55 protein-coding genes and 1 tRNA gene (1 of these 56 running past the window's edge) are annotated in these 55,529 nt (G+C 66.5%); 34 read left to right on the top strand and 22 right to left on the bottom strand.

The genetic code is table 11. The annotated features are described in order from the left end of the window. The 4 genes from EPO55_RS09770 to EPO55_RS09755 form a co-directional block, all read left to right on the top strand. Nucleotides 1–702: the 3' portion of an RraA family protein gene (locus tag EPO55_RS09770; protein WP_296336505.1), read on the top strand. It extends 33 nt beyond the left edge of the window; the window shows 702 of its 735 coding nt (coding positions 34–735); its start codon lies off the left edge, out of view; the stop codon is at nt 700–702. Between the two features lie 45 nt (nt 703–747). Next, nucleotides 748–2,844, top strand: coding sequence for an adenylate/guanylate cyclase domain-containing protein (locus EPO55_RS09765; protein ID WP_296336521.1), 2,097 nt, complete (start codon nt 748–750; stop codon nt 2,842–2,844). An 86-nt stretch (nt 2,845–2,930) separates the two neighbouring features. After that, the gene (locus EPO55_RS09760) at nt 2,931–3,110 is read left to right on the top strand and encodes a hypothetical protein (RefSeq protein WP_296336504.1); all 180 of its coding nucleotides are present in this window, start codon (nt 2,931–2,933) and stop codon (nt 3,108–3,110) included. After that, nucleotides 3,107–3,484: a hypothetical protein gene (locus tag EPO55_RS09755; protein ID WP_296336503.1), complete on the top strand. Its 378-nt coding sequence runs from the start codon at nt 3,107–3,109 to the stop codon at nt 3,482–3,484. The genes EPO55_RS09760 and EPO55_RS09755 overlap by 4 nt, the downstream gene beginning before the upstream one ends. Here the strand turns inward: EPO55_RS09755 and EPO55_RS09750 are convergent. From EPO55_RS09750 to EPO55_RS09735, 4 genes are all read right to left on the bottom strand, one after another. Beyond that, nucleotides 3,453–3,800 (bottom strand): hypothetical protein, encoded by a 348-nt coding sequence (locus EPO55_RS09750; RefSeq protein ID WP_296336502.1) that lies wholly within the window; start codon nt 3,798–3,800, stop codon nt 3,453–3,455. The two genes, EPO55_RS09755 and EPO55_RS09750, sit on opposite strands and share 32 nt — an antisense overlap. Nucleotides 3,801–3,814: 14 nt before the next feature. Beyond that, on the bottom strand, nt 3,815–4,138 hold the full coding sequence (locus EPO55_RS09745; RefSeq protein ID WP_296336501.1) for a hypothetical protein: 324 nt from the start codon (nt 4,136–4,138) through the stop codon (nt 3,815–3,817). 79 nt (nt 4,139–4,217) lie between these two features. Further along, nucleotides 4,218–4,294 (bottom strand) — tRNA-Arg (locus EPO55_RS09740). Between the two features lie 86 nt (nt 4,295–4,380). Then, on the bottom strand, nt 4,381–4,965 hold the full coding sequence (locus EPO55_RS09735) for a TIGR00645 family protein (protein ID WP_296336500.1): 585 nt from the start codon (nt 4,963–4,965) through the stop codon (nt 4,381–4,383). 162 nt (nt 4,966–5,127) lie between these two features. Between EPO55_RS09735 and EPO55_RS09730 the strand changes: the two genes are divergently transcribed. Beyond that, nucleotides 5,128–6,132 (top strand): Bug family tripartite tricarboxylate transporter substrate binding protein, encoded by a 1,005-nt coding sequence (locus tag EPO55_RS09730; RefSeq protein ID WP_296336499.1) that lies wholly within the window; start codon nt 5,128–5,130, stop codon nt 6,130–6,132. On the opposite strand, the gene EPO55_RS09725 is transcribed toward EPO55_RS09730, so the two are convergent. Beyond that, nucleotides 6,129–6,938, bottom strand: coding sequence for an SDR family oxidoreductase (locus EPO55_RS09725; protein ID WP_296336498.1), 810 nt, complete (start codon nt 6,936–6,938; stop codon nt 6,129–6,131). The genes EPO55_RS09730 and EPO55_RS09725 overlap by 4 nt on opposite strands. A gap of 72 nt (nt 6,939–7,010) precedes the next feature. Between EPO55_RS09725 and EPO55_RS09720 the strand changes: the two genes are divergently transcribed. From EPO55_RS09720 to EPO55_RS09710, 3 genes are read left to right on the top strand one after another with little or no spacing between them, the layout of a single operon-like run. Further along, nucleotides 7,011–7,391, top strand: a complete 381-nt coding sequence (locus EPO55_RS09720; protein ID WP_296336497.1) for a Rid family hydrolase — start codon at nt 7,011–7,013, stop codon at nt 7,389–7,391. Between the two features lie 13 nt (nt 7,392–7,404). After that, nucleotides 7,405–7,860 (top strand): hypothetical protein, encoded by a 456-nt coding sequence (locus EPO55_RS09715; protein WP_296336496.1) that lies wholly within the window; start codon nt 7,405–7,407, stop codon nt 7,858–7,860. Between the two features lie 8 nt (nt 7,861–7,868). Further along, nucleotides 7,869–8,399 (top strand): hypothetical protein, encoded by a 531-nt coding sequence (locus EPO55_RS09710; protein ID WP_296336494.1) that lies wholly within the window; start codon nt 7,869–7,871, stop codon nt 8,397–8,399. Nucleotides 8,400–8,402: 3 nt separating this feature from the next. On the opposite strand, the gene EPO55_RS09705 is transcribed toward EPO55_RS09710, so the two are convergent. Continuing rightward, on the bottom strand, nt 8,403–8,717 hold the full coding sequence (locus EPO55_RS09705) for a hypothetical protein (RefSeq protein WP_296336493.1): 315 nt from the start codon (nt 8,715–8,717) through the stop codon (nt 8,403–8,405). Nucleotides 8,718–8,855: 138 nt separating this feature from the next. Here EPO55_RS09705 and EPO55_RS09700 point away from each other — a divergent pair, with 138 nt between their 5' ends. From EPO55_RS09700 to EPO55_RS09680, 5 genes are all read left to right on the top strand, one after another. Continuing rightward, the gene (locus tag EPO55_RS09700; RefSeq protein ID WP_296336492.1) at nt 8,856–9,173 is read left to right on the top strand and encodes a hypothetical protein; all 318 of its coding nucleotides are present in this window, start codon (nt 8,856–8,858) and stop codon (nt 9,171–9,173) included. An 85-nt stretch (nt 9,174–9,258) separates the two neighbouring features. Then, nucleotides 9,259–9,441 (top strand): zinc-finger domain-containing protein, encoded by a 183-nt coding sequence (locus EPO55_RS09695; protein ID WP_296336491.1) that lies wholly within the window; start codon nt 9,259–9,261, stop codon nt 9,439–9,441. 9 nt (nt 9,442–9,450) lie between these two features. Further along, nucleotides 9,451–9,909 (top strand): acyl dehydratase, encoded by a 459-nt coding sequence (locus tag EPO55_RS09690; protein ID WP_296336490.1) that lies wholly within the window; start codon nt 9,451–9,453, stop codon nt 9,907–9,909. 11 nt (nt 9,910–9,920) lie between these two features. Next, the gene (locus tag EPO55_RS09685; protein WP_296336489.1) at nt 9,921–10,697 is read left to right on the top strand and encodes a crotonase/enoyl-CoA hydratase family protein; all 777 of its coding nucleotides are present in this window, start codon (nt 9,921–9,923) and stop codon (nt 10,695–10,697) included. Between the two features lie 2 nt (nt 10,698–10,699). Continuing rightward, entirely contained in the window at nt 10,700–11,512 is an 813-nt protein-coding gene (locus EPO55_RS09680) for a phytanoyl-CoA dioxygenase family protein (RefSeq protein ID WP_296336488.1), read from the top strand. Here the strand turns inward: EPO55_RS09680 and EPO55_RS09675 are convergent. The 5 genes from EPO55_RS09675 to EPO55_RS09655 are packed head-to-tail and all read right to left on the bottom strand — an operon-like array spanning nt 11,509 to nt 15,358. After that, the gene (locus tag EPO55_RS09675) at nt 11,509–12,531 is read right to left on the bottom strand and encodes an NADPH:quinone oxidoreductase family protein (protein WP_296336487.1); all 1,023 of its coding nucleotides are present in this window, start codon (nt 12,529–12,531) and stop codon (nt 11,509–11,511) included. The genes EPO55_RS09680 and EPO55_RS09675 overlap by 4 nt on opposite strands. A gap of 14 nt (nt 12,532–12,545) precedes the next feature. Further along, a complete protein-coding gene (locus EPO55_RS09670) occupies nt 12,546–13,313 on the bottom strand; it encodes a crotonase/enoyl-CoA hydratase family protein (RefSeq protein WP_296336486.1) in 768 nt (255 codons plus the stop codon). Continuing rightward, nucleotides 13,310–13,690 carry a hypothetical protein gene (locus tag EPO55_RS09665; protein ID WP_296336485.1) on the bottom strand — a complete coding sequence of 127 codons (381 nt, stop codon included), beginning with the start codon at nt 13,688–13,690 and terminating at the stop codon, nt 13,310–13,312. Before EPO55_RS09665 ends, EPO55_RS09670 begins: the two co-directional genes overlap by 4 nt. Then, entirely contained in the window at nt 13,687–14,166 is a 480-nt protein-coding gene (locus tag EPO55_RS09660) for a hypothetical protein (RefSeq protein ID WP_296336484.1), read from the bottom strand. The genes EPO55_RS09665 and EPO55_RS09660 overlap by 4 nt, the downstream gene beginning before the upstream one ends. A 4-nt stretch (nt 14,167–14,170) precedes the next feature. Next, nucleotides 14,171–15,358 carry a urate hydroxylase PuuD gene (locus EPO55_RS09655; protein WP_296336482.1) on the bottom strand — a complete coding sequence of 396 codons (1,188 nt, stop codon included), beginning with the start codon at nt 15,356–15,358 and terminating at the stop codon, nt 14,171–14,173. Between the two features lie 88 nt (nt 15,359–15,446). Between EPO55_RS09655 and aceB the strand changes: the two genes are divergently transcribed. The 4 genes from aceB to EPO55_RS09635 are packed head-to-tail and all read left to right on the top strand — an operon-like array spanning nt 15,447 to nt 20,000. Then, the gene (gene aceB, locus EPO55_RS09650) at nt 15,447–17,069 is read left to right on the top strand and encodes a malate synthase A (protein WP_296336480.1); all 1,623 of its coding nucleotides are present in this window, start codon (nt 15,447–15,449) and stop codon (nt 17,067–17,069) included. A 7-nt stretch (nt 17,070–17,076) separates the two neighbouring features. Then, nucleotides 17,077–18,606, top strand: coding sequence for an acyl--CoA ligase (locus EPO55_RS09645; RefSeq protein ID WP_296336479.1), 1,530 nt, complete (start codon nt 17,077–17,079; stop codon nt 18,604–18,606). A gap of 1 nt (nt 18,607) precedes the next feature. Continuing rightward, on the top strand, nt 18,608–19,585 hold the full coding sequence (locus tag EPO55_RS09640; RefSeq protein ID WP_296336477.1) for a 2-dehydropantoate 2-reductase: 978 nt from the start codon (nt 18,608–18,610) through the stop codon (nt 19,583–19,585). Continuing rightward, complete coding sequence (locus EPO55_RS09635) at nt 19,578–20,000, top strand: GNAT family N-acetyltransferase (protein ID WP_296336475.1); 423 nt, start codon at nt 19,578–19,580, stop codon at nt 19,998–20,000. The genes EPO55_RS09640 and EPO55_RS09635 overlap by 8 nt, the downstream gene beginning before the upstream one ends. On the opposite strand, the gene EPO55_RS09630 is transcribed toward EPO55_RS09635, so the two are convergent. After that, the gene (locus EPO55_RS09630; protein WP_296336473.1) at nt 19,984–20,838 is read right to left on the bottom strand and encodes a uracil-DNA glycosylase; all 855 of its coding nucleotides are present in this window, start codon (nt 20,836–20,838) and stop codon (nt 19,984–19,986) included. The two genes, EPO55_RS09635 and EPO55_RS09630, sit on opposite strands and share 17 nt — an antisense overlap. Further along, nucleotides 20,838–21,860, bottom strand: coding sequence for an alpha/beta fold hydrolase (locus EPO55_RS09625; RefSeq protein ID WP_296336472.1), 1,023 nt, complete (start codon nt 21,858–21,860; stop codon nt 20,838–20,840). Before EPO55_RS09625 ends, EPO55_RS09630 begins: the two co-directional genes overlap by 1 nt. Before the next feature lie 133 nt (nt 21,861–21,993). On the opposite strand from EPO55_RS09625, the gene EPO55_RS09620 reads away from it, so the two are divergent. Genes EPO55_RS09620 through EPO55_RS09610 form a run of 3 tightly spaced genes read left to right on the top strand, consistent with a single transcriptional unit; the run spans nt 21,994 to nt 26,294 of the window. Continuing rightward, nucleotides 21,994–23,634 carry an electron transfer flavoprotein-ubiquinone oxidoreductase gene (locus EPO55_RS09620; protein WP_296336520.1) on the top strand — a complete coding sequence of 547 codons (1,641 nt, stop codon included), beginning with the start codon at nt 21,994–21,996 and terminating at the stop codon, nt 23,632–23,634. Between the two features lie 5 nt (nt 23,635–23,639). Beyond that, entirely contained in the window at nt 23,640–25,421 is a 1,782-nt protein-coding gene (locus EPO55_RS09615; protein WP_296336471.1) for a tetratricopeptide repeat protein, read from the top strand. 30 nt (nt 25,422–25,451) lie between these two features. Continuing rightward, on the top strand, nt 25,452–26,294 hold the full coding sequence (locus EPO55_RS09610; protein WP_296336470.1) for a 4-(cytidine 5'-diphospho)-2-C-methyl-D-erythritol kinase: 843 nt from the start codon (nt 25,452–25,454) through the stop codon (nt 26,292–26,294). Nucleotides 26,295–26,319: 25 nt separating this feature from the next. Here the strand turns inward: EPO55_RS09610 and EPO55_RS09605 are convergent, their stop codons facing one another. Beyond that, entirely contained in the window at nt 26,320–28,425 is a 2,106-nt protein-coding gene (locus tag EPO55_RS09605) for a peptidoglycan-binding protein (protein ID WP_296336469.1), read from the bottom strand. Further along, nucleotides 28,422–29,444: a COX15/CtaA family protein gene (locus EPO55_RS09600; RefSeq protein WP_296336467.1), complete on the bottom strand. Its 1,023-nt coding sequence runs from the start codon at nt 29,442–29,444 to the stop codon at nt 28,422–28,424. The genes EPO55_RS09605 and EPO55_RS09600 overlap by 4 nt, the downstream gene beginning before the upstream one ends. 146 nt (nt 29,445–29,590) lie before the next feature. Between EPO55_RS09600 and EPO55_RS09595 the strand changes: the two genes are divergently transcribed. Further along, nucleotides 29,591–33,091, top strand: coding sequence for an FAD-dependent oxidoreductase (locus EPO55_RS09595; protein WP_296336466.1), 3,501 nt, complete (start codon nt 29,591–29,593; stop codon nt 33,089–33,091). Between the two features lie 89 nt (nt 33,092–33,180). Here EPO55_RS09595 and EPO55_RS09590 read toward each other — a convergent pair whose 3' ends face one another. Further along, the gene (locus EPO55_RS09590; RefSeq protein WP_296336465.1) at nt 33,181–33,864 is read right to left on the bottom strand and encodes a class I SAM-dependent methyltransferase; all 684 of its coding nucleotides are present in this window, start codon (nt 33,862–33,864) and stop codon (nt 33,181–33,183) included. 30 nt (nt 33,865–33,894) lie between these two features. After that, entirely contained in the window at nt 33,895–35,166 is a 1,272-nt protein-coding gene (locus tag EPO55_RS09585) for an MATE family efflux transporter (RefSeq protein WP_296336462.1), read from the bottom strand. A 198-nt stretch (nt 35,167–35,364) separates the two neighbouring features. Here EPO55_RS09585 and EPO55_RS09580 point away from each other — a divergent pair, with 198 nt between their 5' ends. The 5 genes from EPO55_RS09580 to EPO55_RS09560 all read left to right on the top strand — a co-directional run bounded on the left by EPO55_RS09580 (nt 35,365) and on the right by EPO55_RS09560 (nt 39,422). Beyond that, complete coding sequence (locus tag EPO55_RS09580; RefSeq protein ID WP_296336460.1) at nt 35,365–35,661, top strand: cupin domain-containing protein; 297 nt, start codon at nt 35,365–35,367, stop codon at nt 35,659–35,661. Nucleotides 35,662–35,812: 151 nt separating this feature from the next. Further along, a complete protein-coding gene (locus tag EPO55_RS09575) occupies nt 35,813–37,393 on the top strand; it encodes a DEAD/DEAH box helicase (RefSeq protein ID WP_296336459.1) in 1,581 nt (526 codons plus the stop codon). Between the two features lie 48 nt (nt 37,394–37,441). Continuing rightward, entirely contained in the window at nt 37,442–37,681 is a 240-nt protein-coding gene (locus EPO55_RS09570; protein WP_296336457.1) for an Lrp/AsnC ligand binding domain-containing protein, read from the top strand. Between the two features lie 110 nt (nt 37,682–37,791). Next, nucleotides 37,792–38,814 carry a serine hydrolase gene (locus tag EPO55_RS09565; protein ID WP_296336455.1) on the top strand — a complete coding sequence of 341 codons (1,023 nt, stop codon included), beginning with the start codon at nt 37,792–37,794 and terminating at the stop codon, nt 38,812–38,814. Beyond that, nucleotides 38,811–39,422 (top strand): hypothetical protein, encoded by a 612-nt coding sequence (locus EPO55_RS09560; RefSeq protein WP_296336452.1) that lies wholly within the window; start codon nt 38,811–38,813, stop codon nt 39,420–39,422. Before EPO55_RS09565 ends, EPO55_RS09560 begins: the two co-directional genes overlap by 4 nt. On the opposite strand, the gene EPO55_RS09555 is transcribed toward EPO55_RS09560, so the two are convergent. After that, nucleotides 39,423–40,565, bottom strand: coding sequence for an amidohydrolase family protein (locus tag EPO55_RS09555; RefSeq protein ID WP_296336450.1), 1,143 nt, complete (start codon nt 40,563–40,565; stop codon nt 39,423–39,425). It lies immediately after the preceding gene. Nucleotides 40,566–40,632: 67 nt separating this feature from the next. On the opposite strand from EPO55_RS09555, the gene EPO55_RS09550 reads away from it, so the two are divergent. The 5 genes from EPO55_RS09550 (at nt 40,633) to EPO55_RS09530 (ending at nt 48,463) form a co-directional block, all read left to right on the top strand. Next, entirely contained in the window at nt 40,633–42,255 is a 1,623-nt protein-coding gene (locus EPO55_RS09550; RefSeq protein WP_296336448.1) for a GMC family oxidoreductase N-terminal domain-containing protein, read from the top strand. Next, complete coding sequence (locus tag EPO55_RS09545) at nt 42,248–43,816, top strand: ABC transporter substrate-binding protein (protein WP_296336447.1); 1,569 nt, start codon at nt 42,248–42,250, stop codon at nt 43,814–43,816. Before EPO55_RS09550 ends, EPO55_RS09545 begins: the two co-directional genes overlap by 8 nt. 479 nt (nt 43,817–44,295) lie before the next feature. Further along, the gene (locus EPO55_RS09540; RefSeq protein WP_296336445.1) at nt 44,296–45,624 is read left to right on the top strand and encodes a hypothetical protein; all 1,329 of its coding nucleotides are present in this window, start codon (nt 44,296–44,298) and stop codon (nt 45,622–45,624) included. Nucleotides 45,625–45,668: 44 nt separating this feature from the next. Beyond that, on the top strand, nt 45,669–47,453 hold the full coding sequence (locus EPO55_RS09535) for a phage tail tip lysozyme (RefSeq protein WP_296336444.1): 1,785 nt from the start codon (nt 45,669–45,671) through the stop codon (nt 47,451–47,453). A gap of 5 nt (nt 47,454–47,458) precedes the next feature. Next, nucleotides 47,459–48,463, top strand: coding sequence for a hypothetical protein (locus EPO55_RS09530; RefSeq protein ID WP_296336443.1), 1,005 nt, complete (start codon nt 47,459–47,461; stop codon nt 48,461–48,463). Here EPO55_RS09530 and EPO55_RS09525 read toward each other — a convergent pair. The 4 genes from EPO55_RS09525 to EPO55_RS09510 are packed head-to-tail and all read right to left on the bottom strand — an operon-like array spanning nt 48,460 to nt 52,959. Continuing rightward, on the bottom strand, nt 48,460–49,062 hold the full coding sequence (locus EPO55_RS09525; protein WP_296336442.1) for a hypothetical protein: 603 nt from the start codon (nt 49,060–49,062) through the stop codon (nt 48,460–48,462). The genes EPO55_RS09530 and EPO55_RS09525 overlap by 4 nt on opposite strands. A gap of 50 nt (nt 49,063–49,112) precedes the next feature. Beyond that, on the bottom strand, nt 49,113–50,411 hold the full coding sequence (locus EPO55_RS09520; RefSeq protein WP_296336441.1) for an FAD-binding oxidoreductase: 1,299 nt from the start codon (nt 50,409–50,411) through the stop codon (nt 49,113–49,115). A gap of 30 nt (nt 50,412–50,441) precedes the next feature. Further along, the gene (locus EPO55_RS09515; RefSeq protein WP_296336440.1) at nt 50,442–51,938 is read right to left on the bottom strand and encodes a CoA-acylating methylmalonate-semialdehyde dehydrogenase; all 1,497 of its coding nucleotides are present in this window, start codon (nt 51,936–51,938) and stop codon (nt 50,442–50,444) included. Between the two features lie 25 nt (nt 51,939–51,963). Next, nucleotides 51,964–52,959, bottom strand: coding sequence for a helix-turn-helix domain-containing protein (locus EPO55_RS09510; protein ID WP_296336439.1), 996 nt, complete (start codon nt 52,957–52,959; stop codon nt 51,964–51,966). A 166-nt stretch (nt 52,960–53,125) separates the two neighbouring features. Here EPO55_RS09510 and EPO55_RS09505 point away from each other — a divergent pair, with 166 nt between their 5' ends. The 3 genes from EPO55_RS09505 (at nt 53,126) to EPO55_RS09495 (ending at nt 55,487) form a co-directional block, all read left to right on the top strand. Further along, entirely contained in the window at nt 53,126–53,410 is a 285-nt protein-coding gene (locus EPO55_RS09505; protein WP_296336438.1) for an acyl carrier protein, read from the top strand. Nucleotides 53,411–53,655: 245 nt separating this feature from the next. Further along, a complete protein-coding gene (queC, locus tag EPO55_RS09500; protein WP_296336437.1) occupies nt 53,656–54,285 on the top strand; it encodes a 7-cyano-7-deazaguanine synthase QueC in 630 nt (209 codons plus the stop codon). A 2-nt stretch (nt 54,286–54,287) separates the two neighbouring features. Further along, on the top strand, nt 54,288–55,487 hold the full coding sequence (locus EPO55_RS09495) for a DUF6884 domain-containing protein (RefSeq protein ID WP_296336435.1): 1,200 nt from the start codon (nt 54,288–54,290) through the stop codon (nt 55,485–55,487). Nucleotides 55,488–55,529 lie beyond the last annotated feature (42 nt).

Below are 55,529 nucleotides of genomic sequence, written 5' to 3'. Positions count from 1 at the left end.
GAACTGCGCAAGATCGACACGCCCACCATCACCAACGTGGTGGCGACCTATCCGAAGAATCCACTCTGCCTCGGCCTCTACAATCCCTGGACCGAGAACTGGTATACCGACACCTCGATCCGCTGCATCTATCCCGAGATGGGCGCGATCGTGGGTCACGCCGTGACCTGCGTTTACGGCCTGCCCGACCCGAACTATGCCGGCCGGCTCTCCTTCATGGACGTGGTCGATGCCCTCGACGCGATGAAGAAGCCGACCATCCTGGTGATCCAGCAGAAATGGCCGCCCGAACTGATGAACAAGGCCGGCCTCGCCGGCGAGATGATGATCAGCTCGATGATGGCGGTGGGCTGCGTCGGCATGCTCTCGAACGGCCCGTCGCGCGATGTCGATGCCATCCGCAAGCTGAATTTCCAGCTGCTGCTGGGCGGCGTCACCGCCGGCCATGGCGAGATGGCGGTTCAGTCGGTCAATGTGCCGGTCTCGGTGGGCGGCATGGACGTGGCGCCGGGCGATCTGATTCACATGGACGAGAATGGTGCCGTGAAGTTTCCGCCCAAGCATGCGCCGGCAGTCCTGAAGAACGCCCGCGCCATGCTCGACGACGAGGCGGCCAGGCTCGTGCTCCTGCGCAAGGCCAAGACCGCGGCCGAGGTACGGGCGGCCTCGTCGGGCGGCGCCTATACGCCGAAGAAGGGATAGTCATTGCCCGCGGACAGAAAAGCTTCGGCCGGCACCGCGCGCCCTGTGCGGTGGGGGCTCTCGCTTCGGCTGTTCGCGATCCTGACCCTGCTGGGGGCGATCGCCGTCCTCGTCACCGGCATCCTGGGCTATGTCCGCGCGCGCGATGCGCTGGAGCAGGCGATCTACAACCAGCTCACGGCCGCGCGCGAGATCAAGGCGCGTCAGGTCGAGACATACTTCCGGACGATCCATGCCGAGCTGCGCCTGCTCGCCACTTCGAAGATGGTGATCGAGGCGGCGCGCGAGTTCCGCGCCGCGTTCGGTGAACTCGACCGCGAGCCGTTGTCCGACGAGATGAGAGGGAAGGTGAGTGAGTGGTACGGCGAGCACTTCGTGCCGGAGATCAGCCGGGTGCTCGGCATGGCGCCGGTTCTCGCCGACTACTTGCCGGTCGGTTCCGGCGCCAGCTATCTCCAGTACCACTACATCGTCGCCAATCCACACACCGAGGCGCGCCGGCGCCTGGTCGACGATCCCGGCGACGGCAGCCGCTACAGCAGGCTGCACGCCATCTATCATCCCCTCATGCGTGCCGCTGCCGCGACCGTCGGCTTCGACGACTTCATGATTGCCGACCCGAAGTCCGGACGCGTGATCTATACGGTCGACAAGGAAGTGGACTTCGCCACATCGACCCACGTCGGTCCCTACCGTAAGACCAGCATGGCCGCTGCCGTTGCCCGTTGTTCCGCGATAGCCGACCGGTCCGCCGTCTGCCTGGAGGATTTCGCGCTGTATGCGCCGGCGGGCGGCGAGCCGACCGCCTTCATGGCCGCCCCCGTGGTCGATGAGGGGGTGGTGGTCGGCGTGTTGATCGCCCAGTTGTCGGACAACGAGATCGACAAGGTCGTGACCGGCGACCGACGCTGGCGCCACGAAGGGTTCGGCGCCACTGGCGAGGCCTATCTCGTCGGCCCGGATCATCTGCTGCGCTCCGGACCAAGGGCATTCTACGAGAATCGCGAAAGCTACTTTGCCGACCTGAAGGCCATCGGCGCGCCGGAAGCGGAGATAGCCGCCATCCGCCGCTTTGACACGCCGATCCTGATCCAGCACGTCGACACGAAGGCCAGCCAGTCGGCGCTGGCCGGCGCCGAGGGTACCGGCGAGATCATCGGCTATCGCGGCGTGCCGACGCTTGCCTCGTGGGGGCCGCTCTCGATCGCCGGCGTAAAGTGGGCGCTCATCGCCAAGATCGACAGCGCCGAGGCCTTTGCGCCGATCGACAGGCTGCGGCGGGATCTGGCGATCGTCGGCGGGCTCGCGCTGCTGGTCGTGGTCGTCACCGCCGGATGGCTGTCGCGCGCCCTGCTCGGACCACTGAGTGAATTGACCGCTGGCGTGAAGCGCTTTGCCTCCGGCGACTACGGCACCAAGGTGACGGTTCGCACCAGCGACGAGATCGGCCAGCTGTGCCTCGCCTTCAACGGCATGGTCGATGAGCTGCGCGAGAAGAACGTCGTGATCGAGGGCAAGAACCGCGAGAACGAGGAATTGCTCCTCAATGTCCTGCCGGCACCGATCGCCAACCGGCTGCGTGGCGGCGAGCAGCGGATCGCCGACGGCTTCGCCGAGGTCACGGTCGCCTTCGCCGACCTGGTGGGATTCACCGCGCTGTCCTCCGACATGCCGCCGCAGGAGGTCGTGGCGCTGCTCAATGGGCTGTTCACGCGCTTCGACGAGGCGGCCAACGACCTTGGCATCGAGAAAATCAAGACCGTGGGCGATGCCTATATGGCGGTCTGCGGTCTGCCGGTGCCGGTGGTCAATCACGCCGAGCGCATGGTGCGCATGGCGATCCGCATGGTCCATATCACGCGCGAGCATGCACTGGAGCACCAGGTCGACATGAAGCTGCGCGTCGGCATCAACAGCGGCCCCGTGGTGGCCGGCGTCATCGGCAAGAGCAAGTACATCTACGATCTGTGGGGCGACACGGTGAACCTTGCCAGTCGGATGGAATCGGGCGGCGTTCCCGACTCCATCCAGGTCACCCGTCCGGTCTACGAGAAGCTGCAGGGCCTGTTCGCCTTTGAATCGCGCGGTTCGATCGAGGTCAAGGGCAAGGGCAGCGTCGAGGTCTGGCTTTTGCGGCTCTAGGGGCCATCGTGACGCACCGCTCTTGTCGAGCGCCGGACGTTCGCGCACTGTTGGCGATGCGACGAGAGCAGCCGGGAGACCAATTCGTGCCAAACCAGTCCGCCAAGATGGACCTTGCCGATCTTCTGATCAGAAAGGCGGGGCTGATCCGCACCGTAAGAGACGAATTGGCCAAGCAGGGCGTGGTCTACTGGAACGGCCTGACCGAGATTCTCGACGCCATCGATCGGGCACGCCTTGAGGAGCCCGGAAAGCGGCCCGGATGACACTCGGAGACCTCACGCTCGTCTACCTGGCCTGCGGGGCGGCCACCTTGCCGCTCAGCATCATGGTTCTTCGCTTCATGGTGTCGCTGTCGGCGCCGAACGGCGAGGCGCGCGAGATCGACCGTGTGTTCGATCACGCCGTCGATGTGTCGGTCTTCGTCTGGATTGTGGGCGGCCTGGCCTTCTACTTCTGCGCGGCGCATATCGAACGCCGGAAACCCTGTGGCGAGCAGCGCACCAACCAGCTGACAAGCGAGTGCCGTCGGCAACTCGGTGCAGTCTATTCTCCGGACGGTGCAGGCAACGAAATCTCGCAGGCTGTCGCCCGCGCGATGTCGCCGCTCAGTTCGAACCCTCGCCGCGGGCCAGCCTGACGTAGCGCAGGGCCTTGGCGTCGTTGTCCGCCATGATCGCCGCCGTCACCTTGGGATCCTGGTAGGGGTTGGTCACGGCGATGAGCTGGTTGGTCTCGGGCATGCACGACAGGGAAACGGCCCTGGCAACGTTGGCAACATCCGGCTCGCCGCTTGTCGGCGCGGCATTCTTCGAGAGGCAGGCGTCTCTGGCCTCATACGCCCGCTCGACTCTCGCAGCCACCCTCGGGTTGCTGTACCCGCCGGCCTTGAACAGGGCGGGCGTATTGCAGGCACCCAGCGACAGAGCCGCGAGCACCAGGCCGGTTCGGGCCATTTGTTGCAGGAAAATCAACGCTGCGCCCTCATGACATACAGCGTGGCACGCTGGTCCGTGTCGTTGCGGATCGCCATGGCGACCTTCGGATCCCGATCGGGATTGCTGGCGATGATGAGCCGGTCGGTCTCGGGCGCGCAGGACAGGGAGACGGCCTTGGCGATGCTGGCGACGTCCGAGTTGGTGGCGTCGGCCGGGACGGCATTCTTGGCAAGACAGGCGTCCCTGGCTTCGTAAAGACGCTTGATACGGTTGACCGTCATCGGATTGCTGTACTCGTTGCCTTCAAAGATATAGTCGCGGCTGCAAGCGCTCAGGGACAATGCGAAGACGGCCATGACGACTCGCATCGACGGCTTCAGTGATTTCATTGGCGGAGTGCTCACGCTCGTTCCGAAGTCCAAGTCGCAGATAGCTTGGCGGACCCGGCGAGATTCGAACTCACGACCTCTGCCTTCGGAGGGCAGCGCTCTATCCAGCTGAGCTACGGGTCCAGCGCGGCGGACCATAGCGGAGGGGGCCGGGGGGTGCAACGCGGCGGGGTCCGCGAATCCGGTGCCTGTGCGCTCGATCCGCGGGCCTATGCGGCATGGACCGAATGGACTGGCCCGGTCAGCCGGTCGACGGCAGCGATGCCGAGGGCCGACAGGACGAACAGGGCGTGGATGATCACCTGCCACATGACGCCGGCCTCGGTGAAGGTGGCCGTGGGCGTGCCCAGCGCGCCTGCCTCGATGAAGGTCCGCAGCAGATGGATCGAGGAAATGCCGATGATCGCCATCGCCAGCTTGACCTTCAGGACGCTGGCGTTGACGTGGCTCAGCCACTCCGGCTGGTCGGGATGGTTTTCGAGCTGCATGCGCGAGACGAACGTCTCGTAGCCACCGACGATCACCATGACCAGCAGGTTGGAAATCATGACCACGTCGATCAGGCCGAGGACGATCAACATGATCTGTTGCTCGGTGGCCGCGAAGCTGTTGAGCACCAGGTGCCACAGTTCCTTGAGGAAAAGGATCACATACACGGCCTGTGCGACGATGAGGCCGAGATAGAGCGGCACCTGCAGCCAGCGCGAGGCGAAGATGAAGCGGGGCAAGGGCCGAAGGCCTCCGGGCGACCGGGGGGCTTTCGGGAGTTCGGGCGTTGTCGTGGACGACGTCATTCGGTCTCTCATCCCCTGGAAGTCTTGCGATGGCGCGGCAACCGGCCGGTCTTGTCTCCAACCCGCCGAGTGCCGTGATTTGCCGATCTTTCCATGATTCCGCAAGATGCCTTTCGCCGCCAAAATGGCTATAAAAGTGCCACAAAATGGGAGGAAACCACCATGTCGTCACCCAATCGTCGTACTTTCGTCCGCCGTTCGGCTGCTGCTGCCGCACTCGCCGCCTTCGGCGTATCGGGCCGCGCCGGTGCACAGGGCACCCAGCCGCTCGATGTCGTCAAGATCGTCACCGGCTTCCCGCCGGGCGGCACGACCGACACGCTCAGCCGTCGCGTCGCCGAGCATCTGCGCGGCGGCTATGCCAAGACCGCACTGGTCGAGAACAAGCCGGGGGCGGGCGGCCAGATCGCCGTGCAGGGCATGAAGGGCGCTGCGACCGATGGCAGCGTCCTGCTGCTGACGCCGGCCTCGATGCTGATGATCTACCCGCACATCTACAAGAAGCTCGCCTACAACGCCTTCACCGATGTCACTGCGGTGTCGCTCGGCTGCGTCTTCGATTTCGGCTTCTGCGTCGGTCCCGCGGTGCCCGACAGTGTCAAGGACATCAAGGGCTTCCTCGCCTGGTGCAAGGCCAACCCCGACAAGGCCAATTATGGCTCGCCGGCAGCCGGCTCCGTTCCGCACTTCATCGGCGTGCTGCTGGGGCAGGCCGGCGGCGTCGAACTGAAGCACGTGTCCTATCGCGGCTCGGCGCCCGCCGTGGCAGACCTGGTCGCGGGCCAGATCCAGGCGGTGTCGGCGCCGATCGGCGAGTTCACGCAGCAGGCCAACGCCGGCAAGATCCGCTTCCTCGGCGTCTCCGGCGCCACGCGCAGCCGCTTCGCGCCCAATGTCCCGACCTTCGCCGAGCAGGGCTACAAGGACCTCGTCTTCTCCGAGTGGTTCGGCTTCTTCGCCCCGGGCGGCACGCCAGCGCCGGTCGTGATGCGCGCCAACGAGGCGATACGCGCGGCGCTCGCCAAGAAGGACGTGGTCGATGGCCTCGCCGTGATGGGCCTCGAGGCCAAGTCGTCGACGCCGCAGGAACTCGCGACGCTCCTCAAGGAGAGCTACGACCGCTGGGGACCGATCGTGAAGAAGATCGGCTTCTCCGCCGACTCCTAGTCAGAGCCGGCGAGATTCTTCGGGATCATGTCCGGTTTGGTGCAGGCGGCATGTCTATCAGACCCCCCCCTGCGATGGAATTGCGAGCCGCCGTACGATTGGTCCGTCGGTACGATCTCCATGAAGCTCACGTCCATGCGTTGTGGCGAGCCCAGCACGAACATGATGGCCTCGGCGATATCCTCGGCCAGCAGGCTTTCGTAGCCTTCGTAGAAGCGTCGACGGCCTTCCTCGCGGTCGTCGAGCATGGCGAGGTGCGCACCGGTCTCGACCCGGCCCGGTGCGATTTCGCTCACGCGCACGCCCGAGCCGTGCAGGTCTAGCCGGAGCGTCTGGCTGAGGTTGTGCAGCGCCGCCTTGGTCATGGCGTAGACCGGCATGCCGGGGATCGCCCAGGTGGCTGCCATCGAGCTCAGATTGACGACATGGCCGAGCCCGCGCGCCTTCATGCCGGGGACCATGGCGGCGAGGCAGTTGAGCGTACCCCGCAGGTTGACGTCCATCAGCGCGTCGATGTCGTCGGGTGCTGCTTCCCACGAGACGGTCGACCGCGCGAAGGCCGAGGCGTTGTTGACCAGGATGTCGACGTCGAGCGAACCCAGCGCCGACAGCACGGCGTCGCGATGGGAGATGTCCAGGGCGAGCGGCCGGCAGCCGGTTTCCTGCGCCAGGCTGGTCAGATCGTCGGCAGACCGCGCGACGGCGTAGACGTCGATGCCGCTGATCCTGAGCTGCCGGACGGTCGCGGCGCCGATGCCGCGGCTCGCCCCCGTCACCACGGCGGTGCGATAGCGATCCAGGGACATGCCTTCTCCTTTGCGCGGTACCAGCTGACCGTTACATTGCCGACCATAGCGCATCGAAAGGTGGAGTGAGTCATGGCCAAGAAGCTTTTCCCCGACGGTACCGAAGTCGCGGGGTTTTACGTCCGTACCATCAGGAGCGGGCCGTTCGTGTTCGTCTCGGGAACGACTTCGCTCGACTCCAAGGGGCGGGTGCAGGGCAAGAGTGCCGCCGAACAGACGGCGATCACCATGCGCAAGATCGAAGCCGGCCTGAAGTCCGCCGGCGCCCGCCTGGCCGATCTCGCGCGCACGACGATCTATGTCACGGACATCCGCGACATGGCAGCCGTCAGCACGGCGTTGGGCAAGGCCCTCAAGGGGGCGGTCGTGACGTCGACGCTGGTCGGTGTGACGGCGCTGGCCGTGCCGGGACTTCTGGTCGAGATCGAGGCCACGGCCGTCGTCGAACGTTGATCGGGGGAATTGCATGAGCGGGATGAAAGTGCGGTTGCTGGGTCGCCGGCAGGCGCTGGTTGGAATTGCCGGAGCGGTGACTGCAGCACCGGTGGCTGCCCAGCAGCGGGTCAAGTCGGGAACGGTCTACATCGAGCAGGTCCAGGTGGCCTTCATCGGCAGCGGCAACGTCGGCAGCGGGACGCTGCACTTCCAAGGCAGGAGCTATCGCTTCTCGGTCGGCGGACTGGGCGTCGGCGGCTTCGGCATCTCCAAGATGGAGGCCTCGGGCGACGTCTACAATCTCAAGGAACTGCGCCAGTTTCCCGGCGCCTACGGTCAGGCGCGCTACGGGGCCGCGGCCGGCGACAAGGGCAGCGGCGAGATGTGGCTGGAGAACCCCAACGGGGTGATGATCGACCTGCGGACTCGCCGTCAGGGTCTGGCCGTATCGCTCGGCGCCGACGCCGTCATCATCGATTTCAAGTGAGCGGAGCCATGATCATGTTCAGTCGCGCCCTCGCGAGCGCCGTCATTGTCCTTGCCGCCGCCATCCCTGCAGTCGCTCAGGACGACGTCCAGACCTTCAATGCCTTCGCCGTGGTGACGGCGAACGGCACCATCGTGCGGTCGGCGGAGAAGCAGGTCATGGTGGTCGCCACCCTCGCCGGGCCCTACTTCGTGGAGACCGACGAGGGACCGCAGCATGGTGGCCGCGTGAGCTGCGCCAGCTCGGCGCGAATCGATCAGCGGACTCGCCAGACCAGCGCCTCGGGCGCTTGCACCTTCACGGCACATGACGGCGCCACGGCCTGGGGCGACTGGGACTGCGCCGGCTACGAACTGATCGGCTGCCGCGGCACCTTCAAGCTGACGGGTGGCACCGGCCGCTTTGCCGGCGCGAGCGGCGAAAGCGCGCTCATCTGGCGGCCGACGGCGCACGAATTCAGGAAGCAACTCGACGGTACGACCCTGGACAATGCCACGGGCATCGTTCTGTGGCGCGACTTCAAGCTGAAGGGGAAGTAATCGTCAACTCGCCGGCGGGTAGGAGATCCTGTTGCGCTGGAGAAGATCCTCCAGAGCCTTGATACCCTGCTGATAGCGGCCCTTCTGGCAATCGATGCCGGCGCCCATGCGGATCATGTCCGGCCCGCCGGAGCCCTCGCCGCGGCGTGTTCCGTACCTGTCGTAGATGGCGCCAAGCTCGTTGCAGCGGGCGGCCAACTGCTCATTCGTCTGTTGCCCGCCGGCGCTGCCCGGCGACGACAAGGCGGCGGCGATACCGAGCAGGGCGATCGTGCGAATGCGCCGCGTCTTCGGCGGGCGCGAGGAGAGCTGTGCCATGACGCAAAATTATACTCGGCGCGGGAGCCATGGGCGACAGCGCACTTGTGCCGATGGAACCTCCCTGCCTTGCACGCGTGGCTGGCAGCGATGTACTGTCGCGTACCCAGTCACAGGCTGGCAAAAACGGGGGACGGGATGACCTTGCGATCGACGGTTCGCTGGATGCTCGGCATGGGCATCGCAGGTCTTGTTGCGGCATGCGGCGTTGGCAAGGGGACGCTGGGCAACGATCCCGGAACGGAAAGCCAGGCGTCGACCGTCACATGGTCGGACGGCCAACCGGCCCTTTCCATCAGCTGCCAGACACCCGGCGGTTGCCAGTCTCGCGCGGTTGCCTTGTGCGGCAAGACCAGCGGTGACTATACCGTCCTGAAGATGGAGAACATGCCGACGCGCGGTGACATGAGCGAAGTGCGCGGTCCGGCCTCGGTCGTCATTCGCTGCAGCAAGTAGCTGACCGGCCTCCGGCCGGACGGCGCGAGAATGACCCGGGCGAAGACGGCCGCTATTGTCCGTCGGCGCAAGATGGAGCGAAATCGTGACCGAGCCTTTTGAAGTCATCACTGTCGATACCGACCACGTCGCCTGCGATGGCGGCGGCGGCGCGTTGGGACACCCCAAGGTCTACCTCAACCTGGGACCGGAAGGGCATGTCGAGTGCCCCTACTGCAGCAGGCTGTACAAGTTGCGCGAGGGCGCACACGTCGGCGCCCACCACTAGGAGTGGCCAATGAAGCAGCTGGGTGAAGGCTGGAACTGGCGCGACCTCAAGATCGGCGACCGGTTCACTACTTATGGCCGCACCCTTTTCGAGGCCGACCTCCTCAGTTTCGTAACGCTTTGCGGCTTTTCCGAAGAGCTGTTCACCAACAGGGAATACATCAAGAGCCATGCACCGATGCGCGGCGGCCATCCGGTGCCCGGTGCGCTGGTCTATTCCATGGCCGAGGGGCTCGTGATCCCGACCACCCTTCAGGGCTCGGGGCTTGCGTTCCTGTCGATGGGCTTCGACATCAAGGGCCCGACCTATGTGAACGACACGATCCACGTCGAGATCGAGGTGACCGAGATCAAGCCGACCTCGAAGGATCCGTCGCGTGCGCTCGTGCGCACCACCAACCTGGTCAAGAACCAGAAGGGCGAGACGGTGCTGATCTATACGCCGCTGCGCATGATGCAGGGCCGGTGAGGGGCGCTGAGATGGCCAAGGTCGCGATCGAGAAGGAAGGGTCGACCACGATCGTCTCGATCGACCGCTTCGCCGAGGCGCGCAACGCCGTCGATCCCGAGACGGCCATCCTGCTGCGCGAGGCGTTCCTGGCCTTCGATGCCGACGACACGCAATCGGTCGCGATCCTGACCGGCCGCGGCGGCACTTTCTGCGCCGGTTACGATCTCAAGGTGGCGGCCGGCCGCGAAGGCCCGTCGCTGCACGATCCCGCCGGTCCCGGCCCGATGGGCCCGACGCGCCATCTGCTCTCCAAGCCGGTGATTGCCGCCGTCGAAGGCTACGCCGTGGCAGGCGGCCTCGAGCTGGCCCTTTGGTGCGACATGCGCGTGGCGTCCGAGAGCGCCAGGTTCGGCGTGTTCTGCCGGCGCTGGGGCGTGCCCCTGATCGACGGTGGCACCGTGCGGCTGCCGCGTCTGATCGGTCATAGCCGCGCCCTCGACATGATCCTGACCGGGCGCGAGGTCGGCGCCCGTGAGGCCGTCGACTGGGGACTGGCCAACCGGCTGGTGCCACAAGGCCAGGCGCTCGCGGAAGCCAAGACCCTGGCCGAACAGCTCGGAAAATTTCCCCAGACCTGCCTGCGCTCCGACCGCCGCTCGTCTTACGACCAGTGGGGGCTCGACGTTCCGGCGGCGCTGGTCAACGAGGCTCGGCACGGCATGCCGGCGTTGCAGGCGGAATCGCGCAAGGGCGCCGCCCGCTTCGCCGCCGGCAAGGGCCGCGGCGGCGATTTCGGCGAAATCTGATCGTGCTGCCGACTGACGCCGAGGTCGCGAACTATCGCCAGGACGGCGCGATCTGCCTGCGTGGAGCCTTCGCGATGGACTGGATCGAGGGCCTGCGCGCGGCGATCGATGCCGACATGGCGGATCCTGGCCCGATGGTGCGGCTGAACACGCCCAAGGGCGCGCCGGGGCTGTTCTTCGTCGATTTCCAGCTCTGGCAGCGCCACACCGCGGCGCGTGCGTTCGTCTACCAATCGCCGGCGCGCGAGATCGCGGCCCGCCTCATGGGCTCCCGCGAGGTCGTCTACTATCACGACCATCTGCTGGTGAAGGAGCCGGGCACGCAGGAGCGCACGCCCTGGCATCACGACCAGCCCTACTACCCGATCGATGGCGAGCAGATCGTCTCGCTGTGGCTGCCGCTCGATCCGGTCGATCGCGCGACCTGCGTCGAATACGTCAAGGGCTCGCATCGCTGGGGCCGCTGGTTCCAGCCCAAATTCTTCAAGCAGGGCGGCGTCGATCTACAGGTCCAGGATTCGCGTTTCGAGCCGCTGCCCGATCTCGACGCCGAACGCGACCGCCACGAGTTCCTCGCCTGGGACATGGAGCCGGGCGATGTCATCGCCTTCCACGCTCTGACGCTTCACGGCGCTTCGGGGAACCGCTCGGCCTCGCGCCGACGCCGCGCCTGGGCGACGCGCTGGTGCGGCGACGATGCGCGCTACGCCGCTCGCGTCGGGCAGATCTCGCCGCCGCTCGAGGGGCACGGGTTGAAGCCGGGCGACCGCCTGGAATGCGAACTATTTCCCAAAGTGCTTGGTCAGGCGGGCTAGGGCACCAGCACGGCCTTGCCGACGACGGTGCGCTCCTCGATCAGCTTGAAGGCCTTTACCCAGTCGGCGAGGTCGAGCGTCGCGGCGACGGTGGCCTTGAGCTTGCCCTCGGTGAACCAGCGCATCAGTTCGGCCTGCGCGTCGGCCACCATGGCCTGGCGCTTGGCGAGCGCCGCTGCTTCCTTGGGCGTCGGCGTGCCCTTGCCGCCCCAGCCGTTGTAGTAGCCGTAGTAGAAGCCGATCACCGTAGCGTTCTTGACCAGCAGGATGTTGGCCGGAATCTGCGGGATGACGCCGCTGGCGAAGCCCATCGGGATCAGCCGGCCCTCCGGCGCGATGCAGCGGAGAGAGGTGTCGAAGGCAGCGCCGCCGACCGGATCGTAGATCACGTCGGCGCCGCGGCCGCCGGTCAACTCCAGCACCCGAGCGCGGAGATCCTCGGTGCGATAATCGATCAGGTGATCGGCGCCGGCCTCCCTGGCCGCCGCGAGCTTGTCGGCCCCGCCCGCCGAGGCGATCACCGTGGCCCCCATCGCCTTGCCGACCTCGATTCCGGTCAGGCCCGAGCCGCCACCCGCGCCGTGGACCAGCATCACTTCGCCCGGCTGCAGGCAGGCCTTCCATTTCAGGACGCCGTAGGCTGTTGGATAAAGCGTGGGGAAGTTGGTCGCCTCGGCATAGGGCATGATTTCCGGGATCACCACGGCGTTGGCCGCGGTCGCCACGGCGTATTCGGCGTAGGCGCCCTGGCTCACGCCGGTGGCGATGCGCTGGCCGACCCCGACGTTGGTGACGCCGGCCCCAAGTTCGACGATGTGACCCGCCATCTCGTTGCCTGGCACGTAGGGCAGCGGCGGCTTGTTCTGGTGCTTGCCCTGCACGCCCAGCATCGCGGCGAAGCTGACGCCCGCGGCGCCGACCCGGACCAGGATCTCGCCGGCCTTGGGCTTGGGCGTCGGTACGTCCTTGATCCTGAGGTTCTCGATCGCGCCGTACGTCTCGCAAACCAGTGCCCGCATCATTTCCTCTCGAACTATTTCTTGAACTGGCCGTGCCGGCCCTCGCCCTTGGCGAAGCGTGCCGCGCCATCCTGTGATTCCTGGCGTCGCGCCGCCAGCGACAGGTCCATTTCGCGCCGGATCGCCGCTGCCTGGTCGCGGTCGAAGCTCTCGTAGGCCGACTGCCGGTCCGAGGTCATGGCGATGGGCGGGAAGCCCGCGATTTGCGCTGCAAGTTTTTCCGCCTCCGTCCGGGTCGTGCCGCGCGCCACCTTGCGCGTGGCAAGCCCGATGGCGATCGCCTCGTCGGCGCCCACGGCGCGGCCGGTCAGCAGCATGTCCATCGCGCGGCCCTGGCCGATGACCCGCGGCAGGCGGACGGTGGTGCCGTCGCTCATCGGCACGCCCCAGCGGCGCGAGAAGACGCCGAAGGTCGCCGTCTCGTCGACGATGCGGATGTCGCAATAAAGCGCCACGCCGAGGCCGCCGGCGCAGGCATGGCCCTCGATCGCGGCAATCACCGGCTTGGAGAGCGGCGCGCGGAGCGGGCCTTCGTCGCTGCCCGCCCAGGGGAAATAGTCGGTGCCGCCGCCCAGCTCCTTGAGGTCGGCGCCGGCGCAGAAGGCGCCACCGGCACCGGTCAGCACCGCCACCCGGGCCTGCGCGTCGGCTTCGAAGGCTTTCAGCGCCGCCGCCAGGCCGTGTGCCGCCTCGTTGTCGAGGGCGTTCTTCGTTTCGGGGCGATTGATGGTGATGGTGGTGACTGGCCCCGCGGTCTCGACCAGGATTTTCGGCGTGCTCATCTTACCGTCGCAAGTTCATCTTCCAGCTGGGCATTGGTCCGCCGCGGCGTGCGGAAGTACCACCAGTTCTTCGGCGCCGTCCATTTTTCCTTCTTGGCCGTTCCGCTGCCCCAGACGCAGCGCTTGAAGTCGCGCGTTCCCGCCATGAACTGTTTGTCGGCCTCGTCGAGCTTCAGCGCGTGATCGCCCATCTCCTCGCGGCTGAACATCGGCAGCGCTTCAAGAATCAGCTCGCGCACGTCGACGTCGTTCAGCCAGTTGTCGAGATCGAAGCTGTAGTCCTGTCGTTCGAGATCGGCGGTGAAGGTGGCCCACTGGTCGACCAGCTCGCGCAGGTCCTTGACGTCGGGAGGGCCGGGAGGCGGGGGTGGCTTCATTCGCTGCCGCGCTCCGCCTGGCGGCGAAAGTAGCGCTCGCCATCGTTGGGTTTGAAGAAGGTCCGGATGACGCCGTTGGGATTGAAGGCGATGAAGGCCCCCGTCTGCCGGTCGAAGCGCGTCGTGACCCTGTCGCGCCGGACGGTTTCGAGGATCGGGCCGCCCACCTTGGCATCGCGCAGCAGTTGCGCCTGGCGCAGATAGTCCTGCCTGGTAATGCGACCGAACTCGCCGCCGTGCTTTTCGAAGTGTTCGTCGAGCCGGCGCGCGTCGGCGAAGCCGACGTTCGTGCCCCAGCCCCTCGCCGGCGCCGGCTCGTCGGCGCCAGAGACGCGCGCTTCGGTCGGCGCCGATTCGCGCACGGCAGTGCGGTCGCCACGCTCGGAGACCTGGGTCCAGAACAGAAAGATCGCGACTACCGCCAGCGCGGCGGTGAGCAGGCGGCGCCAGGGCAGACCGCCGGAGCGGAGGATCATCTGCCTATTGTGCGCCGCCTTTGAACCAGCGCGCAATCATGCGTCGCTCGGCGTCGGTGATGTGGGTCATGTTGCCGGGCGGCATGACCCGGGATGCGGCGGCCTGCTGGTAGATGGTTGCGGCCCGCGCGCGGATCTGCTCCGGCGTCTCCAGGATCACGCCCTTGGGCGGCGCGGCGATGCCTTCCTGCGTCGGCTTGGCGGCATGGCAGGAGACGCAGCGCGCCTGGATGATCGGCGCCACCTGGTCGAAGGCAACCGGTCCGCCGCCATCGTCGCTCGGCCGCGGCAGCGCCAGCAAGGCCGTGAGCGCCAGCACGACCAGGCCGGCAGCCAGCACCAGCGGATTGGGATCGCCCTTGTGGCGTTGCACGAACCACACCCGGATCAGCGCGCCTGCCAGCGAGATCATCAGCAGCAGCACCCAGTTCCATTCGTGGCCGTAGAGGCCGGCGTAGTGGTTGCTGATCATGGTGAACAGCACGGGCAGGGTGAAATAGGTGTTGTGAACCGAGCGCTGCCGGCCCATCAGCCCGAACTTCGGATCGGGCGTGCGGCCTTCCTCTTTCGCCTTCACCAGCTCGCGTTGGCCGGGAATGATCACGAAGTAGACGTTGAGCGCCATGATCGTGCCCAGCATGGCGCCGAAATGGATGTAGGCGCCGCGCCCCGAGAAGACATGGCAGAGCGCCCAGGCAGCGATTGCGCAGTAGAGAAACAGGAGGCCGCCCAGCACGGCATCGTCGCCGCCGAAGGCCGACCGGCAGAGCCAGTCGTAGACCAGCCAGCCGACGACGAGAGAGGCGAGGCCGAGCGCAATGGCCTCGGTCTTGTCGAGCGCCATGACCGAGGGATCGATCAGGGCGATCTCGGCGCCGTAGTAGTAGACGAGACAGAGCAGGAAGAAGCCCGTGATCAGGGTCGTGTAGGCTTCCCACTTGAACCAGTGCAGCTCGGGCGGCAGCGTCGGGGGCGCCACGGTGAACTTCTTGGCGGTGTAGAAGCCACCGCCATGGACCGCCCAGACCTCGCCGCCGATGCCCTTGGCGGCGTCGGCAGGGTCGAGCGGCTTGTGCAGGTGATTGTCCAGCCAGATGAAGTAGAACGAGGCGCCGACCCAGGCGATGCCCACGATCATGTGGGCCCAGCGCAGCACCAGATTGAGCCATTCGACGAGGTAAGCGGCGTCCATCCCTTCTCGTAGCGCCTTGCCGGGCAGGGCCTCAAGGCGGTAAATCGCCCTTTCGACTGTGATCCGAAAGAATTCGAGGGGAAACGACATGGCGGCTTTGGACCTTCCGGCGGGCGTTACAATCGACGGTGCGATCAAGCCCGGCTTCGAAAAGGTGCTGACCAAAGAGGCCGTCGCGTTCGTCGCCGACCTGCAGCGCAAGTTCAACGGCCGCCGCGAGGAGCTTCTGGCCCTCCGGGTCGAGCGCCAGAAGCGGCTCGATGCCGGCGAGAAGCCCGATTTCCTGGCTGCCACCGCCAGGATCCGCGAGAGCGACTGGACCGTGGCGCCGCTGCCCAAGGACATCCTCGACCGCCGCGTCGAGATCACCGGGCCGGTCGACCGCAAGATGATCATCAATGCGCTCAACTGCGGCGCCAACGTCTTCATGGCCGATTTCGAGGATGCATCGACGCCGACCTGGGCCAACATGATCGAGGGCCAGTTCAACCTGGCCGACGCCGTCCGCCGCCGGATCGACTACGTCGATCCGCAGAGCGGCAAGGCTTACAAGCTGAACGACAAGATCGCGACCCTGTTCGTCCGCCCGCGCGGCTGGCACCTGCTCGAGAAGCACGTGATGGTCGACGGCAAGCCGATGTCGGGCTCGTTGTTCGATTTTGGCCTCTACTTCTTCCATAACGCCAAGGAAGCGCTCAGCCGCGGCACTGGCCCGTACTTCTACCTGCCCAAGATGGAGAGCCATCTCGAGGCCCGGCTGTGGAACGACGTGTTCGTGCATGCCCAGAACGCGCTTGGCGTGCCGCAGAAATCGATCAAGGCCACGGTGCTGATCGAGACCATCCTCGCCACCTTCGAGATGGACGAGATCCTGTGGGAGCTGAAGGACCACTCGGCCGGCCTCAACTGCGGTCGCTGGGATTATATCTTCAGCTTCATCAAGAAGTTCCGCGAGCAGGAGTGGTCGGTTCTGCCGGACCGCGGCCAGGTCGGCATGACCTCGCACTTCCTGCGTTCCTACAGCCAGCTCCTGATCAAGACCTGCCACCGCCGTGAAGTGCACGCCATGGGTGGCATGGCGGCGCAGATCCCGATCAAGAACGACCCGAAGGCCAACGACGAGGCGATGGGCCGCGTGCATGCCGACAAGAAGCGCGAGGCGGGCGACGGTCATGACGGCACCTGGGTGGCGCATCCCGGTCTCGTGCCGATCGCCAAGGCCGAGTTCGACGCGGTCATGAAGGAAGCCAACCAGATCGCGCGCAAGCGCCAGGACGTGCATGTGAGCGCGGTCGATCTGATCACCATGCCGACGGGCCCCAAGACCGAAGCGGGCCTGCGCCAGAACGTGGCGGTGGGCATCGGCTACGTCGAGGCGTGGCTGCGCGGCATCGGCTGCGTGCCACTGTTCAACCTGATGGAGGATGCGGCGACCGCCGAGATCAGCCGCGCCCAGGTCTGGCAGTGGGTGCGCCACGCCCAGAAGCTCGACGACGGCCGTCTCATCACCAAGGAGCTGGTGCGCCAGATCGTGCGCGAGGAACTCGACAAGGTGAAGGCGCAGATGGGCGACGATGCCTACGCCAAGGGCCGTCACGAGGAAGCGGCCCAGCTCATGATCGACCTGGTCGAGCAGCCGCAGTTCTACGAGTTCCTCACCCTGCCGGCCTACGACCGGATCATCGCCGACGAGAAGAAGGCGGCGGCCTGAGGTAAAAATGGTTCAGACTGTTTACGACGTTGCCAAGGCGGGTGCGGCCGACGCGCCCGCCATCGGGGCGCCTGGGCGCCCTTGGCTCACCTACGCCGGTCTCAAGAAGCTGGTCGACGATACGCTGGCGACGCTGAACGGCGTCGGCATCGGCCGTGACGATCGCGTGGCCATGGTGGTGCCGAACGGGCCGGAGATGGCCTCGTCCTTCATCGCCGTCGCCGCGGGCACGAGCTCGGCGCCGCTCAACCCGGCCTATCGCGCCGACGAGTTCGAGTTCTATCTCGACGATCTCAAGCCCAAGGCGGTCATCGTCCAGCAGGGCATGGAAAGCCCGGTGCGCGCCGTGGCCCAGAAGGTGGGCGTGCCGATCATCGAGCTGGTGCCCACGGCCAATGGGCCTGCCGGTCTCTTCACGCTCGACGTCTCGACGCTGAAACCGGCCAAGGCTGCAAAGCCCGGCCCGTCGCAGGGCGCCGAGATCGCGCTGGTGCTGCACACGTCGGGTACCACGGCGCGGCCCAAGATCGTGCCGCTGGCCGCCAGCAATCTCGCGGCCTCGGCACGCCACATCGCGGCGGCACTTTCGCTTCAGCCGAATGACCGCTGCCTCAACATCATGCCGCTGTTCCATATTCACGGCCTGATTGCCGCGGTGCTGTCGTCGCTCGGCGCCGGCGCGTCGGTGAGCTGCACGCCGGGCTTCAATGCGCTGCGCTTCTTCGCCTGGCTCGAGGAGGTGAAGCCCACCTGGTACACGGCAGTGCCGACCATGCACCAGACCATCCTGGCGCGGCTCGGCCGCAACACCGAGATTGCGAAGGCGGCGAAGCTGCGTCTGATCCGTTCCTCGTCGGCATCGCTGCCGCCGCAGGTGATGACCGAGCTCGAAGCCGCCTTCGGCTGCCCGGTGATCGAATCCTACGGCATGACCGAAGCCAGCCACCAGATGGCCTCCAACGCGCTGCCGCCGGGCAAGCGCAAGCCGGGCGCGGTCGGCCTGCCGGCCGGCCCCAAGGTCGCGATCATGGACGAGGCGGGTGCTTTCCTGCCGCAGGGCGCGATCGGCGAGGTCGTGATCCAGGGACCGAACGTGACGGCGGGCTACGACAACAATCCCGACGCCAACCTCAAGGCCTTCGCCAACGGCTGGTTCCGCACCGGCGACCAGGGCCGCTTCGACGAGGACGGCTTCCTGTTCCTGACCGGGCGCCTGAAGGAGATCATCAACCGCGGCGGCGAGAAGATCAGCCCGATCGAGGTCGACACCATCCTGATGGACCATCCCGCGGTCGAGCAGGTCGTCACCTTCGCCATCCCGCATTCCAAGCTGGGCGAGGAGGTGGGCGCCGTCGTGGTGCTGCGTCCCGGCCAGGAAGCGACGGAGCGCGAGCTGCGCGATTTCGTGGCCAAGCGCGCCGCCGACTTCAAGGTGCCGCGCAAGGTGGTTTTCGTGACCGAAATCCCCAAGGGTGCGACCGGCAAGCTGCAGCGCATCGGCCTGGCACAGAAGCTCGGCCTCGGCGAGACGGCGTGACATGACATCGATCTGCGTCTTTGGCGCAGGGGCGATCGGCGGCCTGATGGCTGCCAAGCTCGAGATGGCCGGCACGCCCGTCACCGTCGTGGCGCGGGGCCCGCACTACGAGGCGATGCGTGCCAAGGGCCTGGTGCTGAAGAGCGAAGGCACGGAAACGGTCACCAGGCCCAAGGTCGCGACCGACCCGCGGGAGATCGGCCCGCAGGACTATCTCGTGCTGACCTTGAAGGCCCACTCGCTGCTGCCGGCGATGGCGCAGCTCAAGCCGCTGATCGGGCCCGACACCACCATCGTCGCTGCCATCAACGGCGTTCCGTGGTGGTACACCTACAAGCTCGGCGGCGAGTTCGAAGGCCGCAGCATCGGGTCGGTCGATCCGGGTGGCGCGCTCACCGCGGCGCTGCCGCCCTCGCAGGTGCTGGGCAGCATCGTCTATCCCGCGGCCGACGTGGTCGAACCCGGCGTCATCGAGCACACCTACGGCGACCGCTTCACGCTGGGCGAGCCCGATGGCAGCCGCAGCGAGCGCGCGGGCAGGCTCTCGGAACTCCTGATCAAGGCCGGCCTCAAGGCGCCGGTGCGGCCGCGCATCCGCGACGAGCTCTGGGTCAAGCTGTGGGGCAACATGGCGTTCAATCCGGTGAGCGCGCTCACCGGCGGCACGCTCGACAAGGTGATCGCCGATCCCGGAACGCACGCCGTCTGCCGTGCGATGATGGTCGAGGGCCAGGCCGTGGCCGAGAAACTCGGCGTCAAGTTCGCGCTCACCGTCGACAAGCGCATCGCCGGCGGCGCCGAGGTCGGCGCCCACAAGACGTCGATGCTTCAGGACCTCGAGCGTGGCCGGCCGCTCGAGATCGAGGCGCTGCTTGGAGCCGTGGTCGAGATGTCGGAGTGGGTCGGCATCGACATGCCGATCGGCCGTGCCGTTCTGGCGCTGGTCCGTCAGCGCGCGGAGACGCGGGCAAATGGCTGATCTGGAACTGGTCTTCGACCCGGCAGAAGACAGTCCGGCGGCCGAGCGGGTGAAGAACGGCGTCATCTTTCACAATTTCGCCGCCACTGGCGTCTCGGCCTACTATCCGGCCAACTTCTATCTCAAGAGCGAGCGCGGCGAGGTGATGGGCGGCTTGCTGGGCATGATCTGGGGCGGTTGCCTGCACATATCGATCCTGTGGGTCGACGAGGCGGTGCGCGGCCAGGACCACGCCACGCGCCTGATGGATGCCGCCGAGTCCTATGCACGCGAGCGCCACTGCCACATGGCCACGCTCGACACGCACTCATTCCAGGCAAGGCCGTTCTACGAGAAGCGTGGCTACGAGGTCTTCGGCACGCTCGACGACTATCCGCAGGGCCACAAGAAATTCTTCCTCAGGAAGAAGCTTTAGCGCCCAGCTCCTTCAGTCTCTTGTCGATCGCGAGCAGGTCGAGCCAGCTCTGGCGCTTGCTGGCCGGCGTGCGCAGCAGATAGGCCGGATGGAACGTCGGCATGGTCGGTACCTCGGTGCCGTCGTCGAGTTTCAGGCTTGTCCACTTGCCGCGCAGTCGCATGATGCCTTCGGTCGTCTCCAGCATCGCCTTGGCGGCCGTGCCGCCGGCCAGCACCAGCACCTTCGGTTTGGCGAGTTCGATGTGACGCCGCGTGAAGGCGACACAGACAGCCTGTTCGGCGAGCGTCGGGGTGCGGTTGCCGGGCGGCCGCCAGAACAGGATGTTGGTGATGTAGAGGTCGCGCTCGCGGCTCATGCCGATGGCATCGAACATGCGATCCATGAGCTGGCCGCTGACGCCCACGAACGGCTTGCCGAGCCGGTCCTCGTCGGCGCCGGGCGCCTCGCCCACGATCATGACCGGCGCGCCCGGCACGCCATCGGCGAACACCGTGTTCTTGGCGGTGCGCTTCAAGGCGCAGCCTTCGAAGGCGCGGACCGCCTCCTCGAGCTCGGCGATGGTGGCGCAGCGCCCAGCGAGGTCGCGCGCATCCTCGACGAGCTGTGGCGATTCGAGCGGCACTGGTGCACGCACTGCGGGCGGCGGCGCCGGGGCCCGGATCGGCGTCGGCGCTGCCGTGTTCCGGGGCGGTGCGGCCGGTGATGCGGCTGCGGCGGGCGGCGGGAGTGCGAAGCGGTCGACCGCTTCCTCGCCGATGGACTCGTCGAGCCCGTGGTCGACGTACCATTTCAGCAGGGCGGCGAGGTCCTCGCTCGGGATGGATGCCGCGTCCATCAAAGACTCTTCATGAAGGCACCGAGAATCGGCGCCCACATCGCGGCGTCGGCATGGCTCGCCAAGTGGCCCTTGTCGGACGGCAATTCAACGTAGGTGATGTCGATGCCCGCTTTGCGCATGTCCGTCACATACGCCGGGCAGAGGGCAATGTCGAAAAGCTTGTCTGTCTTCGACTGGACGTACAGGACTTTCGACTTCAGCTTTGCGTACTGGTTGGTGATGTCGAAAGAGTCGATCGCCCGGCGCAGCGTGACGAGGGAATGGGCATCGTAGATCTTGGCCCAGCTCTTGGCGGCGGCCCTGGCCACTGCTTCGGTCTGGCCATAATTGAGCAGCGTTTCGTAGCGGATCTGTTCCAACGTCGCTCCGACGCCACCATTGTCGTAGTACCAGCCGCCGTTCCAGTTGGGGTCGCCGGCCAGCCGCTTCTGCAGCTGCTCCAGTCCGCCCAGGCGAGAGGGCGCACGCGGCGCCGATACCGACGCCACGATCGCCTTCATGAAGCCGGGATAGGAGGCAGCCCACTGGAACGACTGGAAGCCACCCATCGATGGGCCGACCACCGCGACCAGGCTCGCAAGGCCGAGCGAATCGACCAGCAGTTTCTGGCTCGCCACCATGTCGCGCATGGTGATCTCGGGAAAGGTCGGGCCGTAGGGTTTGCCGGTGCGCGGGTCGACGCAGTTGGGGCCGCTGCTGCCGTGCGCCGAGCCCAGCGCGTTCACCGAGACGACGAAATGACGGTCGGTGTCGATCGCCTTGCCGGGGCCGATCAATCCGTCGAACCAGCCGGCCGCGCCTTCCGCGACGCCGCGGCCTTGCTTGCCCGGGGCGTTGAAGCCAGCGGCATGATGGCTCGACGTGTAGCCATGCACCACGAGGATGGCGTTGTCCTTCCCGGGCGAGAGCACGCCGTAGGTCTCGTAGGCCAATTCGAGGACCGGCAGGGTCTGGCCACTTTCCAGCCGGAATTCGCGGGCAGAGAAGATTTTGCTGTCGATTCCGGTCAATGCCGCCACGGGAATTCCCCTTTTCCGCGGGTGGCGATCCTGCCCCCGACAGGCTATCTACAACGGAAGGATCGCCGCCGGCCGGCGGCGCGTCCATCTGGAAAAGGCATTGCAGAGCGAGACCGGCATGACGCGCGAGGCGATGGAATACGACGTGGTGATCGTGGGTGGCGGCCCGGCCGGGCTGTCGGCGGCGATCCGACTGAAGCAGCTCGCGGCCGAGCGCAATCACGAGGTTTCGGTCTGCTTGCTCGAGAAGGGCTCGGAGATCGGCGCCCATATCCTGTCGGGTGCCGTGGTCGATCCAGTCGGCCTCAACGAACTCATTCCCGACTGGAAGGAGAAGGGAGCGCCGCTCGAGACCCAGGTCAGCGACGACCAGTTCCTGTTCCTGACCAAGGGTGGTTCCTACCGCTTCCCCAATTTTCTGATGCCGCGGCTGATGAACAACCACGGCAACTACATCGTCAGCCTGGGCGACGTCTGCCGCTGGCTCGGCCAGCAGGCCGAGGCGCTGGGCGTCGAGATCTATCCCGGCTTCGCCGCCGCCGAGGTGCTCTACAACGACGATGGCTCGGTGAAGGGCGTTGCCACCGGCGACATGGGCGTGTCGAAGACCGGCGAGCACAAGGACACCTACACGCCGGGCATGGAATTGCATGCCAAGTACACGCTGATTGCCGAAGGCGCGCGCGGCTCGCTCGCCAAGATGCTGATGTCGAAGTTCGACCTGCGCGACGGCGTCGATCCGCAGAAGTTCGGCATCGGCCTGAAGGAACTGTGGCAGGTCGATCCCGCCAACTTCAAGAAGGGCCTGGTCGTGCATTCGCAGGGCTGGCCGCTGTCGGAGACCGGCGGCGCCGGCGGCTCGTTCATGTACCATTTCGGCGACAATCTCGTGTCGATCGGCTTTGTGGTGCATCTCTCCTACGAGAACCCCTATCTTTCGCCGTTCGACGAATTTCAGCGCTTCAAGACCCATCCCGATGTCGCCAAATACCTGCAGGGCGGCAAGCGGCTGGCCTACGGTGCGCGCGCCATCAACGAAGGCGGCCTGCAGTCTGTGCCGAAGCTCACCTTTCCGGGCGGCGCGCTGGTCGGCTGCTCGGCCGGTTTCGTCAATCTGCCGCGCATCAAGGGCAGCCATAACGCGGTCAAGAGCGGCATGCTCGCGGCCGAAGCGGCGTTCGAGGCCCTGGCGGCGGGCAAGACCGGTGGCGACGAGCTGATCGCCTACCCGGTGAAGGTGAAGGCGTCGTGGATCTGGAAGGATCTCGACAAGGTGCGCAACGTGAAGCCGGCGCTGAGCTGGGGCACCGCGGTGGGCACCATCTACGGCGGCTTCGACATGTGGATGCACGATCTCGGCATCCGTCTGCCCTGGACCTTCCACCACAAGAAGGCCGATCACGAGACCCTGCGGCCGGCCAGCGAGTTCCAGCCCATCCAGTATCCCAAGCCCGATGGCGTGATCTCCTTCGACAAGCTCTCCTCGGTGTTCCTTTCGAGCACCAATCACGAGGAGGATCAGCCCGTCCATCTGAAGCTGCGTGATCCGTCGATCCCGATCGCCGTCAATCTGCCGCTCTATGCCGAACCGGCACAGCGCTACTGCCCGGCCGGCGTCTACGAAGTCGTGACCGCCGACAACGGCCAGCCGCGCTTTCAGATCAACGCGCAGAACTGCGTGCACTGCAAGACATGCGACATCAAGGATCCGGCGCAGAACATCGACTGGGCGGTGCCCGAAGGTGGCGGCGGCCCCAATTACCCCAACATGTGACAGGTATGCGACGCACACTCCTTACGCTGCTGCCGGCCGCGCTGCTGCTGGCGCTTCCCGCGACCGTCGATGCCCAACAGGGCGGGACACCCCAGACCAAGACGCCGCCGCAGACGCAACCCCAGGCCCAACGGGGTCGCCAGATCTCAGCCACGCTCGACGGCCGCTATCTCGCCGCGCGCGTGGCCGAGCAGGATCACGATTACGACGCGGCGGCCGATCAGATGGACGCCGCCCTCGCGCTGGCGCCGACCGACCCCGAGTTGATCTATTCAGCCTTCCGCATGCGCATGTACGCCGGCCGTGTCGATGCCGCCGCCCAGCTTGCGCCGCAGGTGCTGGCGACGCGGCCAGGCGACGGCTTCGCCAACCTCGTGCTGGCAATCCAGGCGATCAAGAAGGGCGAGTACAAGGCCGCCGAGCAGCAGCTCAGCCGCATCGGTGCCGAGAACCAGCTCGGCGTGTTGCGTGACTTCGTGATGGCGTGGCTCAAGGCCGGCGAAAAGGATTTCCCCGCAGCGCGTGCCCTCCTGGCCAAGTTCAAGCCGGCGGCCGGTGAACGCTCCGAGGCGCCGGCATTGGTGATCGCGGCCCAGATCGACGAGCTGGCGGGCGACCGCGCGGCGGCGGAGTCGAAATATCGCCGCGCGGCATCACTCGACCGCAATGGCCTGCGCACCACGCTGTCGGTCGCCGACGGGCTGCGCCGGCTCGGCAAGGCCGACGAGGCGCGCGAACTGCTCAAGACCTACGGGGAGAAGTACAGCGACTCCGTCCTGATGGACGGCCTGATCGCGGCCAACGCGCCGATGCCCAAGCCGCCGTCGCCGGCAGCGGGCATTGCCGAGATCCTGTTCGACATCGGCGGCATCCTGGCGGCCGACCCGCGCAACCAGCGCGCCGACCTCGCGCTGATCTTCGATCAGCTCGCCGTCAACCTGAAGCCCGACCACGACTTCTCCTGGCTGATGATCTCGAACCTCTACGAGCAGTTCCAGCAGATCCCCAAGGCGATCGCGGCGCTGGCCAAGGTCGGTCCCACCTCGCCGCTGTCATGGCAGGCGCGCCTCAGGATGGCGGCGCTCGACGCCCAGCTCGACCGCTTCGACCAGGCGGTCAGCCGCCTGAAGGCACTCATCTCGGAAAAGCCCGACCGGATCGACGCAGCGCTCACGTTGGCCGATCTGCAGCGCGGCAGGGAGCGTTACGCCGACGCCGTCGCCGCCTACGACACGGCGATCGCGCGCCTGCGCAAGGTCGACGAACGGCATTGGCAGGTATTCTTCGGCCGCGGGATCGTGCTCGAACGGACGAAGCAGTGGCCAAAGGCGGAATTGGACATGAAGAAGGCGCTCGAGCTCTCGCCCGACCAGCCGCATGTGCTCAACTATCTCGGCTACAGCTGGGTCGACCAGGGGCTGCATCTCGACGAAGGCATGAAGATGCTGATGCAGGCCACGGCGCTGCGCCCGGACGATGGGGCGATTACCGACAGCGTGGGCTGGGCATTCTACCGGACTGGCCAGTTCGACAAGGCGGTCGAATGGCTGGAGCGGGCAAGCGAGCAGAAGGGCGACGACGCCACCATCACCGAGCACCTGGGCGATGCCTACTGGCACGTCGGCCGTAAGCGCGAGGCGCGCTTCGAATGGGAGCGTTCGCTCAACCAGAAGCCGGACAAGGACCGCGTGCCGGTCATCAAGGACAAGCTCACCAACGGCCTCAACCCGTCCAACGACAAGCCGACGGTCTACGAAAAGCCGCCCGCCGCCAAGCAGGGCGGCTGACCGGGTCACGCGCTGGCCGGGGTTCGCGTCATGCGGCTCGCACGCGCCAAGGTCAATCTCTGGCTGAACGTCGTCGGACGCCGCGCCGACGGCTACCACCTGCTCGACACGTTGGTCGCCTTCACCGATCTCGCCGATCGGCTGGAGGTCACCCCATTCGACGGATTGTCGCTCGCGATCGAAGGCCCCGCGGCGGCGGGCATCGCCGGCGAGGCGGACAACCTCGTGCTGAGGGCGGCGCGCCTGCTCGCCGATCGAGCCGGCGTGGCGCCGCGCGCCGCCATTCGTCTCGCCAAGCACATTCCCGTGGCCTCGGGCCTGGGCGGCGGATCGGCCGACGCGGCGGCCGCTCTCCACGCGCTGGTCGATCTTTGGCGCGTGGCCATGCCCGTGGAGGAGCTGTTCGACATCGCCGCTACGCTGGGGGCCGACGTTCCGATGTGCCTGGCCGGCCGGGCCGCCTTGGCCTCGGGCGTGGGTGAAATCCTGCGGCCGGCGCCGGCACTGCCGCCCTGCGCCATCCTGTTGGTCAATCCGGGTGTACCGCTTGCCACGCCGGAGGTCTTTGCCGCGCGTCGCGGAGCGTTCTCGGCAGCCAGCCCCGTGCCGGCGGCGTGGCCGGATTTGGGTGAATTCGTCGATGCCCTGGCCGCACGCGGCAACGATCTCACGGCGGCCGCGATCTCGCTGCGGCCGGCGATCGCGGGCGCACTGGACGCACTGCGCCAGGGCGATGGGGTGCGTTACGCGGCGATGAGCGGCAGCGGCGCCACTTGCTTTGCATTGCACGACACCGTCGAGGCGGCCCGCCGGGCGGCGGCGCGCCTGCCGGACGCGTGGTGGCGGCACGCCGGCCTGCTGGTTCCAGGTTGAAGGTCTGACCTTGATTGGACCGAAGTCAGTTGGGCTTCGGCGCCATCAGCAGGCGCAATTCCTTCAACGACTCGAACAGCGCCTTGCTCGGTTCGCCGGTCACGGCGAGGCCGGCGGCGCGTTCGTAGTCGCGAATTGACGCGCGTGTGCCGGGACCGTTCAGGCCGTCGGGCGCATCGCGGGAAAAATTGAGGTCGCGCAGCAAGGCCTGGATTGCCTTGATCTGCTCGGCGGGAGCCGTCGGCCAGGCATCCAGGGCAGGCTTGGCAGGTTCGATTCTGGTCGTCTCCTTCGGCGTGGTGCGCGCAATCTCGGCTGATGTCGGCGGCGGCGGCGCGGGTGCCGGTTGTCCGAGATCGATGACCGAAGCGGCGGGTTCGGGTCTCGGCACAGGTTTGGGCGGTTCGGCGACGGCCGCGACCTGGAGCGGCGCTGGTTTGGCGGTTTCGATTTTCGGCAGGGCAGGCTTGGGTGGATCGACTTTTTTTGCCGCTTCGGCCTTCGCTGCTTCGACCTTTGCCGCTTCGGCCTTCGCCGCTTCGACCTTTGCCGCTTCGGCCTTCGCTGCTTCGACCTTTGCCGCTTCGGCCTTCGCCGCTTCAGCTTTTGCTGCGTCAGCCTTTGCAGCTTCGGCCTTTGCCGCTTCAGCTTTTGCTGCGTCAGCCTTTGCAGCTTCGGCCTTTGCAGCTTCGGCCTTAGCTGCTTCGCCCTTTGCCGTTTCGGCCTTCGCTGCTTCGACCTTGGCCGCATCGGACTTCAGCACCTCGGCCTTGGGCAGATCGATCGTCGGCAGTTCCACTTTCGGTGTCTCTGCTTTCGGAGCGTCGACCTTTGGGGGTGGTGGCAGCGGCGAGTTGGCCACCACGTCGCGGTTGGCGAGCGCGTCCCTGAGCGCGGCATAGACGTCGCGGGTCGGCTCACCGGTCTCGCGCAGGGTGACGCTGCGCTGGAAGGTGCGGATGGCCGCGCGCGTCATTGGCCCCACGATTCCATCCGGTTTGTCGCGCAGGAACTTGAGGTCGACCAGCGCCTGCTGGATGACGCGGACCTGGTCGTTGCTGGCCTTGGGCCAGCCCGCCGGTTCGGCATCGGGAGGCGGTGGCGCTGGCGCTGGCGCTGGCGCCGGTTCGGGCGCTGCGGCGGTCTCGGCCGGTGCCGGCGGTGGCTTGGGCGGCGACAACGCCTCGACGATGAGCTTGAACTCACCCTGTCCCAGCGTCTGCGCCCGCTCGAGTTCGGCCGGCGTCAAAATCCGTTGCAGGGTCTGGGTGCGCTGGGTCGCGGTCCTGGCCAGCGCCGTCTCGGCGCCGCGATTTGTCTGGCGCTCGAATTCGGCGGTGATCGCGAACCAGGCCATCGCCGTCGCGGCGTCCTTCGGTGCAGCATCGCCCCGCTCGTAGATGTCGCCCAGCGTGAACATCGATGCCGCCATGCCCTGGCGGGCGGCCGAGCGCAGCAGTTCGACTGCCTCCTTGCCGTCGCGGGGCGCACCCTTGCCGTCGCGCAACAGCAGGGCGAGGTTGTGCTTGGCCATCGGCATGTTGGTCGCGACCGCCTTGCGATACCATTCGATGGCCTTTGTCGAGTCGCGCTCGACCACGAAGCCGCGCTCGTACATCACGGCGACGTTGAATGCCGACTGCGTCGAGCCACGCTGGGCCGCGCGCAGCAGCCAGCCGGCGCCGGCCTGCTGGTCCTTGGTCACGCCGACGCCCTGGACCAGCCGGCGGGCCAGCTCCTCCATCGCAGGGATTTGGTCGGCGTTGGCCTTGGCGCGAAGCTCATCGATCGGCATCGCCGACCAGTCGGTGGGCTTGGGCGGTTCGACCGCGGACGTCGAGGTGGCCGGCATCGCCGCGACTGGCGGAGCGCCGCTGCGGGCAATATCGGCACTGGTCGGTTCGGGCGGTGCCGGCGGATCCTGAAGAACGATCTCCGCGGGTGTGGGGCCAGGGCGTGGCGGCGCTTCGGCGACGGCGCGCTTGGCTTTGGCCGACTTGGCGACCCTGGGCGGCGCCGTCTCGGGCGGCTGGGTCACCCAGGCGCCCGCAGCGGCGGCACCCACCGCCAGAATCGCGATCCCGGCCAGGACGACAGCACGCTTTTGGGGCCAGTTGAGCTTGCCGGTCATCCTCCAACCATAGCCGAGGCGGGGCGCTGCCGAGAAGGCGTCGCGCGATGGCGGACCACGATCAAAGCCGTCAGCAGAAGCACCGCGCCCACCTGATGCGCCGTTGCCAGGAAGATGTTGATTCCACTCAGAATCGTGGCGATTCCGAGGCCGAGCTGAACCACGGCCATCGCCGCGGCGGCCAGCGTTTCCGGGCGCCGCACCCGCCAGGCCAGGATCAACACACCCAGCACCAGGAGCTTGGCCAGCCAGCGATGGATGAACTGGATGGTCGTGCCGTTCTCGACCGGGTTGATCCACCACGGCGACTGGTCGAACAGGCCGGGTGGGATCCAGTGGCCCGACATGGTGGGGAAGGTGCTGTGCGCCGTTCCCGCCCGCAGGCCGGCCATCAGCGCCCCCCAGGTGAGCACGACGAAGAGGAAGGCGATCAGTGCCGTCGCCAGGCGCGAGGTCTCGGCATCGTCGCGCCGCGCCGCCTGTGGCCCCAACTCGAGGATGAGCCAGATCGTATAGCCGTAGAGCGCCACGGCGAGCAGGAGATGCGCCGCGAGCCGGTAGTGGCTGACCGCCGGACGGTCGATCAGGCCCGAGGCGACCATCGCCCAGCCCAGCGCGCCCTGCAGGCCACCCAGCACCAGCAGCGCCAGCAACCGCGGCTTCAGGGCCGGCGTGAGTTGTCCGCGGAGCCAGAACCAGGCGAGCGGCACGGCGAAGACCACCCCGATCAACCGGCCCCACAGGCGATGGATGAACTCGAGCCAGAAAATCTGTTTGAAATCGGCGATGGCGAAATCACGATTCACCAATCTTCCCTGCGGCGAGGAAAGATACTTCTCCAGTTCCGCCTTCCACGCTGCCTCGGAGAGCGGCGGCAGCCAGCCGGTGACCGGCCGCCATTCGACCATCGACAGGCCCGATTCGGTGAGCCGCGTGAGCGCGCCGATGGCGATCATGAAGAAGATCATCGCGGCAACGACGATCAGCCAGTTGCGCACGGAGGCGGGAGCGGTTTGCATGGAGGGCGGACCATGCGCGAAGGCGGGGGCTCCGTCATCAGGCATAAATGTCGCGAAGATGCCGCACGCCTTGCGCTTCCCGGCCATGCCGGTTAATCGGTTCGCCTACGAACAAAATACCCCTCGCTCCATCTGGATAATTGGCAATGAACGCGCCCCGGCTGGCTCCCGTTCTCTCCCACGGGCTCAGCTTCATCGACCTCTACGACCGTGACGGCCTCGGCCGCCTCGATGCCGCCTTCGCCGCCTGGCTGCAGGGCGTCGACACGGGTCTGCATGCGCGGCTGATGGCGGCGCGGACGGCGCCGGACGCGCTTTCACCCAAGGACGAATCGAATCTTCTGATCGAATTGGCACGGCCGCTCGAGGATTTCGTCGGCGCGCTGTTCGATGTGGCGGCACCCGTTGCCGAGCTGCGCGGCCGGCACAGCCGTCTTGCGCCGCTCTACGACTGCAAGCGGCTGTTCGTGCAACGCTACGTCACGCGCGCCATCAAGCCCGATGCCGCGATGGCGCTCGACGGCGACCGCGTCACGGCGGAGGTCGGGCTCGGGACCGGCTTCGCCGAGGGGCTGGAGGACTGGGAGCTCGCCTTCGCGCTCGCTGTCCGCGACCGCGTCGGCGCCGAGTTCAAGGTCGAGACACCGACACCGGAGATCGAGGCGCTGGCGCGCTACGCCGCCTGGGCGCTGCACCATCCCGAGGGCAAGAAGCGCCATCGCGACGGGCCGCTGTTCAAGGTGCCGCACAAGATCGATCCCGACCATCTGGTGCCGATCGAGACCGAGGTCGTGGACGGCGTAACGCGGATGAAGCTGCCGCGGCCGATGCTGCGCCATCGCGAGGGTTTTGCGCTCACCGACGAGGGTTTCGATCTCGTCCGCGCGCTCGATCACACCAACTACTGCATCTGGTGCCACAACCAGGGCAAGGACAGCTGCTCGCGCGGCCTCAAGGATCGCAAGACCGGCGCCTTCCAGAAGTCGCCGTTCGGCGTGACCCTGGCGGGCTGTCCGCTCGAGGAAAAGATCTCGGAGATGAATCTCCTCAAGAGCGAGGGCTTCTCCGTCGGCGCGCTGGCCATGGCGGTCGTCGACAATCCGCTGGTTGCCGCCACCGGTCATCGCATCTGCAACGACTGCATGAAGGCCTGCATCTATCAGAAGCAGGAACCGGTCGACATCCCGCAGATCGAGACCCGCACCCTGAAGGACGTGCTCGCCCTGCCGTGGGGCTTCGAGATCTATTCGCTGCTGACGCGCTGGAATCCGCTCAACCTGCGCCGCCCGATCCCGCGGCCCTCGACCGGTCGCACCGTGCTGGTGGTCGGTCTCGGCCCGGCGGGCTTCAATCTTTCGCACCACCTGATGAACGATGGTCACACCGTGGTGGCGATCGACGGCCTAAAAATCGAGCCGCTGCCGCCCGGGCAGTCGGGTGTGCTGGCCGACGGCGCCCGCGTGTCGTTCGACGCCGTGCGGGATGTCGCCAGCCTGCGCGAGGATTTGGGTGAACGCGCGATGGCCGGTTTCGGCGGCGTCGCCGAATACGGCATCACCGTGCGCTGGGACAAGAACTACCTGAAGATGGTGCGACTGCTGCTCGAGCGCCGTGGCCAGTTCTCGATGTTCGGCGGCGTGCGCTTCGGCGGCACGGTGACAGTCGAGAGTGCGCTCGCCATGGGCTTCGACCACGTGGCGCTCTGCGCCGGCGCCGGCAAACCCACCGTGCTCGACCTGCCCAACGGCCTGGCCCGCGGCGTGCGCGCGGCCTCGGATTTCCTGATGGCGCTGCAGCTCACAGGTGCTGCCAAGAAAGATTCGATCGCCAACCTGCAGATCCGCCTGCCGGTGATCGTGATCGGCGGCGGTCTGACCGGCATCGACACCGCCACCGAATCGCTCGCCTACTATCCGCTGCAGGTCGAGAAGTTTTTGGCGCGGCATGAGACGCTGGTGGCCGAACGCGGCGAGGCGGCCGTGGGGGCGGCCTGGAACGACGAGGAACGCGAGATCGCCCAGGAGTTCCTGGGTCACGCCCGGGCCATTCGCGCCGAGCGCGCGACGGCTGCGCGCGAGGGCCGCGCGCCCGACATCGCCAAACTGGTGAACGGCTGGGGCGGCGTTTCGCTGGTCTATCGCCGCCGCCTGGTCGACTCGCCGTCCTATACGCTCAACCACGAGGAAGTGTTCAAGGCACTGGAGGAGGACATCCGCTTCATCGAAGGCCTCTCGCCGGTCGCCGTCGAGGTCGACGCCAACGGCCACGCCAAGGCGCTGAAGGTGGCCGGCGAGCAGAACGGCGCCAAGGTCGAGGCGACCCTGCCGGCGCGCACCATCCTGGTGGCGGCGGGCACGCAGCCCAACACGGTGCTGGCGCGCGAGGACGCGACGCACGCCTTCATCGACGGCAAGTATTTCCGCGCGCTCGACGAGGACGGCAATCCCGCCATGCCGGAGCGCAACTGCAAGCCCGCCGACGTGCGCGTGCTGATGTACCGCCATGGCGATGGTCGCAGCATGTCGTTCTTCGGCGACCTGCATCCCTCGTTTGCCGGCAATGTCGTGAAGGCGATGGGCGGTGCCAAGCAGGGCTATCCGGTGCTCAGCCGCACGATGGAGAAGCTGCCGGCGCCGGCACGTTCACCGGCCGAGATCCTGGCCGAGGCCAACCGCGACTGGCGCGCGCGGGTCGTGCGCGTCGACCGGCTGACGCCCACCATCGTCGAAGTCATCGTCGAGGCGCCGGCCGCCGCCCGCAACTTCGAGCCGGGCCAGTTCTACCGCCTGCAGAACTACGAGGCGCGCTCGAAGAAGGTCGACGGCACCTTGCTCACCATGGAGGGCCTGGCGCTGACCGGCGCCTGGGTCGACAAGGACAAGGGTCTCCTGTCGCTGATCACGCTGGAAATGGGCGGCTCGTCCGACCTCTGCGTGCTGCTCGAGCCCGGCGAGCCGGTGATCGTCATGGGCCCGACCGGCGCGCCGACCGAGATCGAACCCGGCGAGACCGTGGTGCTGGCGGGCGGCGGCCTCGGCAATGCCGTGCTGTTCTCGATCGGCCAGGCCTTCCGCAAGGCCGGCAGCAAGGTGCTGTATTTCGCCGGCTACAAGAAGCCGAGCGACCGCTACAAGGTGGAAGAGATCGAGGCCGCGGCCGACGTCGTCGTCTGGAGTTGCGACGAGGCGCCGGGCTTCCCGGTCGACCGGCCGCAGGACAAGACGGTCGTCACCAATATCGTGGAAGCGATGCGCCGGTACGCCTCGGGCGAACTCGGCCCGCAGCCGATCCCGTTCAGCGATGCCGACCGCATCGTGGCCATCGGCTCCGACGGCATGATGAACGCGGTGCGGTTGGCGCGTCACGCGGTGCTAAAGCCCTATCTCAAGGCCGGTCACCGCGCGCTGGCGTCGATCAACTCGCCCATGCAATGCATGATGAAGGAGATCTGCGCCCAGTGCCTGCAGCTCCACCGGGATCCGGTGACGGGCAAGGAGACGGTCGTGTTCTCCTGCTTCAACCAGGACCAGGAGCTCGATCGCGTCGACTTCGCCAATCTGCGCCAGCGGCTGCGCCAGAACGGCACGCAGGAGAAGATCGGCGCGCTCTGGATCGACCGCTCGTTGCGGAAGCTCGGCGCGCGTTAGTGCCCGTTGTGTCATCCCGAGCGAAGCGAGGGATCTTTCCGTTGCCTTAAAGGTCCCTCGGCCTGCGGCCTCGGGATGGCAATGGTGCGCTAAGGCGATCTCACGAACCGGAACAGCACCTTGTCCTGGCTGTAGTAGCGCAGCTGGTCGACGATCTTGGGGAAATATTCGCTGCCCACCGTCACCGGCATGAAGGCATCGAGCGCCAGCGGCCGGACCGAGACGGTGAAGCCCGTCTCCGAGAAGACCTTCGCCACGCGGTCGAGCGAGTGGTCGTAGATCGGGATCGACGAGGTCTCCGAAATCGCCTTGCGCCACCGGGGCCACACCGCGCTGTCGGTGTGGCAGCCCATGGCGGCGACATAGGCGCCGCCGGGACGGAGCGCCGCTTTCATGTCGGCGGCGTGGACCGCGAGATCCGGCAGCAGGTAGAGAACTTCGTGGCTGAAGGCGTAGTCGAAGATGTGGCCGAGGGCCGCTGCGCTGTTGCCGGCGCGATAGTCGATCGGGCGCTGGCGCTTCAGCAACTCTGCGCGCGCCACCGACTCGCGGGCGATGTCGATGCCGACGCCGGCGCGGAACGGATGGCGGTCGTACAGCATGCGCAGGAAGCCGCCCTGGTTGCAGCCGTAATCGAGCACGGTTGCGTCGCGGAGATCGTCGGGAACCGAGACATCGATCATGCGCCGCCAGATCGGCGCATGGGCGGCGCCCATCGCTTCTTCATCGGCCGGGTTGCGATTCCAGGTCGAGATCGTGCCGCTGCGCTGCATGGCTTCCTCCCGCGTGGGGAGGAAAATGTATCACGCCCGGCCGCGCCAGGGATGCACAAGCAGGGGCCCCGCGATCAGCGCGCCGAAGACGATCATGCCGACGGCGATGGCGGTGAAGACGCCCGACAGGCCCCAGCCGAGATGCTCGACGGCGAACCAGCCGCCGATCGTGGCCACGAACAGGCGCGCGAGGCCGGCGGCGAACGGCGCCTTCATGCGCCCCGCGCCCTGGCTGGCGAAGGAGAGCGTCATGCCGACACCGAACAGGCAATAGAACGGCGCCACCCTGGTGATGTAGGACACCGTCGCGGCGACGACTTGGGGATCGTTCGTGAACAGCCGTGCCCAGCCTTCGGGCACGAGCGCCACGATCCAGCCGAAGGTGCCGATGCCGAGGCCAGCAACGAGACTGCCGATCCAGGCTGCCCGCACCGCCCGCCGCCAGTCGCTGGCGCCGGCCGCGACGCCCACGATCGTGGTGAGGCCGGAGCCGATGCCGAAGGCCAGCGGCACCAGCATGAATTCCAGCCTAACGCCGATGCCGTAGCCCGCCAGCGCGGCCACGCCAAAGCGGCCGACAAGCCCCGTCACCATCATGGCGGTGAGGTTGGCGGTGAAAGCCGAGAAGGAAGCGATCAGGCCGACCCGCAGGATGTCCCAGAACAGCCGGCCTTGTAGCGCAAGGCCGCCCAATCCCGGGACGAAGCCCAGCTTGCCGCCCCACAGGGCGCGCGCCTGCAGCAGCGCCGACACCGCCGAGGTGAGCAGCGAGGAAATCGCCGGGCCCGCCATGCCGAGACCCGGCCAGTCGCCGATGCCGAGCGCCAGCACGTAGGAGAGCGGCACCTGGGCGATCGACGACAGCAGCATGTAGCGGCCGGGCGTCGCAGCATCGCCGCCGCCGCGCAGCAGAGCCGACAGGAAGAAGTTCGCCCAGATGGCGAGCGCGCCGGTGAACAGGATATTGGAATAGGTGAGGGCGTGGTCGAGCGCGGGGCCCTCGCCGCCCAGCAGACGATAGAGGGCGGGTGCGGCGGTCCAGGCGAGCAGGGTGAACACGAGCGCCAGCACCGCGCCCAGGATCAGCGCGTGCAGAACCAGCGCGCGTGCATCGTCCCGTCGGCCGGCGCCCAAGGTGCGCGCCATGGCGGCCGCGACGCCGCCGCCCATGCCGCCGGCCGCCATCATCGTCATCATCATCATGAGCGGAAAGACCAGCGCGAAGCCCGCCAGGGCCTCGGTGCCGAGCCGGCCGAAGATGAAGGTCTCGGCGATGGCGACGAAGGTCTGGGCCACCATCACCGCCGTGGTCGGACCGGCGAGCTTCAGCAGGCTGGGTCCGATGGGTGCGGTCAGGAGAGGGTGGGCGGCCCTTGCGGGCCCGGCGACGGCGGCGGTGGAGGACAGGGCGGGACTCCGCGATTTAAGTGCATATGCACCCTATCAAGGTGCGCTGGCCTGTCACCTGACAAAAGCCCGGGTGGCCATTAGCTTTCGATCATGACCGGAAAAGAACGCCCCCTCGCCAAGCCCTCCGTCCAGGTCGAGAACGACCGGGTGATCGTCACCGAATGGCGCTTCCCGCCCGGCGGCCACACCGGCTGGCACCGCCACAACCACGATTACGTGGTGGTCCCGGTGACCACGGGCGAATTGCACATCTTCGACGGCAAGACGACGGTGCCGGCGCCGCTCCGGGCCGGCGTCTCCTACGCCCGCCAGATCGGGGTCGAGCACGACGTCATAAATCCCAACGATTTCGAGTTCGTTTTCGTGGAAATCGAACTCAAGGCCTGACCGGAGCGGGGGGCAGATCCGCCCGGCCGTACGTTGACTTGGGGCGACCGAGGGGTCATATGAGTGCCGCCAGCGGTCCGGCCCGATTCACGAGCCTTATGAGACCGCTCCAAAGTCCAGCGGATAGAATGGACTAAACCACGGAAATTAAATGAGTTTTGAGAGTTTGGGGCTGAGCGCCCCGGTACTGCAGGCAGTCGCCGACAAGGGTTACACGACGCCCACCCCCATCCAGGAAAAGGCCATTCCCATCGTCCTGATGGGTCGTGATGTCCTCGGATGCGCCCAGACGGGCACCGGAAAGACCGCCTCCTTCGTCCTGCCGATGATCGATATTCTCTCGCAGGGTCGCGCCAAGGCGCGCATGCCGCGGACGCTCATTCTGGAGCCGACGCGTGAACTGGCCGCCCAGGTGGCCGAAAACTTCGAGACCTACGGCAAGCACAACAAGCTCAATATGGCGCTGCTGATCGGCGGCGTGAGTTTCCCCGACCAGGAACGCGCGCTGGAGCGCGGCGTCGATGTGCTGATCGCCACCCCGGGCCGCCTGCTCGATCACTTCGAGCGTGGCGGCATTTTGTTGAACGACGTCAAGATCCTGGTGATCGACGAAGCCGACCGCATGCTCGACATGGGCTTCATCCCCGACGTCGAGCGCATCGTGGCCACCCTGCCGGCTATACGTCAGACCCTGTTCTTCTCGGCTACCATGCCGCCGGAGATCAAGCGGCTGGCCGACCGCTTCCTGAGCAACCCGAAGGAAGTCACCGTCTCGCCGCCGGCCTCGGCCAGCAACACCATCGTCCAGGGCCTGATCGTCGTCCCCGAGGACGACAAGCGCGATGCCCTGCTGGCCCTGATCAAGAGCCAGGAAGTGAAGAACGCGATCGTGTTCTGCAACCGCAAGCGCGATGTCGCCACTCTCCACACCGTCCTGAAGAAGCACGGCGTCAATGCCGGCGCGCTGCACGGCGACATGAGCCAGCCCGCGCGCACCGAGACGCTGGAGAAGTTCAAGGCCGGCGATATCCAGATTCTCGTCGCCTCCGACGTGGCCGCCCGCGGCCTCGACGTCCAGGACATGAGCCATGTCTTCAATTACGACGTGCCGTTCTCGCCCGAGGACTACGTCCATCGCATCGGCCGCACCGGCCGCGCCGGCAAGACCGGCCACTCCTTCACCCTCGCGGCGCCGTTCGAGGGCGGCCTGATCGAGGCGATCGAGAAGCTGATCGGCACCACCATCCCGCGCATCGAAGTGCCCGGCCTCGAGACCGCGACGCTGGAAGCCGGCGACGGTCGTCGTCGTGGCCGCGGCGGTCGTGGCGGTCGCCCCGGTCGCAGCAGCGGGGGTGCCGGTGCCGGTGCTGGCGACAAGCCGCGCGGCCCGCGCCGCGAGCCGCGTGCACCCCGCGAGCATCGTGAGCCGCGCCCAGAAGCGCACGTCGAGGTATCGGCCGGGCCGCAGGCGGTCGCCGAGGCTTCGGTTGCCCGCGAGCCGCGGCCGGAACGCGCTCCACGCGAGCGTCGTCCCGAGCGCGAACATGCACCGCGTGAACACGCCCCTCGCGAGCCGCGCGCCGAACGTTCGGCGCAGCCTCCGCGTGAGCGGCAGTCCGAGCGCAGGCCTGAACGCCGCCCCGAACCGCGGCGTGACCGCGACGATGGCGGTCCGGCGCCCAAGGGTCTCGGCGATCACGTGCCGGCTTTCCTCGCCCGCCAGCCGCGCTAGACTGCCGGCCACGGCAGCGGCCAGGGAAGCGGCAGGACGGACGGGACCATGCAGACCATTTTCGTCATGGTGAAGTGCGAGCTCGGCAAGGCCTACGAGGTTGCCGACGATGCCGTCGCGGTCGAGCAGGTGTCGGAGGTCTATTCGACCTCCGGCCAGTACGACCTCCTGATGAAGTGCTATCTCGACGACAAGACCGACATCGGCCACTTCGTCACCAGCAGGATCCAGACGCTGGCCGGCGTGAAGGACACCTTCACCCTCATCACCTTCAAGGCGTTTTCCTGACTGCCGCCGCGCCTCGCAGGCACCTCCCGCGCGGGGAGGATTTCCTGCTCCTGCCGCCGGCGATCCAGCCCTACGCCTATCGCATCGTCGACCAGCTGTTCGCCCATCGCGTGATCCGCTGCGGTCCTGCGCCCCGCGAGCTGCCGCGCGGCGAGGAGATCGCGCCCCGCTATGTGGTCGACGGCCGCGAGTACGATGTCGGCTCGTTCATGGACCGCAACGTGATCTCGGGCCTTCTGGTGATCCGCCACGGCAAGGTGGTGCTCGAACGCTATGGCCTCGGTCTCGGCGAGCAAGACCGCTGGTCGACCATGTCGACGGTGAAGTCGATGACGGCGATGTTGGTCGGTGCCGCGGTCCACGACGGCGCCATCGCGTCGATCGACGATCCTCTGACGCGCTACCTGCCGGCCTTGCGCAACTCGGTCTACGAGGGCGTGACGTTGCGCCATGTCATGACCATGTCGTCCGGCGTGCGCTGGAACGAGGACTATACGGATCGCAATTCCGACGTGAACCGCTACTCGAAGTCGCTGGCCGACAAGGTGCCGGGCGGCGTGCTGCGGCTGATGTCTTCCCTGCCGCGCGCCGCCGTTCCCGGCAGCACCTTCCTCTACAATTCCGGCGACACCTATCTGCTGGGTGCGGCGCTCGCCCAGGCGATCGGCAGGCCGCTGGCGGACTACATGTCTGAAAAGGTCTGGAAGCCCGCCGGCATGGAATGCGATGCCTTCTATACGCTCGAAAGCGAGGGCGGCCAGGAGATCGGCGGCAGCCGCGCCGGCATGGTCCTGCGCGATTTCGGCCGCTTCGGCCTGTTCGTCCTGGACGACGGTGTGATCGACGGCGCACGCGTGCTGCCCGAGGGATGGGTCGCAGAGGCGGCGACACCGGCCTTCACGCTTGCCGCGCCGCCGGTCGTCGACATCACCCACTACGGTTTCAGCTGGTGGCTCGGCCGGGGCGTGATGGCGGCCCTCGGCCACGCCGGCCAGCGCATCGACATCTTCCGCGACGAAGGCCTTGTGGTGGTGACCCTCGGCGCCTTCCCGCAGGCGCTCTACGCGCCGCCGACCGACCACAACCGCCGCAACGAGGTGGTCGCCTTCACGAACGCGGTGCGGGCGACATGAGCGGTGGTCAGGCGGTCCTCGCCATTTGGGTCGATATCGATCCGGCCGACGATATCCTCTTCGAGCACTGGCACAGCCACGAGCATGTCCAGGAACGCGTTGGCTGCCCCGGCTGGCTGCGTGGCTCCAGGTTCAAGGGCGTCGACAATCCGGGACGCTATCTCCTGTTCTACGATGCCGAGACGACGGCGGCGTTCGAGAGCGCCGAATACTATGCGCGCCTCGGCAATCCGACCGAGATGAGCCGCGCCATCTTTCCGAAGTTCCACGACACCTGGCGCACCGTCTGCACGGTCGAGCAGCGCTGGGGCGACGGCATAGGCGCTGCCGTCCTCACGCTGCGCACGAGCGTGGGCAACACCGCGCCCTTCGACACGCTGGCCGGGCTGCAGACGGCGCGCGTCGATCTGCTGGCGGGGCAGGCCAATCTCGGCCAGGCCCATACGGCGGAAAAGGATCTCCGCGCCGCCCCCGATCGTCAGATCGAACGGGCGCTGGTCGCCTTCTTCTGGTCGGTCGAGGCGGCCCAGGCGGCGCGTGCCCGGCACGCGCCCGAGGGCGAGGTCTTCGCTCTCCGACACACCGTGTCGAAGAGCGATCTCGTCTAGCTAGTTGATCAGTCCGTAAAACTTCCCGGCGTTGGTGCAGGTGATCATCTTGACCTGCTCGGCCGGCACGTCGGCGAACTGTTCCTTGATGTACTTGTCGGAGTGCGGCCACACGCCGTCGCCGTGCGGGTAGTCGGAGCCCCACATCAGGCTCTCCGCGCCCATCTCGTCGATCAGCTTGGCGCCGATGCGATCGAACTGGAACGTGGCCTTGCACTGGCGGCGCCAGTAGTCGCTGGGCTTCATTTTCAGGCCGAGGTCGGTGAAGCGATCCTCCCACTCGAAGTCCATGCGGTCGAGCGCATAGGGGATCCAGCCGGAGCCCGACTCGCCGAAGGCGATGCGGACGTTGGGATAACGCTCCAGCACGTTGGCGCCGATGATGGCGGCCAGGATGTTCACCAGGTTCATCTGGAAGCCCGAGACGATGGTGAAGAACACCGACCGGCCGACGCGGCCGGGGTACTTGTCGATCGTGTTGGGCGGCACCGCCGGGAAGGTATGGAAGTGCAGCGGCAGCTGGACGTCGTTCACCGCCTTCCACAGCGGCTCCCACATCGGGTGCCACATCGGCTCCATGTCCCACGAGCAGGAAAGCTCCAGCCCCTTGATACCCATCTTGGCGACGCGATGGATCTCCTTCACCGCGGCATCGATGTCGCCGTAGGGCAGGCAGGCGAGGCCGATGTGCCGCTCGGGATAGTGGCTGCAGAAATCCTTTAGCCAGTCGTTGTAGATCATCAGCATCTGGTTGCCGGCCTCGCGGTCGTTGAGGCGGCTGGCGGCGCCCAGGATGCCGTAGATCACCTCGGCATCGACGCCGTCGCGATCCAGATCCTTGATGCGCAGGTGCGGATCGGAGATGCGGCGGATGTCCTTGGCGCCGTCGGCATAGAGGCCGGTCTCGGCCATGATGTCGACGCGGTGGTGCTTGCCGGGCACGAACTTCGAGCCGGCCGGGCCGACGCCGTTCTTGTAGCCGAAGGTGGCGCCGTTCTTGGCCATCCACTTCGGACCGTCGTCGGTGTCGGCGACGTAGGGCATGCGATCCTTGAGCTCGCGCGGGGCCATCGACGTGAACAGATCGGGCGGCATCCAGGGCAGGTCGAGGTGGCTGTCGGCCGAAATGCGCTTGTATTGCATGGCATCGCTCCCGGTGGCTTCCTTCGTTAAAGTATGCGCGTCGCGTCGCAGGGTGGGCAAGGGCAGGATGGAAGAGTTCGACTACATCGTCGTCGGGGCGGGTTCCGCAGGGTGCGTGCTCGCCAATCGCCTGTCGGCCGATCCCGCCAACCGGGTGCTGGTGCTGGAGGCCGGCGGCAAGGACAACTGGATCTGGTTCCACATCCCGGTCGGCTATCTCTTCGCCATGGGCAATCCGCGCGCCGACTGGATGTTCCAGACCGAGAAGGAGCCGGGCCTGAACGGCCGTGCGCTGAACTATCCGCGCGGCAAGGTGATCGGCGGCTGCTCGGCCATCAACGGCATGATCTCGATGCGCGGCCAGGCCGGCGACTACGACCATTGGCGCCAGCTCGGCCTCACCGGCTGGGGCTGGGACGACGTGCTGCCGGTGTTCAAGAAGCTCGACGGGCACTTCCTGGGCGACACCGAGCATCATGGCGGCAGCGGCGAGTTGCGCGTCGAGGAGATGCGGCTGAAGTGGGACGTGCTTGATTCCGTGATCGCGGCGGCGGTCGAGATGGGCATTCCCCGGACTTCCGACTTCAACACCGGCGACAACAACGGCGCGGGTTACTTCCACGTCAACCAGAAGCGCGGGCTCCGCGTGTCGGCGGCGAAGGCATTCCTGAAGCCGGTGCTCGCCCGGCCAAACCTGCGCCTCGAGACCGGCGTGCTGGTCGAGAAGGTGCTGTTCGAAGGCAAGCGCGCCGTGGGCGTGCGCTTCCGCCAGAACGGTCAGACCGTCGAGGCGCGGGCCAGGGGCGAGATCATCCTCTCGGCGGGCGCCGTGGGCTCGCCGCAGATCCTGCAGCTCTCCGGCGTCGGCCCGGCCGAGTGGCTCAGCGAGCACGGCATCACGCCAGTGCTCGATCGCCAGGGCGTCGGGCGCAACCTGCAGGACCATCTGCAGCAGCGTTCCATCTTCAAGGTGTCGGGCGCCAAGACGCTCAACACGACCTACCATTCGCTGGTCCGCCGCGCCCTGATGGGCATGGAATATGCTTTGTTCCAGACAGGGCCGCTGACCATGGCGCCCTCGCAACTGGGCATCTTCACCATGTCGTCACCGGACCATGAACGCGCCAACATCGAGTTCCACGTCCAGCCGCTTTCCCTCGACAAGTTCGGCGAGCCCCTGCATCGCTTTCCGGCCATCACGGTGAGCGCCTGCAACCTGCGCCCGACCTCACGCGGCACCATCCGGCTGCGCTCGGCCGATCCCGCGGCCAAGCCCATGATCGCCCCCAACTATCTCTCGACCCCGGAGGACCGGCGCGTGGCCGCCGATGCGATCCGCGTCACCCGCCGCCTCATGAAGCAGCCCGCGTTAGGTCGCTTCCGACCCGAGGAGTACCTGCCGGGGCCCGGTGTCGGCGACGACGAGGCCTCGCTCGCCAAGGCTGCGGGCGACATCGGCACCACGATCTTCCACCCGATCGGCACGGCCAAGATGGGCCTGCCTTCCGACCCGATGGCGGTGGTCGACGAACGGCTGCGTGTCTTTGGCCTAAATGGCCTGCGCGTGGTCGACGCTTCGGTGATGCCGACCATCACCTCGGGCAATACCAACACCCCCACGATCATGATCGCCGACAAGGCGGCCGCGATGATGATCGAGGATGCGCGTCAAGGAGACAGACATGCGTAATCGACTTCTCGGGCTGCTCGCGACGCTGGCGCTTTCGGTGCCCGCCATGGCGGAGGCGCAGCAGCCCAAGACGTTGCGCGTGGTCATGCATTCGGATCTGAAGATCCTCGATCCGGTGTGGACTACCGCCTTCATCGTGCGCAACCACGGCTACATGATCTACGACACGCTGTTTGCGCTGGACGGCGATCTCAAGATCAAGCCGCAGATGGTCGAGAAGTACGACGTCTCGCCCGACAAGCTCACCTGGACCTTCACCCTGCGCGACGGCCTCGAGTTCCACGACGGTCAGCCCGTCACGACCGAAGACGTGCTGGCCTCGCTGAAGCGCTGGGCCGTGCGCGATGGCCTGGGCCAGATCCTGTGGGCCAAGGTGGCCGAAGCCAGGCCGGTCGACGCCAGGACCTTCCAGATCGTGCTCAAGCAGCCGACCGGCGTCGTGCTGCAGGCGCTGGCCAAGCCCTCGGGCAATCCCTTCATCATGCCCAAGCGGATCGCCGAGACGCCGCCGGGCGATCAGATCAAGGAGTTCGTGGGTTCCGGCCCCTTCATCTTCAAGCGCGACGAGTGGAAGCCCGGCGACAAGACCGTCTACGTCAGGAATCCCAAGTACAAGCCGCGCGCCGAGCCGGCCTCGGGCCTGGCCGGCGGCAAGATCGCCAAGGTCGACCGCGTCGAATGGCTGGCGATGCCAGACCAGCAGACCGCGGTCAACGCGCTGGCGGCGGGCGAGATCGACATCATCGAGACGCCGCAGCACGATCTTTATCCGATCCTGAAGAAGGAAAAGAACGTCGGGCTGGTCACCACCAACAAGTGGGGCAACCAGTACATCTTCCGCTTCAATCAGCTGCATAAGCCGTTCGACAACCCCAAGACCCGCCAGGCCATGCTCTATGGCCTCAACCAGAAGGACTTCCTCAACGGCGTGATCGGCGATCCCGAGTACTACACGGTGTGCAAGGCCATGTTCATGTGCGGCGGCCCCTACGAGACCACCGCGGGCTTCGCCGACAAGTACGAGAGCGACTTCGCCAAGGCCAAGCAGCTCCTCGCCGAGGGCGGCTACGACGGCACGCCGGTCGTGCTGTTGCACTCGACCGACCTCTACGTGCTCACCAACATGGCGCCGATCGCCAAGTCGCTGATGGAGAAGTCCGGCCTGAAAGTCGACATGCAGTCGATGGACTGGCAGACGCTGGTCAGCCGCCGTGCCCGCAAGGATCCGCCGGACAAGGGCGGCTGGAACGTGCTCATCACCTCGACCTCGGGCGCCGATTCGCTCGATCCGCTGACCTACAGCTTCATCGGCGCCACCTGCGACAAGGCCTGGTTCGGCTGGCCGTGCGACGACGAGCTGACCCGGCTGCGCTCAGCCTTCGCCGACGAGACCGACGAGCCCAGGCGCAAGGCGATCGTCGAGAAGATCCAGCTCCGCGCCGCCGACGTGCCGACGCATGCCTTCCTCGGCCAGTACAACAACGCCATGGCGATCCGCAAGGAAGTGAGCGGCAACGTCGTCTCGCCGGTGCCGGTGTTCTGGAACGTCGAGAAGAAGTGACGCCTGCCGGAACCCCCGCCGGCGGACACCATCTTCCATCCGATCGGCATGACCGGGATGGGCCTGCCCGTCGCGCCGATGGCGGGTGGTCGACGCATCCGTGATGCCCGCCATCCTGATCGTCGAAGGGGCCGCCGGACGACGATCGAGGACGGCCAGATGCGCTGATTTCCGGGTGGAACCCGCAGGTATGCGGTTTTGCACAGATGCCCGCAGGACGAGCCGCTCAAGATACAAGATGTTGGGCCAACGCAGCGATGCGTAGCAATTTCTTGAAAGGCGAGCTTCGGACGTAGGAGCGTTTCGGCCCCTTTCACCTTCTGCGAACGGGTTGTATCGCGTCTCGGCAAGCTTGGGCTGATTGTTCAACACATGCGATTGCGGCAGTCTTTAGTGCTCGCATGAGTTGACTTGCGCGACACCTGTTCGGGCGCTTCGCCGACGACGGCCCGGGGAGGTAGGGGATTGCGGGGGGATGCATGATCTCGGCAAGAAGCTGCCTGGCGGCGTGTGCGGCTCTGTCCCTTTCTGCCTGCGGTGCGCGCGACCAGCTCGATCCCGGGGCGGTCAGCGTGAAGGGCGTTCAGCCGACGCTCGAGCAGCTCAACATCACCTCGAACTCGCAGGCCCAGATCGGTCTCGTTAACCACCTGGCCAACGAGGCCGGATACAACTGGAAAGACCTCCAGGCCGTCGACGCCCGATGGGGCCAGGTCTTCGAGGCCGGCGTCTACGAGGTCGGCCGCCAGTGCGACCAGTATCTCGACGCGCTCTTCCGCTTCAACCGCGAGCAGCGCGCCAACCGCCAGGGCCTTACGGCGATCGGGGCCGGCGCCGCCGCGATCATGGGTCTGTCCGGCGTCGCAAGCGCCGCCATTGCCATCACCGCCGTCGCCTTCGGGCTCGCAACCAACCTGTTCGATGCCGGCGTCAATTCAGTGTTGTTCACGATCGAGCCCTCGGCGTTGCGCAATATCGTGCAGAAGGGCCGCGAGGCCTATCTCGACAAGCTCGTGAAGGACAAGGTCGAGATCAACACCCGGCCGCGGATGATGATTGCCGTGCAGGGCTATCTCGTCCAGTGCTCGCCGGCGGCGATCGAAGCCAACATCAACAACGCCGCCAGCGGCGCGCCCTCGGTGGCGTCGGCCGATCCGAAGATCGCCCAGCAGGCCGCCGGTCTGTCTGCGCCGTCGCTTTCGACGATGACAAAGGCCGCGGCCATCGTTGGCGGCACCGTGGCGCCGGGCGCGCCACTGCCGGACTCGGCACTGCCGGCCGGTGCGGTGAAAGGCGAGACACCCGTCATTCCCGAACTCCAGGAGGCGCAAAGGGCGCTCGGTGTTCCGGTTGACGGCAGATATGGCCCGGTGACGCGCGCCGCCATCCGAGAATTCCAGGCCGGCATGTTCCGCCGCGATCCGTCCACTTGGCCGGCCAGCGAGATCACCGGCAATCTGACCAGCCGGGCAGGCCGGACCTTGCCCGCGCTGAAGCCGATGCCGAAGGTCTTCATGTCACCGTTCGAGCGTGCCTTCCTCGGCAACGACAGTGGATTCCTGAGCGCCAATCCGCTGTCGGACATCGATCCGAGGGTGCTCGACTCCACGCTCAGCTTCCTGGGCGCCACGCCGGACCAGGTGACGGCCGCCAGCGGGCTTGACGCCAGGATAGCGCTGTTGCGCGCCCGGATCACCAAGCTGCGCGAGGACTTCAAGCTGCCCATGGACAAGGGCGCGATTCTCGATGCGGCGCTCTACAAGGCGGTGTGGAGGGACTCGCCGATGAATGTCCATAAGACCGACTGAAGACCGACTGAGGTCGGCGACCGCACAAGCCGAGGGATCAGACCATGGCTGACTTCACGATCACGCAGGACACGCCGCTCTTCGAAGCTGCCAATATCGCCTCGAAGTCCCTCGGCGTCGCCGAGGCAGGCACCGAGATCCAGGGCGAGGTGGCGCAAGGCTTCGTCAAGACCCGCATCGATTCGGTGGCCGTGGGTGACGGCTTCATCGCCTTCCAGGCACTCCGGGACAAGCCGACGCTGCCGCAGCCGATTGCCGACGACCGGGTCGGCGCCTTCATCGCCCTGGTCACGCGGATGGCGCGCGACCTCAAGACCGACCGCGACTATCTGCTGGCCGTCGCCTATGCCGGCACCAACAACCTGAAGGCCTTGGGCGAAGACCCCAAGCCCATCGGTCCGTTTCAGTACAAGGCCGAGGAGTGGGCCGCCGCGACCACCGGTGGGCCGGCGCGCGGCCGCGGCTTCACGCCCGAGGATCGCTACCGCTGGAGCAGCCAGGCCGAGGTGGCGACCTGCCTGACGGCCGACCTGGCCAAGCGCTTCGAGGAGGCCGTCGGCGCCGCGCCGAAGTTCACCGAACTCTACTTCGCCCAGCTCTACGGCGAGGGCGCGCTCGACCTGCTGAAGGGCGACCGCGCCTCAAAGTGCAGCGACGTCATCAAGGACCCGGCGCCGAGCCCGTTCGCCGCGGAGCTCAAAGCCGGCGGCGACACGATCGGCCAGGCGGTCGCCAAGCTCGAGCTGCCCCTGATGACCGCCTACCTGGCCGCCCGCGTCGAGATCGACAAGCAGCCGCCGGTGATCCGCTACTTCCGCGTCGGCGAGGCGGAGCAGGCAGGCGACCCGCCATGGGTTACCGTCGCCCGTGCCGAGATGGCGCGCGGCGTGTCGGAGACGCCGGAGAACAAGAACACCGCCGACATCCAGGCCTACCTGAAGGTGACCGGGCTGGACGACCCGGGGGGCAATACGCCGTGGTGCGGCGCCTTCCTCGCCTTCTGCATGAAGACCTGCGGGATCAGGGACGTCGAGGACAGCATCAGGAAGCCCGAGGGTGGCAAGCCGGGCCCGGCGCACGCCTCGTGGTGGGAGACCTGGGGCAGCGACGTCCCGGCGGCGGCCTCCTATCCCGTTGGCACGGTCGTCGTGCTGAACGACGCCAACGGCGCCGTGGCCCATGTCGGCCTGGTCGTCGGCAGCGATGCCGCCACGCTGCAGGTGCTGGGCGGCAACCAGGGCAGCCCGGGCAAGGTCTCGATCGTGCCCTACCAGGTGGCCAGGATCCGCAAGACACGCATCATGTCCGTGCCGGTCCCCGCGGCCGTCGCCGGACTCACCATCGACGTCGCGGCGCTCCAGCGCGTCGGCGCCTCGGCGACGCCGGCCGACGCCGACTTCGTCGCCAGGGCGCCCGGCATCGTGCGCGACCTGATGCGCGATCTTCCCGGCCTTGCGGCTCACCAGGCCGGCGGAATCCTGGGCAATATCGGCCACGAGTGCGCGGGCTTCCGCGAGCTCGTCCAGCTCGGCATGGCCGAGGGCACGGGCGGCATGGGCTGGTGCCAGTGGGACGGCGCGCGCCGCGTGGCCTTCCTGAAATGGGCCAACGACCATGTGCAGCCGTGGCGCTCGCCCGAGGCCAACTACTCTTACCTGGTGCACGAGCTCAGGACCACGGAGGCCGCCGCGCTCAAGGCGCTCATGCGGCAGACCTCGCTCGAAGCCGCCGTGGTGAGCTTCGATGAGCGCTTCGAACGGTCGGGCGTGAAGGCGCTCGACAAGCGCGTCCGCTACGCGCGGCTGGCAATGATCGCCTTTGGAGGATGACGACAATGACGAATCGATTCCTGGCATCCGTCGCGTTTTTCCTGATCTGTCTTGCCGGCACCGCGTGGGCCGCCGGACCGGTGAACCTCAAGGGCGGCGAGGTGAAAATCATCGAAAGCCCGGCGACCGACTTCACCATCACGACCCAGGGCCTGAACGGCCGCGCCGAGAAGCTGGCGCCGGAGGCCACCGGCAAGCCCTTCAGGCTCCAGTACACGGCGAACAACACCACCGCGGCGCTCACCGACAAGGTCGTCTACAAGCTGGCCGACGGCACCGAGCACACCGTGGCCGTCACGATCGATCCGACGGCCTCCGCGCCCGGCTTCAGCGGCGCGGTCTACGACCAGTCGCTCCGCGCGGTCTTCCTCCTGTTCGTGCTGGCGGTCATTCTGGAGTCGGGGCTGGCCCTGGTGTTCAACTGGAAGCCTTTCACCGACAACCTGTCACCCCGCGCCGTGCGGCCGCTGATCGCCTTCATCGTCGCCATGCTCCTCGTCAACCTGCTCGGCCTTGACGTCGTCGCGACCCTGACCAACGCCCTGAACAGCTCGCAGCTGCCGGTGAGCACCGAGGGCCAGGTCCTCACCGCCATGGTGATCGCGGGCGGCAGTTCGGGCGTGAACACCATGCTGGTGGCGCTCGGCTTCCGTGCCGTCAACACGCCGGCGAACAGCATTCCCAAGCCGCCGCCGGAGAAGGCCTGGCTGGCGATCCGCGCGCCGCAAGGCAGGGCCGTGGGCGACCTGTTCGTGTTCGTCGGTCCGCCCGGCAGCCTGTCGCTGCTCGGCATCATCAAGGGCCGGTCCAAGGCGGGGTCGATCCTCTCGTGGTTCCTGAGCGACCGCGGCCGCCTGCCGATCTATGGCGGCCTCGTCGTGCCGACCGACAAGAGCGTCGTCGTCGAGGTGAGAGGCGTGGACAAGGAAGGCGTGCCGCTGCCGCCCGTCACCTACGGTCCCTTGCAATTCGCCAAGGGTGCGCTCGTCGACATCGACATCACGCTCTAGGCCGGCGACGGGATACGACAGCCGTCGACCCAGGTCGGCTCGGGATCGGCCTCGGTGCGGCCGTTCGGCACCATCAGCGCATAATCGGCCGGCGGCACGTCGAACACCGACACCATGATCCACGATTGCCCGGAGGGCAGGATCGCGCCCTCGTCGGGCGTCTGCTCGTCGGTCTGGATGCCGCCGACGCCGATCTTCTCGTTGAACAACTGGCCCTGGGCGTTGGTCAGCGTGAGCCGCCGCGGCGTCACGATGATGTCGGTGTTGCTGCGGTTGATGATCTCGTAGTCGACCATGACCAGGCCCTGACCGGCCGAGGGGGCGAGGCGGCGGCCGTCGGCGGATTCATAGAAGTTGAACCAGGCGACATCGCGCACGAGGGTGACGGCGCGGCCGTTCTGCACGCCGTGGCTCATGCTGGCGCAGGGCGGGGCGCGCTCATAGGCCGCGCGCGCATCGCGTTTGAACTTGTCCTCGCTGAAGAAGGTGTTCATGGCGTAGTGAGTGCTGGCCGACGTCGCCATCGAGGCGGCAATGCCGAGCGGAGTGATCACCGCACAGCCGCCGCACAGCGCCGCGGCGAGTGTAAGGCCGAGCAATGGAACAGGGTTCTTCAGTTGCGCACCTTCGAGAATGACGCGGCCGCCGGTCAGACGGCTTTGGCGTCCCGTTGGTCGAGGAAGCGATACCAGGTGACGAAAGCTTGGAAGTAGAGCTTGTTCAGGCCGTGGAACGGCAGGGGCCTCACTTTGTCCGGCGGCAGCGGCAGCGCCATCGGGTCGCCCGAAGCGATATAAGTCGCCATCGCGCGTCCCATCGCCGTTTGCAGCGCCACGCCGCGCCCCATGCAGCCGATGTCGATCAGCAGGCCGGGGGCGGGTTCGTGCAGATGGGGCAGGTGATCGCGCGTCACCGCCACGCGGCCGCCCCAGCGGAAATCGATGCCGGCGCCTTTCAGCTGCGGGAACATCTTCTCCATCATCGTCTCGATATGGGCCCAGTCCTCGACGCCCTTGGGTTCGCGCATCGGCCCGCGGCCGCCCATCAGGAAGCGGCCGGTGTGATCGAGGCGGTAGTAAAGCCCGATGCGGCGCGAATCGGACGTCGACTGGCCGCCGGGCAGGATCGACTTCAAGATATTGTCCGACAGCGGCTTGGTTGCAACCTGGAAGGAATTGGCGGCGATGATGGTCTGGCGCAGATGCGGCCAGAGATCGCCGGTATAGCCATTGGTCGCCAACACCACGCGATCCGCCGTGACGGCGGCACCTTGGGCGGTGCCGACGATCCATTTGCCGTTCTCGCGCAGCAGGCTGGTGGCGGGCGTGTTGCCGTGGATCGAAACGCCCGCCGCCAGCGCCGCGCGGGCGAGCCCGCGCGCATAGGCGAGCGGCTGCACCACGCCGCCGCGGCGATCGATCCAGGAACCGAGGTATTGATCGTGGCCGATGTGCCGTGCCGTCTCCTGCCTGTCGAGCACCTCGACTGGGGCGCCGCGCTTCTGCCATTGCGCGGCACGAGCCTCGATCGGCCCGACTGCCTTGGCTGAAATGGCGCTCTGGATCCAGCCATTGCGCGTGTTGGGAACGTCCATCTTGTGCTTGTCGATCAGCTCCCAGACGATATCGGCGGTCCGGCTGACGAAGTCGACGAGGCGCGGTCCCCGCTCGGATCCGTACATGGTCTCGAGCTCGTCGGGATCGAACTTCAGCCCCGGGATCACCTGTCCGCCGTTGCGGCCCGAGCCGCCGAAGCCCGGCTCCTTCGCTTCGAGCACCACCGACTTGATACCCCGCTGCGCGAGATGCAGCGCCGTCGACAGGCCGGCATAGCCAGCGCCCACGATGCAGACGTCCGCGGTGACGGACTCCCGGAGCGCGGGTGTTGCGGCGGCGGCGGGCGCCGTCGCGGCCCATAACGAGGGTTCAAGAGGGAAGGGTTCGGCCATATCGTTTCCTGGTCGCTTCCTAATCGTTGCCTAGTTGCGGGCCTTGAAGGCAAATTCCGCGCCGGAACGGATGCCGGTCGGCCAGCGCGCCGTGATGGTCTTGAGCTTGGTGTAGAAGCGCACGCCCTCCATGCCGTAGATGCCATGGTCGCCGAAGATGGAAGCCTTCCAGCCGCCGAAGCTGTGATAGGCCACCGGCACCGGGATCGGCACGTTGATGCCGACCATGCCGATCTGGACGTTGCTGGCAAAGGCGCGGGCGGCATCGCCGTCGCGGGTGAAGATCGCGGTGCCGTTGCCGTAGGCGTGGTCGTTCACCATCTTGATCGCCTCGTCGAAGCCCTTGGCGCGCACCACCGAGAGGACGGGCCCAAAAATCTCGTCCTTGTAGATCGTCATGCCGGTGGTGACGTTGTCGAACAGGCAGCCGCCCATGAAGTTGCCGTTCTCGTAGCCCTGCAGCTTGAGCCCGCGGCCGTCGACCACCAGCCTGGCGCCTTCCTTCACGCCCGTATCGACGTAGCCCATCACCTTGTCCCTGTGCTGGCGCGTGACCAGCGGTCCCATCTCCGACTGCGGATCGAGGCCGGGCCCGACCTTCAAGGCCGCCACCCTGGGCGCCAGCTTTTCCATCAGCCTGTCGCCGACGTCGCCCACCGCGACGGCGACCGAGATCGCCATGCAGCGCTCGCCGGCAGCGCCGTAACCCGCGCCGATCAGCGCGTCGGTCGCCTGGTCGAGGTCGGCGTCGGGCATGATCACCATGTGGTTCTTGGCGCCGCACAGCGCCTGCACGCGCTTATTCCGTTGCGTGCCGGTGTGATAGACGTACTGGCCGATCGCGGTCGAACCGACGAAGGAGATCGCCGGCACGTCGGGATGATGCAGCAGCGCATCGACCGCCACCTTGTCGCCGTTCAGCACCTGGAAGATGCCGGCCGGTGCGCCCGCCTCGGCGAACAGCTCGGCCAGCAGCATCGGCGCCGAAGGGTCCTTCTCCGACGGCTTCAAAATGAAGGCGTTGCCGCAGGCCACCGCCATGGCGCCCATCCAGCACGGGATCATGATCGGGAAGTTGAACGGCGTGATGCCCGCCACCACGCCCAGCGGCTGGCGGATCGACCAGCTGTCCATGTCGGAGGCGACCTGCTCGGTGAAGTCGCCCTTCATGTGATGGGCGATGCCGCAGGAGAACTCGATCACCTCGAGCCCGCGCCCGACCTCGCCCTTGGCATCGTCGAAGGTCTTGCCGTGCTCGAGCGACATCAGTCGCGCCAGATCGTCGGTGCGCTTCTCGACCAGGCTCTTGAGGTTGAACATCACGCGCTGGCGGCGGAGCGGCGGCGTCGCGGCCCAGGCCGTCTGCGCCTTCTTCGCGATCGCCACGGCGTCGTCGATCTCGGCCTGGGAGGCGAAGGCCACCATCGCCGTCACCTCGCCGGTCGCCGGGTTGGTGACGTCGCCCTGCCGGCCGCTGGTGCCCGCGACCCGCTTGTTGCCGACGAAATGTCCGATCCTGGCCGCCATCTATTCCTCCGCTATTTATTGCGTTCTAGCACAGCGTCGTGCCCATGACCCCCTCCGCCCGCTTCGCGGGCACCTCCCCCGCGCTATGCGCGGGGGAGGAGTTTGATTCTTCTCCTCCCCCGTCTCGGGGGAGGTGGCCCGTAGGGCCGGAGGGGGTCATCGCTTGCGACGCGACCTCCACGACCTGTGGAGGTGCGATGTCCGCCGGAACGGCGGGCAAGTCGTTGATCGGCGCGGGTGATTCGGGTTCGGCGAGGGCCACCGGATGCACGTCGGAAGCGGGCGTTTTGGAAATCGCCTTCGTCTCGCGCCTGGCCTCGATCTCCATCTCCTTCAGGCGGATCTCGTGGGCGCGCTGCTCGCGCCGTTCCTCGCGCGCCTCGGCGCGGGCGCGCTGGCCGTCTTCCAGCTTGAGCAGGAACATCAGCGCCCGGTCGTCGTGCATCACCTGCTCGCCGATCTGCTTGCCGCGAAAGAACACCGCCCGCGACCGGGGCTCGCCGGCCCGCAGTTTCAGGTCGTCGGCGTTCTGCCGGTGGCGCTCCTCGACGATCGTGGCGAGGTGCGCGGCGAACTTCGGGTACTTGATCCGCCAGCGCCGCGCCGTGCTCTCGTCGATGCCGACGCGGGCCGCCGCCTCGCGCAGCGTGTTGCCGCGGCGCGCCTGGTTGAGATAGCGCACGCGCAGCCGCCAGCCGCGCTGGGCCGGCAGGGCCCGCTTCGACGAGGGGCCATCGAGCAATGCCCGCTCGATCGCCTTGGGCGCGTTGGCGATGCGCGCCGCGCTCTGCCGCGCCTCCTCGGCTTCGCGCGCCTCCCGGGTTTCCTCGCGGGCTTTCGCCTCCAACTGCGCCAGGCTCATGCCGCGCATATGGGCGGGCGGGTGAAAGCCCTGTTTATGGATCCGCATCAAATAGGCCGCGTCGGCCCAGCTCAGGCCGTCGACCGGCGGCGCCTCGGGCACGCCGACCGGGATCCCGATGGGGGCCCCGAACGGGCGGTTCTGATCGTAGAATGACATCCCCTTCCTCCTGTTCCGCAGCCATTTAGGGCCGGAAATCCTGTCCGAGAGGATATATAGGGAAGGATAGGAATACTGTCAATAGGGGGCAGCGCCGCGCCAGCCGCCTGTAGCCGCCCCCGGCGGGGAGGGCTAACGTCAGTCGCCTCGGAAAAGGAAGCGTGACATGGCCCAACCACAGTCGACCACGCCAGACGCCCGGACTGGTATCGCGAACCGGGTACAGACGATCGTCGCGCGGGTCCTCGGCATCGCCCAGGAGAGGGTTGCCGAGAAGGCAAACTTCGTCACCGACCTCGGTGCCAGCAGCCTCGATCTCGTGGAACTCATCATGGCGATCGAGGACGCCTTCGGCATCGAGATTTCCGACAGCGCCGCCGAACGGATCCTCACGGTGGGCGATCTCGTGGCGTTCATCCGCAGCCAGGCGCCGGCGGCCAAGGCCGCCTAAGCGGCCGCTGCCGCGATCATCGACCTAGTTCAGCCCACAAAAGGCGAATTGCTTGGCGCTCCCGGGCTTGAGCGTCCGCACGGCGGCCTAGTCGCTTTCGCCGCCCTAGATGTCGCCGTTCCTGATCTTCGCCAAGCCACGGCCGAGCAGAGCCATCGTTCCTGGAAGCCTATGGCTGAGGCTCCACTTATTCACTGCAATCTGCGTTACCATAGCAAAGGCCCTGCAGGAGAATAACGGGACGAATGGCAAAGCGCATCGTGGTGCTTCATAGCGGTGGAATGGACTCAACGACGTGTCTTTACGAGGCGCACGCTGCTGGTCATGAGGTGACTAGCTTGGGCTTTGAATACGGACAACGCCTTTCTGTAGAATTGCTGTTCGCTGCTCGCCAATGCGAACGCCTCGGAATTAGGCGCGACGTAGTTTCGCTCTCTTGGCAGAAACCCAACCGGCCTATGCCAATTGGTCGTGCAATCGAAGAAATGCCGAAGAGTGTTTCGCCGGCTTTCCTGCCAGCTCGCAATGTCGTCTTTTTATCAGTTGCGTGCGCTCACGCGGCAGGAGTGAGTGCGGATGAAGTGCACATTGGATTAAATTCCATCGACTACTCCGGCTATCCTGATTGTACACCTGAGTTCCTTAAGTCGTTTCAGTCAATGATGTCATTGGCACATCCCGGCGGCCCGACGATAGTTGCGCCACTTATGTCCATGTCGAAAGCTGAAATTGCCACACTAGCCAAGCAGCATGGCCTTGGTGAGTATGACACGTGGAGCTGCTACCGTCCCCAAGTTGCCAATGGAGGCGTCGTTCCATGCGGAAATTGCGATGCATGCCGGCTGCATAGCCATGCTTGGAAGACAATAAAGTAGCCATGGCATCTTTGGCTCTCGTCGCTTGCTCAAAGACGAAGGCAGCCGAAGAGCGACCGGCCGCTGCGTTGTATACTTCCCCGCTGTTTAGGAAATCTCTCCTCCACTCTTTAGGAAAAGCGAAGACCACAGCCATCCTGTCAGCGAAACATGGCGTTCTTCCCTTGTCAGTACGCGTAACTCCTTACGATATGACTCTAAAAGATTTCGATCGCCACCAGCGGGCTGAGTGGTCGGCGATGGTGGCGCACCAGCTCAAAGACGTCATCAGTAGCGGCGACATCGTCGCGCTATATTGCGGCAGCGACTACTACAAGCCTCTTCAAGGAGTGTTCGCCCAGCTTGGATGCAAGGTCGAGTTGCCGTTGGGGCGGCTCTCGCTTGGCTCGCGGTTGCAGGCGTTGCGTAGATTCAATGATGACGATCTCCTAAATAAAAGCGGATCTGCATTCTATAAGCTCATGAGGAAGCTCTACGTGGCGCAAGGCGGAGGGCGCCTCCTCGCCGAAGCAAGTGGCCGCCTTAGCTGGCCAACGCGCGGTATCTACTTCTTCATCGAGGATACTGAACCAACATTGTCGCGCGTTCCGCGCGTAACTCGGGTCGGCACACATGCTGTTAGCAAAGGATCGCGTACAACACTCTGGGATCGCCTCAGCACTCATCGTGGTACGAACCAAGGTATTGGAAGTCATCGGTCATCAATTTTCCGTTTGCATGTTGGGAGAGCCCTGACAACTGGACTCAGTAATGCTGCCCGGCCACGGTCATGGGCTGAGGGGCAGACTGCCTCAGGCGAAATTCGAAAAGGTGAAGAACAGCTCGAACGTCGAGTATCTGCCGTTATTGGTGCCATGCGAGTGTTGTGGCTAGATGTTCCCGATGACGCCGGGCCACTAAGTGATCGCGCATATTTGGAGCAAAATTGCATCGGCCTTTTATCAAGGTGGTATCTCTCCGCAGGTCAAAAGGGCGCACACTGGCTCGGAAATTCGAGTGAGGACTGGAGAATCGCGGTGAGCGGGCTTTGGAATCTGAACTGTCTGTTTAATCCCCCGGATACGCGCTTGTTCGAAGTTTTAGAAACCTATGTCGAAGCCACAATTGGCCTCCGATCAATGCCAGAGAAGTCGATCTCACCAAAAGATTGGCGCAAGGGAGCCGTGCTGCTCCGTAAGTCTCCACAGTTAAGTCTCTTCTAAATTAGGTGGACCTATGGTGGATTGGTTTGCTCGGCTGATGAG

Origin of the sequence: Reyranella sp., assembly GCF_004296935.1 — a bacterium.
Classification (GTDB): Bacteria; Pseudomonadota; Alphaproteobacteria; order Reyranellales; family Reyranellaceae; genus Reyranella.
This window is presented reverse-complemented; position numbering and strand designations above follow the sequence as displayed.

Coding starts and splice junctions, on each gene's coding strand:
- EPO55_RS09755 (WP_296336503.1), top strand. CDS start 3,107: ATGACACTCGGAGACCTCACGCTCGTCTACCTGGCCTGCGGGGCGGCC.
- EPO55_RS09750 (WP_296336502.1), bottom strand. CDS start 3,800: ATGGCCCGAACCGGCCTGGTGCTCGCGGCTCTGTCGCTGGGTGCCTGC.
- EPO55_RS09745 (WP_296336501.1), bottom strand. CDS start 4,138: ATGGCCGTCTTCGCATTGTCCCTGAGCGCTTGCAGCCGCGACTATATC.
- EPO55_RS09735 (WP_296336500.1), bottom strand. CDS start 4,965: ATGACGTCGTCCACGACAACGCCCGAACTCCCGAAAGCCCCCCGGTCG.
- EPO55_RS09730 (WP_296336499.1), top strand. CDS start 5,128: ATGTCGTCACCCAATCGTCGTACTTTCGTCCGCCGTTCGGCTGCTGCT.
- EPO55_RS09725 (WP_296336498.1), bottom strand. CDS start 6,938: ATGTCCCTGGATCGCTATCGCACCGCCGTGGTGACGGGGGCGAGCCGC.
- EPO55_RS09720 (WP_296336497.1), top strand. CDS start 7,011: ATGGCCAAGAAGCTTTTCCCCGACGGTACCGAAGTCGCGGGGTTTTAC.
- EPO55_RS09715 (WP_296336496.1), top strand. CDS start 7,405: ATGAGCGGGATGAAAGTGCGGTTGCTGGGTCGCCGGCAGGCGCTGGTT.
- EPO55_RS09710 (WP_296336494.1), top strand. CDS start 7,869: ATGATCATGTTCAGTCGCGCCCTCGCGAGCGCCGTCATTGTCCTTGCC.
- EPO55_RS09705 (WP_296336493.1), bottom strand. CDS start 8,717: ATGGCACAGCTCTCCTCGCGCCCGCCGAAGACGCGGCGCATTCGCACG.
- EPO55_RS09700 (WP_296336492.1), top strand. CDS start 8,856: ATGACCTTGCGATCGACGGTTCGCTGGATGCTCGGCATGGGCATCGCA.
- EPO55_RS09690 (WP_296336490.1), top strand. CDS start 9,451: ATGAAGCAGCTGGGTGAAGGCTGGAACTGGCGCGACCTCAAGATCGGC.
- EPO55_RS09685 (WP_296336489.1), top strand. CDS start 9,921: ATGGCCAAGGTCGCGATCGAGAAGGAAGGGTCGACCACGATCGTCTCG.
- EPO55_RS09675 (WP_296336487.1), bottom strand. CDS start 12,531: ATGCGGGCACTGGTTTGCGAGACGTACGGCGCGATCGAGAACCTCAGG.
- EPO55_RS09670 (WP_296336486.1), bottom strand. CDS start 13,313: ATGAGCACGCCGAAAATCCTGGTCGAGACCGCGGGGCCAGTCACCACC.
- EPO55_RS09665 (WP_296336485.1), bottom strand. CDS start 13,690: ATGAAGCCACCCCCGCCTCCCGGCCCTCCCGACGTCAAGGACCTGCGC.
- EPO55_RS09660 (WP_296336484.1), bottom strand. CDS start 14,166: ATGATCCTCCGCTCCGGCGGTCTGCCCTGGCGCCGCCTGCTCACCGCC.
- EPO55_RS09655 (WP_296336482.1), bottom strand. CDS start 15,358: ATGGACGCCGCTTACCTCGTCGAATGGCTCAATCTGGTGCTGCGCTGG.
- aceB (WP_296336480.1), top strand. CDS start 15,447: ATGGCGGCTTTGGACCTTCCGGCGGGCGTTACAATCGACGGTGCGATC.
- EPO55_RS09645 (WP_296336479.1), top strand. CDS start 17,077: ATGGTTCAGACTGTTTACGACGTTGCCAAGGCGGGTGCGGCCGACGCG.
- EPO55_RS09640 (WP_296336477.1), top strand. CDS start 18,608: ATGACATCGATCTGCGTCTTTGGCGCAGGGGCGATCGGCGGCCTGATG.
- EPO55_RS09635 (WP_296336475.1), top strand. CDS start 19,578: ATGGCTGATCTGGAACTGGTCTTCGACCCGGCAGAAGACAGTCCGGCG.
- EPO55_RS09630 (WP_296336473.1), bottom strand. CDS start 20,838: ATGGACGCGGCATCCATCCCGAGCGAGGACCTCGCCGCCCTGCTGAAA.
- EPO55_RS09620 (WP_296336520.1), top strand. CDS start 21,994: ATGGAATACGACGTGGTGATCGTGGGTGGCGGCCCGGCCGGGCTGTCG.
- EPO55_RS09615 (WP_296336471.1), top strand. CDS start 23,640: ATGCGACGCACACTCCTTACGCTGCTGCCGGCCGCGCTGCTGCTGGCG.
- EPO55_RS09610 (WP_296336470.1), top strand. CDS start 25,452: ATGCGGCTCGCACGCGCCAAGGTCAATCTCTGGCTGAACGTCGTCGGA.
- EPO55_RS09605 (WP_296336469.1), bottom strand. CDS start 28,425: ATGACCGGCAAGCTCAACTGGCCCCAAAAGCGTGCTGTCGTCCTGGCC.
- EPO55_RS09600 (WP_296336467.1), bottom strand. CDS start 29,444: ATGCAAACCGCTCCCGCCTCCGTGCGCAACTGGCTGATCGTCGTTGCC.
- EPO55_RS09595 (WP_296336466.1), top strand. CDS start 29,591: ATGAACGCGCCCCGGCTGGCTCCCGTTCTCTCCCACGGGCTCAGCTTC.
- EPO55_RS09590 (WP_296336465.1), bottom strand. CDS start 33,864: ATGCAGCGCAGCGGCACGATCTCGACCTGGAATCGCAACCCGGCCGAT.
- EPO55_RS09580 (WP_296336460.1), top strand. CDS start 35,365: ATGACCGGAAAAGAACGCCCCCTCGCCAAGCCCTCCGTCCAGGTCGAG.
- EPO55_RS09575 (WP_296336459.1), top strand. CDS start 35,813: ATGAGTTTTGAGAGTTTGGGGCTGAGCGCCCCGGTACTGCAGGCAGTC.
- EPO55_RS09570 (WP_296336457.1), top strand. CDS start 37,442: ATGCAGACCATTTTCGTCATGGTGAAGTGCGAGCTCGGCAAGGCCTAC.
- EPO55_RS09560 (WP_296336452.1), top strand. CDS start 38,811: ATGAGCGGTGGTCAGGCGGTCCTCGCCATTTGGGTCGATATCGATCCG.
- EPO55_RS09555 (WP_296336450.1), bottom strand. CDS start 40,565: ATGCAATACAAGCGCATTTCGGCCGACAGCCACCTCGACCTGCCCTGG.
- EPO55_RS09550 (WP_296336448.1), top strand. CDS start 40,633: ATGGAAGAGTTCGACTACATCGTCGTCGGGGCGGGTTCCGCAGGGTGC.
- EPO55_RS09545 (WP_296336447.1), top strand. CDS start 42,248: ATGCGTAATCGACTTCTCGGGCTGCTCGCGACGCTGGCGCTTTCGGTG.
- EPO55_RS09540 (WP_296336445.1), top strand. CDS start 44,296: ATGATCTCGGCAAGAAGCTGCCTGGCGGCGTGTGCGGCTCTGTCCCTT.
- EPO55_RS09535 (WP_296336444.1), top strand. CDS start 45,669: ATGGCTGACTTCACGATCACGCAGGACACGCCGCTCTTCGAAGCTGCC.
- EPO55_RS09530 (WP_296336443.1), top strand. CDS start 47,459: ATGACGAATCGATTCCTGGCATCCGTCGCGTTTTTCCTGATCTGTCTT.
- EPO55_RS09520 (WP_296336441.1), bottom strand. CDS start 50,411: ATGGCCGAACCCTTCCCTCTTGAACCCTCGTTATGGGCCGCGACGGCG.
- EPO55_RS09515 (WP_296336440.1), bottom strand. CDS start 51,938: ATGGCGGCCAGGATCGGACATTTCGTCGGCAACAAGCGGGTCGCGGGC.
- EPO55_RS09510 (WP_296336439.1), bottom strand. CDS start 52,959: ATGTCATTCTACGATCAGAACCGCCCGTTCGGGGCCCCCATCGGGATC.
- EPO55_RS09505 (WP_296336438.1), top strand. CDS start 53,126: ATGGCCCAACCACAGTCGACCACGCCAGACGCCCGGACTGGTATCGCG.
- queC (WP_296336437.1), top strand. CDS start 53,656: ATGGCAAAGCGCATCGTGGTGCTTCATAGCGGTGGAATGGACTCAACG.
- EPO55_RS09495 (WP_296336435.1), top strand. CDS start 54,288: ATGGCATCTTTGGCTCTCGTCGCTTGCTCAAAGACGAAGGCAGCCGAA.